A 54,831-nucleotide genomic window follows, 5' to 3' on the forward strand; every position below is an offset into this window, starting at 1 on the left:
GGGCCAGCAGCGCGGACGCCACGACGGCCCGCAGCACGCCGTGCTGGCTGAACGAGACTCCGGCGTGCCGCCCGTTCAGAATGGCCTGCGAGACCGTGAACGAGCCGATCGAGATGACCGTGCCGACCACGGTCCAGACCGCGGCGACGACCGCCGCCTTGGCGAGCACCACCGAACCGCGTGCGGGCACCGCCACGGTGGTGGTGCGGATCAGCCCGCTGCCGTACTCGCTGACGACGGCGAGTGCACCGATGCTGCCGGCGACGAGCATCAGCGTCATGTAGCCGGCGGGCGAGTACGCGTCGAACACCAGGAACCCCTGGTCGGTCCGCGCGTCCGGGCTGATCTTCCCAATGTTGTAGTACTCCGCCAGCGACGCCGCCGCGGACGACCCGATGACGAAGAGCATGACGAAGGCGAGCGTCCACGGGGTGGAGCGCAGCGATCGCGTCTTGATCCACTCGGAGGCGAGCAAGTCGCCGAAGCGGGCCGGCGGCTCGGCGGCGGGCGCGGGCGCGGCCGCAGTGATGGGGGGAACGGAGGCGAGTGTGGTCATCGGGGTCGTCCTGCCAGGTATTCGACGCTGCCGGCGGTCAGTTCCATGAAGGCCTCCTCCAACGAGGCGCTGCGGGTGGTCAGTTCGTGCAGCAGGATCCGATGCTCGAAGGCGAGCGCCCCGATCCGGTCGGCTGGCAGCCCGGTCACGGCGAGCCGCTCGGCTCCGGCCGAACCCTCCGGCTCGACCGACGCGCCGGCCGCGGTGAGCAGCACAGTCAGCTCGGCGGCCTGCGGGGTGCCGACCACGACGCTGAGGCGGGTGCTGCGGGCCGCGAAGCTCCGCACCGACTCGGCGGCGATCAGCCGGCCCTGGCCGATGACGACGAGCTGGTCGGCGGTCTGCTCCATCTCCGACATCAGGTGGCTGGAGAGGAAGACCGTGCGGCCCTCGGCGGCCAGTCGGCGGAAGAGGTGGCGGACCCAGAGCACGCCCTCCGGGTCCATGCCGTTGATCGGTTCGTCGAACATCAGCACGGGTGGGTCGCCGAGCAGGGTGGTGGCGATGCCGAGCCGCTGCTTCATGCCGAGCGAGAACCCGCCGATCCGGCGGCGCGCCGCCTCGGTCAGGCCGACCTCTTGCAGCACCTCCTCCACCCGGCGCAGCGGGATGCCGTTGCTGCGGGCCAGCGCCGTCAGGTGGGCTGCGGCGGTCCGTCCGCCGTGGACGTGCCCCGCATCGAGCAGGGCGCCGACGTGCCGCAGGCCGCGCGGGTGGCTGGGGAACGGGACGCCGCTGACGGTGGCGGTGCCTCCGGTGGGCGTGTCCAGGCCGAGGATCATCCGCAGCGTGGTGGTCTTGCCGGCGCCGTTGGGTCCGAGGAACCCGGTGACCTGCCCGGGCTGGACGGTGAACGACAGCTGGTCGACGGCGGTCTTGCCGCCGTACATCTTGGTGAGTTCGTTGACTTCGATCACGGCCCCAACCCTGCCGGTCGGGCCCCGGCCGGGGCATTGGGCCGGGGGCGGCATTCGCGCGGGCCGGTTGGCCCTGGGACGTACGTCCGTGGGCCAATGTCCCGCGGGCGGCAGCCGGATAGTCTCGCGGGATGACGAAGACGAGGCTGATGACCTGGGGCGGGGGTGTGCTGTACCCCGTCATGCTGCTGCTGGTGGGCGTCGCGCCCCGCGCGTCCGGCGGCCTGCACGCCATCGGGACACTGTTCGCTTCCAGCCTGCTCATCGGGGTGCTGCGCCACAAGCCGCTACTGGCACTGGCGATGACGCTGCTCGGCTCCCTCGTCATGGTGCCGCTCAGCCTGGGCCAGAGTCCGATCCGGTTCGCCTCGTTCCTGGCGGTGGACCTCGTCCTGGGCCTCGTCGTCGCCACCCGGTCGCGGCGCGCCGCGACCGTCGCCGTCGCGCTGTCGTCCACGCTGCAGATCCTGACCATCGTCGGCTTCACGCACGGGCCGAACGGCTTGTTCGGCGGCGTGATCGCCTTCCTGGTGCTGGCCACCTCCTGCGTGATCGGCCTGCTGATCCGCGAGCGCCGCGAGCACGCGGTGGTCCTGCGCTCGCAGGAGGTGGCCGAGGCGGTGACGGCCGAACGACTAAGGATCGCCCGGGAGTTGCACGACATGGTCGCGCACAGCATCGGCATCATCGCCATCCAGGCCGGGGTGGGCAGCCGGGTCATCGAGACGCAGCCCGCGCAGGCCCGCGAGGCGCTGCGGGCCATCGAGTCCACCAGCCGGGAGACCCTGTCGGGCCTTCGGCGCACGCTGGTGGCGCTCCGTCAGGCCGACCCGGCCGCGGCCTCGGGGCAGGCACCGCTCGCCCCCGCGCCGGGTCTCGCGGACGTCGACCGGCTGGCGGCGGCGACCGCGGACGCAGGGGTCCGGGTCGAGGTGAGCTGGAGCGGGGAGCGGCGTCAACTCCCCGGCGACATCGACCTGTCCGCCTACCGTATCGTGCAGGAGGCGGTGACCAACGTGGTCCGCCACGCTGCCGTCGGGCACTGCCGGGTGGCCATCGAGTACGGGGACGAGGAGTTGTCCGTGGAGGTCGTCGACGACGGTCGCGGGATGCCGGGCACGGCGGGCTCGGGCTTCGGTATCACCGGTATGCGGGAGCGCGTCAGTCTGCTGAACGGCCGCTTCAGCGCCGGACCGCGCCCCGAGGGCGGCTTCCGGGTGGCGGCCAGACTACCGCTGCCCGAGCCTGTCGCGCCCGAGCGGGTCACGGGTGCGGCGGAGGTCCGATGAGCGTCCGTGTCGTGCTCGTCGACGACCAGCCGCTGGTGCGGTCCGGGCTGCGTGTGCTCATGGCCGACACCCCCGATCTGGACGTCGTCGGCGAGGCCGCGACGGGCGCCGAGGCGGTCCAACTGGTCAGGGACGTCGGCCCGGACGTGGTGGTGATGGACATCCGGATGCCCGGCATGGACGGGATCGAGGCCACGCGCCTGATCACGGCCGGTCCGGGGGCGACGCGTGTCCTGGTCCTGACCACCTTCGACGAGGACGACCACGTCTACGGCGCGCTCCGGGCCGGCGCCAGCGGATTCGCGGTCAAGGACATGGCGCTGGACGACATCCTCGCGGCGATCCGCGTGGTCGCCGCCGGTGACGCCCTGATCGCGCCGGGCGTGACGCGTCGTCTGATCGCGGACTTCGTCCAACGCCCCGGGCCTGCCCCGGAGCGCGCCCTGCGACCGGTCGAGGGCATCACCGAGCGGGAACAGGAAGTCCTGACCCTGGTCGGACTCGGCCGGTCGAACAGCGAGATCGCGGCCGAACTCTTCATCACGGTAGCCACCGCCAAGTCGCACGTGGCACGGCTGTTCACCAAGCTGGGCGCCCGGGACCGGGTGCAACTCGTGATCACCGCCTATGAGATGGGGCTGGTCACGACGCCCCGCTGAGCCCGTCCCCGGGCGAAGGGCGGAGCCCGGGATGTCGTGTCGGCCCCGGATCGTCCTGGCCGCCCCTTGGCTGATATGAACCCGTCCGCTGCCATTGACCATGCCGGAGAACCCGGCATAGCGTGCTCATGACAGAAGCGACAGGAGGTAAGCATGACCAGGAAGAAGACGACCCGTCTGATCCTCGGCATCGCAACCGCAGTCGGCACCGTCGCCCTGGGCGGCGCGGCTCAGGCCGCGACGCCGGGGTCTGCACAGTCGGGGGTGACCGAGCACGTGGTCTGGCAGGCGGGCCACGCGGGCGGGGTATCTCCCATGCATGTTCCGGCCCACGGTTTCAACACCTACTCCTATGACGGTACGTCCTGGCGCGCGACGGTGACCGTCGATTACGGCAGGACCGGAGCCTGGACCCACTGCAGCGACGGCACGGACATTCACGGACCGCTGCAGGGCCCCGGTTTCTGGGACTTCGGCGGGAGCTGCAGCGGCCACGGAACCATCACCCAGTACGGGTGGTACGACGGCTGATCGAATTCCCGACACACGAAGGGTGTCCCGGCGCATGCCGGGGCACCCTTCGCCTTTGGAGACCGGGCATCCGCGCGGAGGCGACGCAGCCGGCCCCGCTCGGCACCCGCAGAACACGGCCCTGCGACACGGCCCTGCGCGAGCGACAGCGCGAGCCGGACGGATCAGTCCAGGGCCGCTTCCATCCACTCGAATGCTCTTCCGTCCCTCCTGCCCCGCGGCGATGCCTGTACCCGTCGGCCGGGAACGCCCTGGTCGACGGACCGGAGCAAGCGTCAACAGACGCTTCCCCGCGCGATCTTGTCGCTCTTCCACTCTCCGCCCAAGGCAATAGGCAACGGACCCTGCGCCCACGGTGGCTAAGACAACGGCCTTACGACGACAGCTCCACCGGCAGCTGGAACCGGTCCAAGCTGGTCGCCGGTGACTTCGACGGCGACGGCAGGACCGACATCGGCGTCCGCTACGACTACGGCCAGAGCACCGACGGCGGCAACCGCACCGGCCTGTGGAAGTTCACCAGCAACGGCAGCGGCTTCAACGACCCGGCCATGACCTCGGACAGCAAGAACTCCGGCAGCTGGAACTGGCACCGGAGCGACCTCGCCTGACCCGCAGCAGCCACGGCCGGCCCGCGAACGACCTCGCGGGCCGGCCGGGCCCCGAGGATCGGCCGGGCGGGGCCCGGCTCCGGCCCTGCCGAGGTGCTGCGGTGGCTCAGCCGCCGAAGAGCTCGCCCGGACGGCACCATGATCCGGGTCACATTCATTCCCGAACCGCTCCGGCTCGGCCACCCTCCGGCCGGGCCGCCGGAGCCGAGGAGCCGGGGTCGGCTGTGAGAAGGGCGTAAGGCACACCTAGGCTAGGGGCCGAAGAAATCGGACGAACCGGACCTCGATCAGGCCGGACCGGCCGGACGGACGACGGAAAGCAGGACGCGCCGATGGGCGACGGCATGGCAGGGATGCACCACCATCACGGGGGCATGGGCACGCTGGGACCGTTCACCCTCGACAACGTCCTGAGCTGGTCGCCGGACTGGCCCTTCCTGGTCGCCGGCCTGCTGGCGATCGCGCTGTACGGCGCGGGCGTGATCCGGCTGGCCCGGCGCGGCGACCGCTGGCCGATCGGGCGTACGGTCGCCTGGGTGGCCGGGGTCGGCACCATCCTGCTGATCACCAACACCGGGCTGAACGACTACGGCATGGTGCTGTTCAGCGCACACATGATCCAGCACATGGTGCTCTCCATGCTCTCCCCGATCCTGCTGCTGCTCGGCGGGCCGATCACGCTGGCGCTGCGTTCACTGCGCCCGGCCCGCAAGGGCAGCGGGCGGGGGCCGCGCGAACTGCTGGTGGCGCTGCTGCACAGCCGGTACGTCCGGGTGATCTCGCACCCCGCGTTCACCATCCCGCTCTTCATCGCCAGCCTCTACGGCCTGTACTTCACGCCGCTCTTCGACTACCTGATGCAGTACCGGATCGGGCACATCGCGATGATGGTGCACTTCCTGGCGGCCGGAATGCTCTTCTTCTGGCCGATCATGGGGGTGGACCCGGGTCCGCACCGGCCCGGCTTCGTGATGCGGATCATCGAGCTCTTCATGGGGATGCCGTTCCACGCCTTCTTCGGTGTGGCGGTGATGATGGCCAGTCACCCGCTGGTCACCACCTTCACCGCCCAGTCCGCGCCGTCCGGCACCGACCTGCTCACCGACCAGAAGCTCGCGGGTGGCATCACCTGGGCGTTCGGTGAGATCCCGACCGCGATCGTGCTGATCGCGCTCACTCTCCAGTGGGCCAAGTCGGAGGAGCGCCAGGCGCGTCGCCGCGACCGCGCCGCCGACCGGAACGGCGACGCCGAACTGGTCGCCTACAACGCCTACCTCGCCTCGCTCGACAAGCGCGGCAGCGGTCGGGTCGCCGACGCGAACTGAGCACGCCCCACCCTCGTACGCCCCGTCCCACGCTCTCCGGTGGGGCGGGGCTTCGTCGTCGTCGGCCCGCCGGCGAACTGCTCACCACCGCCGCCCATCCGGCCCCTGCAGTCCGGGCTACGGAGCCGATGACCGACACTGGGTCCGACTGTCACTCACCCGTGGAGGCCCACCCGCCATGCCTGCCCGTTTCAAGGACCTGTGCCTGGACGCCAACGACCATCAGGCCCTCGCCGACTGGTGGTGCGCCGCCATCGGGTACGTCCGCCGTCCGGGCTCGTTCGAACCGTCCTCGCCCATCCCGATCGAGGACCCGACGGGCGCGGCTCCGCTGATCTGGATCAACCCGGTGACGGAGCCGAAGGCCGTCAAGAACCGCGTGCACCTCGACGTCTTCGGCGACACCGCGGAGCTGCTCGCCCTCGGGGCCACACTGGTGCGCGAACGCGGCGGCGACATCGAGTGGGACATCCTCGCGGACATCGAGGGCAACGAGTTCTGCGTCTTCACTCCGACCGCCTGATCCTCCCCTTCGTGGGTGGACGCCCTGCGAGGCCCGTCCGTCAGGGCTTCTCGTCCAGCAGTACGGAGATGCCGTCGAGAAGGCGCTGCAGGCCGAACTCGAACAGCTCGTCGAGGTCGAAGTCGTACCCGACGGTGGCGAGCCGCTCGAACGTCGGGAAACGGCCACCGGACAGGATCGACGGGAGTGCCGGCTCGATGACCCGCTGGCCGGTGCGGAATCCGGTCGCCGCACAGTTCGCCGAGGCCGGGGACATCACCCTGCCCGACTACGGCCTCGCGACCGTGCCGTAACCACCGCGTCGCCACCTCCCTGGGCCGCAGGAGAGATCCAGGTATATCTTGATATCAAGATACTTTGCGGAGGGAGCGCGCACCATGCCCATCGACTTCCACAGCGAGGTCAACCGCCTCACCTACACTCAGCGCCGGGCCGGATCGGAGTGGGCCGAGGCGATCCGATCCGTCCTGGCACCCGAGGGGCTGCGGGTGGCCGACGTCGGGTGCGGGGGCGGCGTGTACTGCATGGGGTGGCTCGACCTCGGAGCCGCCTCCGTTGTCGGGGTGGACTTCTCGGCGGCGATGATCTCGGCGGCGCGCGAGCATTGCGCGGGCCGGGACGGGCTGACCTTCCGTCATGGGTCGGCGTACGAGACCGGCTTGGCGGACGGCAGCGCGGACGTCGTCTTCGAGCGGGCGCTCGTGCACCACCTGGACGATCTGGAGGCGGCGTTCCGAGAGGCCGGGCGGGTACTCGCACACGGTGGGACGCTGATCGTGCAGGACCGGACGGTCGAGGATGTCCGCCGGCCCGGGTCCGAGGCCCATCTGCGCGGATGGTTCTTCGAGTGCTTCCCGTACCTGCTCGACGTGGAGGCGGCGCGTCGACCGTCGGCGGTGCGGGTAGAGGCGGCGATGCGGGCGGCCGGGTTCGGCGGCGTCCGAACGCTGGAGCTGGCCGAGACCCGGCGGGAGTACGCCGATCCCGAGGAGGTCAGGGCGGACCTGCTGGCCCGTACCGGCCGGTCGATCCTGCATGAGCTGACCGACGGCCAACTGACCGAACTGGCCGACTGCGTCACGGCACGCCTGCCGGAGGGGCCCGTCCGGGAGAGCGACCACTGGACGTGCTGGGCAGCCACCGTCTGAGACTCGGCCCGAGCCGAGGCCGAGATGGTCTCGACAGGAATATGTAGGTCGGTCTACTGTTTCCGTCATGGGAACCAAGGGCGAGGAGACCCGGGCCCGGCTGATCCAGGCCACCCGGGCACTGATGGAGGCGCAGGGATACTTCGGCACCGGCCTCAACCAGGTGCTGTCGGAGAGCGGTGCACCGCGCGGCTCGCTGTACTTCCACTTCCCGGCCGGGAAGGACCAACTGGTCGGCCAGGCGCTGACCGAGGCCGGCCAGGAGGTCGGCGCACTGATCGCCGGACTGACGGGCACGGAGAGGTCGCCCGGCGAGGTGGTGTGCGCACTGCTGGCGGCACTCGGGGACCGGATGGAGCGGTCCGACTGGGTGAAGGGCTGCCCCCTGGCGACGGTCGCCCTGGAGATCTCCGCCGGCAATGAGCCGCTGCGCCGGATCTGCGCCGACGCCTACTCCGGCTGGCAGGAGGCCCTGGCCTCGCTGCTGGTCGAGGCGGGGCGGGACCACGCCGGGGCCGAGGCGCTGGCCGGGGCCGCCCTCGCCCTGCTCGAAGGCGCGCTGCTGCTGGCCCGCGTCCATCGCAGCCGCACCCCACTGGACCAGGCGGCCCGCACCGTCGAGCTGCTGCTCGCCTGATCCGCCACCACTCGCCGAACGGAACCTGAGGCACACTCGCGATTCGGCTCCGGAAAATATATAGACCGGTCCACTCATTCGAATGGAGACTCACCACTGATGACCCCGCCCACCAGCCTGGTCCTCGGCGCCACCGGCTTCATCGGCCGCTGGCTCGCCCTCGAACTGCTCACCCAGGGCCACCCCGTGGCCGCCGGGTTGCGCGGTGGTGCTGCCCGGGACGGCGAACTCCGCCGCTGGCTGCGCCTGCACGGCGCCGACACCCGCGCGCTCACCACCGTCGCCATCGACCTCACCCGCCCCGGCCTCGGGCTCGCTCCGGACGACGAGCGCCACGTCTCCGGCGTCCGCGACGTGTTCAACCTCGCCGCCCTGTACCGCTTCGGCCTGAGCCGCGCCGAGGCCCGCGCCGCGAACGTCGAGGGCGCCGTGCACGCGCTCCGTTGGGCCGCCGAGCGGCCGGAACTCCGCCGCATGGTCCACCTCTCCGGCTACCGGGTCGGCCGTACGCCCTCCCCCGCCTTCCCGCTGCCCGCGCGCGAGGCCGACCGGCTCTACCGGAAGCTCGGCGCGTACGAGGCCTCCAAGGCCGAAGGCGACGCAGCCGTCCGGGTGCTGGCACTTGGGCTCGGCGTGCCGCTGACGGTGGTGAGTCCCAGCACGGTGATCGGGCACTCGGTGACCGGCGAGGCCGGTCAGTACGTCGGACTGGCTTCACTGGTGAAGCAGTTGGCCGAGGGGCAGCTGCCCGCACTGGCAGGCAGCAGGCGCACCTTCGTCCCGGTGGTGGCCATCGACTATCTCGCCCGCTTCCTGGCCGCCGTACCGACGCACGACGACGGAGCGGTCAGCACACACACCGTGCTGGACCCCGCCACGCCCGCACTGCCCGAGCTGATCGCGCTGCTCGCCCGGAACATGAGGGTCAATCGGCCCAGGTTGCTGGTCCCGGTCCGGCTGGTGCGACGACTGCCCCGGGCGCTGACCGGCGTCGAGGAGCCCGAAACGCTGTCCTTCCTCTCCACGGACCGGTACGACACGGCTTCCGCCGAACGGATCGCACTGGCCGCAGGGTTGGTGCATCCCCCGGTGGCCGAGCTGCTCTGCCGCTGGGCCGACCGGCTGCTCGCGGACGGGTTCACAGGCCCGTAGCTATTCAGTCGGGGGTGGATTCAATGTCGCCTTTGCGCACCGGTCGGCCGGCCACTACCAGGGCGGCGATTGGGATGCGTTTGATTTCGACCTCTCATGTGTCCTGCTGGGGCGGGACTTCGCTCCCCGTGCCGGCGCGGAGCCTGCGCGCCCGCGCGGAAGGCGGGGAAGGCGGGGAGTCTGTCGCTCAGACGGGGAGGTTCCAGCCGGGCCCGTCCTCGCTGCCGATCCAAACCCGCTGGCCCTGGTCGGTGATCGTGACCCCGAAACCCTCCTGATGCGGTGAGCCTGCCGCCTGCCACGCCTGAACCGCGTCCTCCACCCGATCCCAGAGCCGGAGCGGACCACGCTGGGTCACGGTCCATCCGCCGTCGGGGTTGGGCATGGTCCGGGCCTGCGAGCCGGTGGCCACGTCCGACAGGACCTGCTGCCCGCCTGCCCCTAGCCGTTCCGCAGAGGGAGCGGCGAGCTGAGCGACCCACCCGCCGGTCCAGTCCTCGATCAGGGCGGGGTCGATGCGGCTCTGTCGCTCGTCACCGGGCAGCAGGGCCAGGCTCTGTCGTGGCGGCCGGTCATGTGGGCGGGCAACCATGAAACTCGTGTACCCGGGTAGGAACCGCCCCGTAGCGGCACCAGGTTCAGTCACTGTGAGCAGTGCCAGCCCGAAGGCGAAGCTCCAGCCGGTGAGGGTGACGAGGATCTTCCCACCCGGCCTCACCTGGTACAGCCATGGCTGAGGTACGTAGCGGACCGAACACGTGGCCATCAGCCGGTCGTACGGGGCGCCGTCGGGGTGACCGGCGAGTCCATCGCCGACAACCAGGGTCGGGGCGTAGCCCGCCGCCTTGATTGCTGTCGCGGCCCGCTCGGCGACGGCCGGGTCCACCTCGATGCTGACAAGGTTCTCGTCCCCGAGGCGGTGTGCGCCGAGGGCTGTCGAGTAGCCGGTTCCGGTGCCGATCTCCAGGACACGTTGTCCGGCTTCGACTTCGAGCTGATGCCACATGCCGAGCACCAGTCCCGGCAGGGTGGACGACGACGACGGGGAACCCGTCACCGGGGCGCCGTCGGTGTCACTCGGCCGTGTGCTGCTGTCGAGCTGGGTGATCAGGGTCTGGTCGGCGTAGACGACTTCGAGCCATCCCGGCGAGTCACGGTACACGGCTTCGTAGCTGGTCGGGTTGCTGCCGGGCACCACCCGGAAGAACTCGCAGACGAACAGCTCACGGGGGACGGTTGCGGCTGCCTTCTGCCACCCGGGGTCCGTGAGTGTGCCGTTGGCGGTGAGCTGGTCGACCAGCGTGCTGCGGAATTCGGCTGATGTGGTCACGCGCAGGGACCTCTTTCCAGTTGATCGGCGATTGCATGGGCAACGGGTGTGGTGATCTCTGGTGGAAACCAAGCCCACTGGCCGTTTGGGTTGCACTCCAGGAACCACCATGCGCCGTCCGGGGTCACGGCGAAGTCGAATGCACCGAAGACCAGACCGAATGCCTCGCAGTAGTCGGCCACGGCGTCGGCGACCGACACAGGTACGTCGATCGGTGCGTACGTGAGCCGGTCCTGCCGTCGTCGCCAGTCGAGTTCAGGCCCGTCGATCCGGGCGGCGAACAGGTGCCGTCCCACGGCCGTGAGCCGGACGTCGAACGCCTTGGGAATCCTTGCCTGAAACAGGTGCGGGCAGACGGCCACGGCGTCTGTGATCTCGTCCGGGTCCACCTCACGGACCCAGACCTGTTGGGCACCCCCGGTGTCGTCCCGGTAGGCGCTGTTCCAAATGGGCTTGTAGACCGCGCCGTCGGTCTGGTCGACACAGAACGCCCGTGCCTCACCAGGGTCCGTAGTGATGACCGTTTCCGGGACGAGGAAACCGGATTGCTGCGCGGTTGCGAGTTGAGCGGGCTTGTATTCCCCGTCTCGCACCCGCCAGGGATGGTTGACGTAGTGCGCTCCGGGCAGGGCGGCCAGTATGCCGCCAACACCCCAGAACTCCTGAGCGGCAGCGAACTTGGCGTCCTGCCCTCCCAACCCGGGCGGCCCGGCGTACGCGGTTGGCCTCCGGTACCAGACGGAGCGAACCCGATTAAGGTCCAGTTCGCGGCTCTCGGTGCGCAAGATGCCCCGCTGACCTTCCGATCCGTACAGGGAGGTCAACGAGGCACCACCGTGCAACTCGACACCGGGATCCGCGCGGACGGCCGGGACTCGGCGCTCGGCCAGGATGCGCAGCACCACGTCGGCTGTCACGTCGTACGGGTTGGTCAGGACCAGTACGGCCCCGTGTCGATCACCGGTCATCTCAGCCTGTGCCCTGGTCCTGGTCGTTGGCGGGCATGCTGTCGATATCGGTCGGCGCGCTCTGTCCGCCGCTCTGTCCGTCACCACCGCCGGTGGAGGTCGGGGTGCTGGTGTTGGTGCTGGTCCCGTGGGCGCCCATCTCGACCCTACGGCCCTGGTCGTCGATGTAGATGGCAACCTGGGTTTCGGGGTCGATCACAGCCGTGTAGGCGGGGATAGGGTCGGCGGTGACGAACGGCCCCATCCGGGTTGTGCCCCACGGGGGTTCGATGAAGGTCATCTATGTGCCTCCTGCTCGTGGTGCGGTCGCTGGGAGGACTCTCCTCTCAGCGGTGGTGCTCTCAAGGCCCGCCCCGGGCGGAATGGACCTCAACCACGGCCCGGGGCGGGAGTTCGAGTAACCGTCAGGCCGTAATGGCGTGGCCTTAGACGTGGTAGACGGACGCCGACGGGTCTTCGAGGCGCAGCAGGGCTAACCAGATAAGTCGGATCTGGAAGTCCTCGCACCGGTCGGGAATGTCGTCCGGGTGCACCCATGCGATCTCGCTGATCTCACGGAGCACCTTGGGCGGGATCGTGGCTGAGGCGGCGACCTCGTCGGAGACCCGGGCGAAGAACACATGGTTCAGGCCCGGCACCGAGTCCTTACGGGGCATCCAGTCCACCACCAGGGCATCGCCGAACCTAAGGTCGAGCCTGGCCTCCTCCCGCACTTCCCGGGCGGCGGCAAGGTGGGGTGGCTCGTCCTTACGGGCCGCGTCACCGGGCAGGATCCAGCCGCGCCGGCAGTCGGGTTTAACCAGCAGTACCAAGCCATCGGGGCGGATGATGAGTGCCTGGCACCCCATCCGGATCCGGTCGTGCTCGTCAGGGGCGATGTCGGAGTGCATCAGCCATCCTTCGTTCTGGTGGATGGTGCCCCGCACATCCGGAACCACGATGGTGATGCGCGGGGCGGCCTGCCCGGGAGGACAGGCGTCCAGGGGTCGGCCGCGACAGCGACCGGGCCGGTCTATGTGGAGGCGCAGCCGGAGGCTGACAGGGCGTCGGCGGGAGCCAGCGGAGTTCCCTGATCAGCTCGAACGGGTCCGGGACCGGCTCCAGCTCGTCCATCACGCCATCACCGCCTTAGTCCGACGCTGCACCAGCCGCCCGACCACCTGAAGGACCGGGATATCCAAGTGCCGTTCCGCATAGGCGGTCGGGAGCGTGTAGCCGAACCAGCGGCACTGCGGGCACTGCCAGCCCCGCGTACCGTCGTCGGCTGCGTCGCCGTCCCACTCGATCACGGACCCGCAGAGCCTCCATGGGCACATCGGCGGTTCCTCAGCAGCCATCGGACGCAGGTCTCTCCGCCAGCGCTCCGCGCCGGATGACCTCCGCCAGCTGCTCGACCACGTCGGGGCGAGCCCTCCCGAGGTCGACCAGGATGGGGCTGGAGAAGCTGGCGGTCTGCCAGTCGACGGCCACGGATGGGAGTGTGATACCTGCGAGTGCCAGAGCGCCGGCCAGATCGTCAACTGCCGCCACAGCATCGCGCCGTGGCCCCTGGGTCATCCGCGTGACCAGTGAAGTCCTCGGCGGCGGGTGGACGGCGACAGACATGGGAGTACTCCGATCAGATGGGAGGCACTGCTTCGTTCCTCACGTTCTGTGGTAACAGCGTGGCGCTCCGGCGCTACGATCGGAAGTAGTTCAATTCGCCACTTGACACAGGTTCAATTGGAGATGATCTTGAACCGTCGGACACTTGATCCATCGTCATCACCACTGGCAGCGCTTGGTGTTCAGCTGCGGCGGTCGCGCGAGGCGAAGGATCTGACGCAGATAGAGCTAGGCGCATTGATCCAGTACTCGGGGGCGTACATCTCCAGCGTGGAACGCGCCCAGCGCCCCCCGAGCCACAAGTTCGTCACCAAGACCGACGAAGCCCTCAAGACCGGTGGAACGCTTGAACTGCTCTGGTTGAGCTACACAAAGGGCTCCCTGATCGAGGGATTCCCGGAGTACAGCACCAGGGAACGTGAGGCCATCGCCATAAGGCTGTTCGAGATCGACATGATTCCCGGGATCTTGCAGACAGTCGAGTTCGCCACGGCATACGAATTCGCAGCCGTGCGGCGCGGCGACGCCACCCAGGAGCAGGCAAACGAACGGCTCAGCTTCCTTGCCGTCCGTCAGCGCCTGCTGAACCAGGTGCCGACCATCCACGCTGTCTTGGACGAGAGCTGCCTCCTCCGCCCGATTGGCGGTCATGACGTGATGGCGCAACAACTCGGCCACCTTGAACAGCTGAGCCAGCAACCGAACATGGTCATCCAGGTAGCCCCCTTCTCGCTGAGGGAGGAGCGCCCGCTCTCACACCCCGTAGTCCTACTGACTCTGCCGAACCGTTCGATGGTGAGCTACACGGAGACCCTCCATCGCGGCTACCTGGAGCGAGATGCGGAGACAGTCGCCAAGTGGGCCAGGGGCTACGATCGGCTACAGGCTGAAGCGTCGAACCGGGCCGAAAGCCTGGCCATGATCCGCAAGGTACGGAAGGAACTCGAAAGCCATGGTTGACCTGACCGGCGCCCCCTGGCGCAAAAGCAGCTACAGCAACGGGCAGGGAGGCTGCATTGAGGTCGCCGACGGGTACCCCGGCGTCATGCCGGTGCGGGACTCGAAGGACCCGGAGGGCCCGGCCTTGATCTTCCCCCTCGCCGAGTTCACAGCGTTCGTATCGGCCGTCAAGGATGGCGAGTTCGGCACCGTCTGACGCCGTCGCAGCACCCCACCCACGACCCCGTCACAACTCTTGCGTCGGGGTCGATCCCTTCACAGCAGGATTCCCGCACACGCCAGCGCAACATCGCGCAGACGGGCGTCCAGGGCCTTCGACCCGCCCGTCCTCGCGGTCGCGGGTCGTCGCGACCGGCGACATCATCCGCGTCAACCGGTCGCGGACGAGGGCAGCCGCAGAGTGGACGACGTCCGCCAGAGCCGTCGCCAGTGCGACCCGGAGAGCCTTCTCCGACGATCCACGGAGCAACCACTTTTCCCCACCAGCGGGGCAAACTCGGCAACGCCGAGCGTCAGGCGCCGGTCGAGACGACTCACGCGAGCCAACAGGACGTCTGCTGTCGCGCGTTCGGGAATTGCGGCCCCCTTCACCGGCCTCCGGAGGGGGGTTGCGGCCGAACCGGCCGAAGCCGTGCCGGAGGCACCGGCGGCTCCGAGTACCTGAGGGTAGGTCACGTTTTGGGACGAGTTCACCTGATGATCGCTCAAGGTCTTGAAGCGTGCGGCCGGAGCCGCGTTGACTGCACAGCACCTCGTCGCCCGACGAGGTGCCGCCGATCGGCACGACTCTCCCCCGGAGCCCGGATGCCCTCCTCACCCGCCCGCCGTACCTCGTCCCTCACAGCCGCAGCCTGCGCGGCGGCGGTCCTGGCCGGCCCGCTGGTCACCGCGCCCGCCGCCCAGGCGGTACCGCTGATACCGGCCGAGAGCGCCCCGGTCACTGCCCCGCCGCTGAACGTGCTCACCTACAACGTCTTCCTGATGAGCACCACCCTCTACCCCAACTGGGGCCAGGCGCACCGGGCCGACGCCATCGCCGCCTCCGACGTCTTCCAGGGGCACGACGTCGTGGTGCTCCAGGAGGCCTTCGACAACACCTCCTCCGACGCGCTGGTCGCCAAGGCCACTGCCGCATACCCCTACCACACCCCCGTCGTGGGCCGCTCGACCAGCGGCTGGGACGCCACCAACGGCAGCTACAGCTCCACGACTCCGGAGGACGGCGGCGTCGTGCTGCTCAGCAAGTGGCCGATCCTGCGCAAGGAGCAGTACGTCTACAAGGACGCGTGCGGCGCGGACTGGTGGTCGAACAAGGGCTTCGTCTACGCGGTGCTGGACGTCAACGGGCAGCGCACCCACGTCATCGGCACCCATCTGCAGTCCACCGACGGCGGGTGCGGCAGCGGCCGGCCGGCCGACGTGCGCGCGGCGCAGCTGACCGCGATGCGCTCGTTCATCGACTCCAAGCGGATCCCGACGAGCGAGCCCGTGGTGATCACCGGTGATCTCAACATCGACTCGCACGGCTCCGAGTACCCGGCGCTGCTGGCCAACGCCAATGTGGTGCCGGCCACCGCGCGCACCGGCTGGGCCGACTCCTTCGACACGGCGGACAACTCCATCGCCGCGTACCGCTACCCGAGCGACCCGAAGGAGGACGTGGACTATGTGCTCTACCGGGCCGACCACGCCCGCCCGCAGAGCTACACCAACAAGGTGGTCCGCTTCCACAGCGACCCGTGGACGGTGAGCAGTTGGGGCCGCAGCTACACCTACGGCGACCTCTCGGACCACTACCCGGTGGTCGGCGGCTGAGCAGCGGTGCCATCGGTGGCGGACGGCTGACCGGCCGTCATCCGGTCGCGGCGCTCGGGATGCGGTCGGCCTCGGGCTCGGCCTACGGTGCGCTGGTGGGGGGCGGTCCTACGAGAGGTGAACACTCCCATGCCAGCTAAGTTCGAGATCTACACCGACGAGTCGGGCGTGCACCGGTTCCGGCTCAAGGCGAGCAACGGCTCGGTCGTCGTCACCAGCGACGCGCACGAGAGCAAGGAATCGGTGCTGAAGAGCATCGAGTCGGTCAAGAAACTCGCGCCGTACGCCCAGATCCAGGAGGCGTAGGCGGCTTCGGTCTGGCCCGGCACCCGTGAGGGCCGGCTCCCGTCCTCGACGGGAGCCGGCCCTCACGCGTCGGCCGGCCTTCGGTCACAGGCGCAGCAGTTCGCCGAGCACGGTGCCCAGCACGCCCTCCGCATCGGCCACCGCTCGGGCGGAGCGCCAGGCGACGAAGCCGTCCGGCCGGATCAGGACCGCGCCGTCCTCGCCCGTGCCGTAGGCGGCGGCCCAGTCGGCGCCGGGCTCCGGGGCGAGGTCGTCCTCCGGAGCGGTGCCGATCCGGTAGCGGTCGAGCGGGATGTCCAGCCGCTCGGCCACTCGCCCTGCCGCCTGGTGCCAGGCGGACCCGCCGGCGCCGGTGAGCAGTACGAGGTGCTTCTCGAACAGGTCCACCGTGGAGAGCCGGACGCCCGCGCGACGCAGCCACAGGTGGGGCGCCCGCCCACCGGGTTCCCCGTCGGGCTGGAAGCGCTCGGGTACGGTCGGCGCGGTCGGATCGGTACCGAGCACGGCACCGCTGTTGTAGCGGTAGCCGAGAGCGACAGCCAGGACGTTGCTCTGCCGTCCGGTGCCGGGTACCGCGTCGTAGCCGGGGTGGCGGTGCTCGGCCGAGCGGGCCGAGGCGCGTTCGCTGGTGGCGTGGGCGACAGGCCGGCGCTCCTGCTGGTAGGTCTCCAGCAGTCCGGGACCCGCCCAGCCGCCGAGGACGGCGGCGAGTTTCCAGGCGAGGTTGTGGGCGTCCTGGATGCCGGTGTTGGAGCCGAAGGCGCCGGTCGGGGACATCTCGTGCGCGGAGTCACCGGCCAGGAAGACCCGTCCGGAGCAGTAGCGCTCGGCGACCCGTTCGGCGGCGCGCCAGGGGGCCTTCCCGGTGATCTCCACCTCCAGGTCGGGTACGCCGGTGGCGGTGCGGATGTGGGCGATGCAGCGCTCGTCGGTGAAGTCCTCCAGGGTCTCGCCCTCGTCGGGCCGCCAGGGGGCGTGGAAGACCCAGTTCTCGCGGTTGTCCACCGGTAGCAGCGCGCCGGGGCCTTCGGGGTTGGTCAGGTAGCAGGCGATGAAGAGCCGGTCGCCGACCACGTCGGCCAGCCGCTTGGCACGGAAGGTGATGCTGACGTTGTGGAAGAGGTCGCCGCGGCCGGTCTGGCCGATCCCCAGCCGCTCGCGGGCGGGGCTGCGCGGGCCGTCGGCGGCGACCAGGTAGTCCGCCCGGACGGTGCGCTCGGCGCCGCTGTCCCGGTCGCGCAGGAGAGCGGTCACCCCGTCGGCGTCCTGTTCGAAGGAGCGCAGTTCGGTGCTGAAGCAAAGGTCGCCGCCGAGTTCGCGGGCGCGGCGAAGCAGGACGGGCTCCAGGTCGTTCTGGCTGCACAGGCACCAGCCGCTGGGGCTGAACCTGGCCAGTGCGCCGCCCGGGTCGATCTCCCTGAACAGCCATTCCTGGTCGGCTCCGGTGAGGGTGCCGGCCTGCAGGATGCCGTGGTTGTCGGCGAGGACCGAGGCGGCGCTGCGGATCTCCTCCTCCACTCCGGCGACCCGGTAGAGCTCCATGGTGCGCAGGTTGTTGCCGCGCCCTCGCGGGTGGTGGGAGGTGGCGGCGTGTTTCTCGACCAGCTGGTGCCGGACACCGAGGCGGCCGAGGAAGAGTGAGGCGGACAGGCCCACCAGCGAGCCGCCCACGATCAGGACCGGAACGTGCTCGTCGGTCTTCGGTTTCATCGGTTGCTCCATGCAGTACGTGGTGCGGGACTCGTGATCCATCCCCCTTGGAGGAGCCGTCGGCGCGGGTTTCGCCCGGATGGCTCGCAGATCTCGCGCGGTTCCGTCCGGCACCTGACGATCGGACTCAGGCTTAGGCCCGCCCGCGCTCGTTCGATCACGGAGAGTCACATCGTGCGTCCGCGGGGCCGGTTGCCCGCCTCCTCAGGCCCGCCATCGCCCCCAACGCTCCAAGGAGAAAGTCGAAGATGATCACGCTGTCCGAACCCCAGGCGCAGCGCTCCACTCCGCAGGACTCGCGGCTTCGCGTGGTGCTGCTGCTGGACGTCCAGGACGGGGAGCAGGAGCGCTTCCTGGACGCCTACGAGCAGCTGCGCCACAACGTCGCATCCGTCCCCGGCCATGTCAGCGACCAGCTCTGCCAGTCGATCGAGAACCCCACGCAGTGGCTGATCACCAGCGAGTGGGAGAGCGCCCATCCGTTCCTGGAGTGGGTGGACAGCGCCTCGCACCGGGACATGGTCCGGCCGCTGCACGGCTGCGTCCGTGACACCAGGTCGCTGCGGTTCAGCATCATGCGCGAGACCTCGGTGACCGGTACCGCGGACAGCGGCGCCGCACCGCTCGCCACACGTCCGGGCAGCACGGACGGGATCATCCGGCATGCCCTCACCTTCACGGTGAAGCCGGGCACCGAGTCGAAGGTGGCTCGGATCCTGGCCGGCTACACCTCCCCGGCGGCGCAGGTGGACGAGACCACCCGCCTCGCCAGGACCTCGCTCTACATGCAGGGCAACCGGGTGGTGCGGGCGGTCGAGGTGGTCGGCGACCTGGTCGCGGCGCTGCGGCACGTGGCGCAGCAGCCGGAGGTCCGTGCGGTCGAGGAGGCCATCAACCCGTATCTGGAGGAGGCCCGCGACCTGGGCGATCCGCTGGCTGCGCGGGACTTCTTCATGCGCGCCGCGCTGCCGGCCGTCCACCACGCGGCCGTCCAGGGCGAGGTGCCCGCGAAGCTGTACCGGCACGCGCTGGGTTACCCCGTCCGCAGCGGCTGTGGTGCGGCGCTGGCCGAGCTGTTGCACCGTCAGGACGAGGCGGCGGTGGCCGACCCGGCCGGGCTGCTGGTGCGCAGCACGGTCTTCCAGCGGGAGGACATCGTGGTCCGGCAGATCGACCTCGCCGTCCCGCTCGCCGCGGCGCCGGCCGTGGCGCTCGGTGTCCAGGGCTCGCGGGCGTCGGCGGTACTGGCCCGGCTGGCCGACCTCGGCCCCGACCACGGCCTGCCCGGTGATGCGGCGGCGCAGCGGCTGCTCGCCAAGTGGGAGCTGGAGCTGGTCACCGACCGCAAGGCCCCCTGAGGCCATGACGCTCCGCCAGCCGCATCTCCCCTCGCACGTTCCCGGCCGAAACAACCTGGAGGCAGCACCCATGACCACGGAACTTCCACGCATCGTGCATGTCGACGAGGCTCCGCCCAACCGCAGGCGCGGCGGCGATCTGCGCGCCATGCTCACCCCGACCACGTGCGGCGCCACCAGCGGGTTCATGGGTCTGGCCATCGTCCAGCCCGGGGACCGGATCGGCGAGCACTACCACCCGTACTCCGAGGAGTTCGTCTTCGTGGTCTGCGGCGAGCTGGAGGTGGACCTGGACGGGGTGACCCGCTCGCTGCGGCCCGAGCAGGGTCTGATGATCCCCGTCAACATGCGCCACCGGTTCCGCAACGTGGGCGACACCGAGGCGCGGATGGTCTTCCACCTCGGCCCGCTGGCGCCGCGTCCCGAGATCGGGCATGTCGACACAGAGGAGACCCCGCAGCCGGGGCCGACGGAACACGCGAAGGTCGCCTCGTGACCAGGCGGGTGGCGGTCACCGGAATCGGCGTGGTGGCGCCCGGCGGCGTGGGCGTGCCCGCGTTCTGGGCGCTGCTCACCTCGGGCCGGACCGCGACCCGGGGCATCACACTGTTCGACCCGACGGGGTTCCGCTCCCGGATCGCCGCCGAGTGCGACTTCGATCCGGCAGCGCACGGGCTGGACGCCGAGCAGGTGACCCGCTCGGACCGGTACGTGCAGTTCGCCCTGGTGGCCGCCACCGAGGCGGTCCGCGACGCCGGTCTCGACCTGGCGGCCGAGGACCCCTGGCGGGTCGGGGTGTCGCTGGGTACGGCGGTCGGTGGCACCACCCGTCTTGAGCACGACTACGCCCTGGTCAGCGCCGGTGGCGAGCGCTGGGACGTGGACCACCGGCAGGCCGAGCCGCAGCTGCACCGGGCGTTCTCGCCGAGCACGCTGGCCTCTGCGGTGGCCGAGCAGGCCGGTGCGCACGGTCCGGTGCAGACCGTCTCGACCGGCTGCACCTCCGGCCTCGACGCCGTCGGCTACGCCTTCCAGGCGATCGAGGAGGGACGCGCGGACATCGTGATCGCGGGTGCCTCGGACTCGCCGATCTCACCGATCACGGTGGCCTGCTTCGATGCGATCAAGGCCACCAGTCCCCGCAACGACGACCCGGAGCACGCCTCGCGGCCGTTCGACGCCACCCGGGACGGTTTCGTGCTCGGCGAGGGCGGGGCGGTGCTGGTGCTGGAGGAGCTGGAGCACGCCCGTCGCCGGGGTGCCACCGTGTACTGCGAGATCGGCGGCTTCGCGACCTTCGGCAACGCGTACCACATGACCGGGCTGACGAAAGAGGGCCTGGAGATGTCCGAGTCGATCAACCAGGCGCTCGGCCAGGCCCGGCTGGACGGCTCGCGGATCGACTATGTGAATGCGCACGGTTCGGGCACCAAGCAGAACGACCGGCACGAGACGGCGGCGGTCAAGCGCTCGCTGGGCACGCACGCGTACCAGGTCCCGATGAGCTCGATCAAGTCGATGGTGGGTCACTCGCTCGGCGCGATCGGCGCGATCGAGCTGGTGGCCTGCACCCTGGCGCTGGCCAACGGTGTGGTGCCGCCGACCGCGAACTACTCCACCCCGGACCCGGAGTGCGACCTGGACTACGTGCCGCGCACCGCCCGGGAGATACCGCTCCGCCATGTGCTCTCGGTCGGCAGCGGTTTCGGCGGCTTCCAGTCCGCCGTGGTGCTCAGTCGGAAAGGTTGAGGGAATGACGGACCATCAGGCACAGCGCCGCGCGGTGCTGACCGGCATCGGGGTGGTCGCCCCGAACGGGGTCGGCACCGACGACTTCTGGAAGGCCGTCCGGGAGGGCGCGTCGGTGCTGGGGCCGATCGCCCGTGAAGGCTGCGGCGACCAGCCGCTGCGGGTCGCGGGCGAGGTCCGGGGCTTCTCGCCACAGGACTCGGTCGAGGAGCGTTATCTGGTCCAGACGGACAGGTTCACGCACTTCGCGATGGCGGCTGCCGACTTCGCGCTCGCCGATTCCGGGCTCGACCTGGCGGCCATGTCACCGTTCGCCGTGGGTGTGGTGACGGCCGCCGGGTCGGGCGGCGGCGAGTTCGGCCAGCGAGAGCTGCAGCAGCTGTGGGGTCATGGCCCCCAGTACGTCGGGCCGTACCAGTCGATCGCCTGGTTCTATGCGGCCAGCACCGGACAGGTGTCGATCCGGGGCGGTTTCAAGGGCCCTTGCGGGGTCGTCGCCTCCGACGAGGCGGGCGGTCTGGACGCGCTGGCGCACGCGGCGCGGACCATCCGACGGGGCACCGAGGCCGCCGTGGTGGGCGCCGCGGAGGCACCGCTGGCGCCGTACTCGATGGTCTGCCAGCTCGGCTACCCGGAGCTGAGCCGGTCCCTCGACCCTGACTCGGCGTATCTGCCGTTCAGCCCGCAGGCGTGCGGCTTCGCGCCGGCCGAGGGCGGTGCGATGTTCGTCGTCGAATCGCACACCGCGGCACTCGCGCGCGGGGCGCAGGTCCGGGCCGTACTGGCCGGGCACGCGGCGACCTTCACCGGAGCGTCCCGCTGGGAGGAGTCGCGCGCGGGCCTGGCCCACGCCATCCGGGGCGCACTGGAGGAGGCGCGCTGCGCACCCGACGAGATCGACGTGGTCTTCGCCGACGCGCTCGGCACCCCGGCGGCCGACCGCGCCGAGGCGCTGGCCATCGCCGACGCGCTGGGCGAGCACGCGGCCCATGTACCGGTCACCGCGCCGAAGGCCGGTTTCGGCCGGGCCTACTGCGGCGCGCCCGCCCTGGACGTGGCCGCCGCGGTGCTCGCCATGGAGTACGGCGTCGTCCCGCCCACCCCCAGGGTCACCGAGATCTGCCACGAGCTGGACCTGGTGACCCGCTTTGCCCGGACCGCCGAGCTGCGCACCGCCCTGGTGCTGAGCCGGGGGCTGATGGGCTCCAACGCCGCCCTGGTGCTGCGCCGGGGCCAGGGCGACTGAACCACCGCAATCCCACCCCAGAAGGAGAACCGAATGACACCCTCACTGACCCACGCCGAGCTGGCCGCCCTGATCAAGGGCAAAGCCGGCATCACCGTCGACCCGCTGGAGCTGGAGAGGCCCGGCGTGACCTTCGAGGAGTTCGGCGTGGACTCGCTCGGGCTGCTCGGCGTGGTGGGCGAGCTGGAGAACCGGCACGGACTGCAGATCACCTCCGGCGCCGAGATGTCGAAGACCCCGGCCGAGTTCCTCCAGGCCGTCAACACCTCTGTGAAGGCAGGTGCCTGAGATGCCCGGTCACACCGACAACACCATTGTCATCGCCGCCCCCGTGGAGCTGGTCTGGGAGATCACCAACGACCTGGAGCAGTGGCCGCAGCTGTTCAGCGAGTACGCCACCGTCGAGGTGCTCAACCGCGAGGGCGCCAGGACCACCTTCCGGCTGACCATGCACCCGGACGAGAACGGCCAGGTCTGGAGCTGGGTCTCCGAGCGGGAGACCGACCGCAAGGCCCTCGCCGTCCGGGCCCGCCGGGTCGAGCCGGGGCCGTTCGAGTACATGGACATCCGCTGGGAGTACACCGAGGTCCCGGGCGGGACGAGCATGCGGTGGATCCAGGACTTCGCCATGAAGCCCACCGCGCCCGTGGACGACGAGGGGATGACCAACCACATCAACCGCAACTCCCGGATCCAGATGGAACTGATCCGGGACAAGGTCGAGAAGCACGCCGGGAAGGGGTGAACACCATGCATCGCACACTGATCGTCGCCCGGATGAAGCCGGACTCCAGCGACGGCATCGCCGAGGTCTTCGCCGAGTCCGACCGGGGTGAACTGCCGCAGCTGGTCGGGGTCACGGCCCGCAGCCTGTTCCAGTTCGGCGAGCTCTACCTGCACCTCATCGAGGCCGACCGCCCGCCCGGCCCCTCGGTGGCCAAGTACAAGGACCACCCGGAGTTCCGCGAGGTGAGCGACCGGCTGACCGCCTTCGTCCAGGCGTACGACCCCGCCACCTGGCGGGAGCCCAAGGACGCGATGGCCCGCGAGTTCTACCGCTGGGAGCGCGCCGCTTCCCACTGAACTGGAGGATGACCCACCATGGTGGAGACCGACGACCAACCGGGTGACCTGGATCCGGAGTGGGTACGGTGCGCACGCTGCACCGGGCTGATCTACGGCCGACGCTTCCTGCGGACGCTGCGGGTCTGCCCGGACTGCGGCTGGCACGCCCAGCTGACCGCCCGACAGCGCCTGGAACAGCTGCTCGACCCCGGAACGGCCGAGCCGCTGCGCCAGGTCGCGGCGCTGCACGACCCGCTCGGCTTCGTGGACAGCCGCCCCTACCCCGAGCGGCTCTCCGACGCCCGCGCCGACACCGGCCTCGACGAGGCGGTGCTCTGCGTGATGGGCCGGATCGAAGGGCAACCGGTGGTCGTCGCCGCCATGGACTTCCGTTTTCTCGGCGGCAGCCTCGGCTGCGGGGTGGGCGCCCTGGTCACCGAGGCCGCCGAGACCAGCCTGCGGCTGCACACCCCCCTCCTGCTCGTCTGCGCCTCCGGCGGAGCGCGGATGCAGGAGGGTGTGCTGTCGCTGATGCAGATGGCCAAGACCGCGCAGGCGCTGGCCGAACTGGACGAGGCCGGGGTACTGGTCGTCTCGCTGATCACCGACCCGACCTACGGCGGTGTGGCGGCCTCCTTCGCCACCCTGGCCGATGTGATCATCGCGGAGCCCGGCGCCCGGATGGGCTTCGCCGGGCCCCGGGTGATCGAGCAGACCACCGGCGAACGACTGCCGGAGGGCTTTCAGACCGCCGAGTTCCTCCTGGCACACGGCATGGTGGACGACGTCGTGGCGCGGCCCGCGCTGCGCGCGACGCTCGGCCGGCTGCTGAGCCTGCGCTCCCCCACCACGCCGTCCGAGCCCGTCCGCAGCGAAGCGCCGGACGGCATCCTGCGCACGGTGGAGGAGCTCACCGAGCGGGACTCCTGGGCCGCCGTCCGGCTCGCCCGGCACCCGGACCGGCCCAGCGGCCTCGACTACGTCGGCCATCTCCTCGACGACTTCCTCGAACTGCACGGCGACCGGCTCAGCGAGGACTGCCCCGCCATCGTCGGCGGTACGGGACGCCTCGCCGGTCTGCCGGTCATGCTGATCGGCCATCACAAGGGCGGCCCCGACCTGACCGAGCGGCGCCGCCGCCGGTTCGGTATGCCCGCCCCCGCCGGATACCGCAAGGCCGCCCGGCTGATGCGGATGGCCGCCAAACTGGGCCTGCCGCTGGTCACGCTGATCGACACCCCCGGCGCCAACCCCGGACCGGACGCCGAGCGCAGCGGCCAGGCCGTCGCCATCGCCGAGAACCTGCGGCTGATGTCCCGGCTGCCGGTACCCATCGTCGCCGTCCTGATCGGCGAGGGCGGCAGCGGCGGGGCACTCGCGCTCGGGGTCGCCGACCGGGTGCTGGTCAGCATCAACGGCGTCTACTCCGTCATCAGTCCGGAGGGCTGCGCGGCGATCCTGTGGAAGGACCCCGAGGCCGCGCCCACCGCCGCCAACGCGCTTCGCCTGCACGCCCGGGAGCTCGTCAGGCTCGGCATCGTGGACGGCGTCGTCCCCGAGCCCGACGACGGTGCGCACCGGGACCACGCGGGCGCGGCGGCGATGCTCGGCGAGGCCCTGCTCGCGACCCTCGGCGACCTGATCCCCTGGGAGCCCGCGCGGCTGCTCCAGGAACGCAAGCGCCGGTTCCACCGCTTCGGTGTCGAGGGGGTCACGGCGGAGGGAGGGACCGCCACCGCCGGACCGGGAGTCGGACCGGCGGTCGGTCCCGTGGTGGTCGGACCGGCACTCACAACGGTGCTCGGAACGGTCGAGAGAGGTGCACAGTGACACTCGGTGCGGACAAGAAGACCCATCCGGAGAACGGCCGGCAGTCGGTCACCCTCATCAACGCGCACTCCTTGGCCGGCACGGCGGAGGTGACCAAGGCCGATCTCGAAGCGGTCTGCCGGGCCGTCAGGGAGCTGACCCGGGCCTGCGCGCAGCCGCCGAGCCGGATCAGGCTCCAGCACGGACGTACCACGGTCGAGGTCGAGTGGCCGGCCCCGGAGGGGCCGGCGCAGCCCGCACCGGCGTCGGTGGCAACCGCCGAGCCCGAGCAGGACACCGGGCTGACGTACGTCTGCGCGCCGATGGTCGGCACCTTCTACCATGCGCCCGAACCGGGCTCCCCACCGTTCGTCTCGGTCGGCGACCTCGTCCAGCCGGGGCAGACCGTCGGGATCCTGGAGGTGATGAAGATGATGAGCACCATCGCATCGGACATCGGCGGGCGGGTGGTGGAGATCCTGGTGCCGAACGCCACCTCGGTGGAGTACCAGCAGCAGCTCATCGTCGTGGAGCCGGTGGCCGAGGGATGAGCGCGATGTTCACGACCGTGCTGGTCGCCAACCGAGGCGAGATCGCCCTGCGGGTGGCCCGCACCTGCCGGGAGCTCGGCCTGCGGACCGTGGCGGTGTACTCCACCGCCGACCGCGACTCGGCGGTGGTCCGGTTCGCCGACCGGGCCGTGCGCATCGGGCCGCCGCAGACCAGGAGCAGCTATCTGCACGTACCGTCGATCATCGAGGCGGCGCTGAGTACCGGTGCCGAGGCGATCCACCCCGGCTACGGCTTCCTCTCCGAGGACCCGGACTTCGCGGAGATCTGCGAGGCCAGCGGGATCACCTTCATCGGCCCACCGCCCCGGGTGATCGAACAGCTCGGCGACAAGGCGCAGGCCCGGGCGCTGATGGCCGAGGCCGGGCTGCCCGTACTGCCCGGCAGTACGGGCGCGCTGGCCACCCCCGGCCAGGCCAAGGAGGTCGCGCAGCGGGTCGGGTATCCGGTGATCCTCAAGGCGGTGGCAGGCGGTGGCGGCCGCGGGATGGCCGTGGTGCGCAGCGCCGAGAACCTGCTGCACGCCTTTCACGAGACCCGCGCGCACGCCCGTGCGGTCTTCGGCGACGAGCGGATCTACCTGGAGCGGTACATCGAGGACGCCCGGCACGTCGAGGTGCAGGTCCTCTGCGACCGGTACGGCTCGGCCGTGCACCTGGGCGAGCGGGACTGCTCGGTGCAGCGCAGGCACCAGAAGCTGATCGAGGAGTCCCCCGCGCCCAACCTGTCGCCGACGCTGCGCGCCCGGATGTGCGAGGCGGCGGTGCGGGGCGCCCTGGCGGTGGGCTATGCCGGCGCGGCGACCTTCGAGTTCGTGCTGACGCCGGATCAGCGGTTCTATCTTATGGAGATCAACTGCCGGCTCCAGGTCGAGCACCCGGTGACCGAGATGGTCACCGGGATCGACCTGGTGCGGGAGCAGATCACCATCGCGGCCGGGCTGCCGCTCTCCTTTCGGCAGGAGGAGGTGCAGCCGCGCGGGGTGGCCGTGGAGTGCCGGGTCAACGCCGAGGACCCGGCCCGGAACTTCGCACCGACGCCCGGCCTGCTGACCGAGTTCGTCCCGCCGGGCGGCCCGTTCGTCCGGGTCGACACCCACGCCTACACCGGCTGGCCGGTCGGTCCCGACTACGACTCGCTGCTGGCGAAGACCGTCGTCTGGGCCCCGGACCGGCCGCAGGCGCTGGCCCGGATGGACCGCGCGCTCGGCGAGTTCCGGATCGAAGGCCCTGTCGTGCGGACCACCACGGGATTCCTGCGGGAGGCGCTGGCCCGTCCGGAGTTCCAGGCCGGGATGCACACCACCGGTCTGGTGGCGCGGATGGCCGAGGAGCCCGTACAGGTCGGATGAGGCCGACGGACGGCGGAGCCGGTACCCGAACCAAGGGGTACCGGCTCCGCCGTCCGTCGGCCTGTCCGCCTGTCAGCCGGTCGGGACAGTGCTCTCGAAGGCGTGCAGATAGGGGTTGACCGGGCCGATGTGACCGAGGCACAGGCCGGCCTCGGTCATCAGCTCCACCATGCTCGCCTTGGAGTGCTTGGCACCGCCCACGTTGAGCAGCAGCATCAGGTCCATGGCGGTGGTGAAGCGCATCGAGGGGGTGTCGTCGACAAGGTTCTCGACCACCACCACGCGCGCACCCGGCCGGGCGGCGGCGACGACGTTGCGCAGCGTTCTGCGGGTGCTGTCGTCATCCCATTCGAGGATGTTCTTGATGATGTAGAGATCGGCGTCGACCGGGATCGCGTCGCGGCAGTCGCCGGGAAGCAGCCGGGTACGGGAGGCCAGCGCGCCGCCCTCGCGCAGGCGGGGGTCGGCGTTGGCGACCACCTTGGGGAGGTCGAGCAGGGTGCCGTGCACCTGTGGGTGCTTCTCCAGCAGGCTGGCCAGGACGTGGCCCTGGCCGCCGCCGATGTCGGCGACCGCACCGATCCCGGTGAGGTCGAGGTAGTCGGCGAGTTCGGCCGCGGACTGGCGGCTGGAGTGGGTCATGGCCCGGTTGAACACCATGGCGGAGTCGCGGGCGTCGTCGTGCAGGTAGTCGAAGAACTCCTTGCCGTACAGCTCGGGGAAGATGTTGCGGCCGGAGCGGACGGCGTCGTCCAGGCGCGGCCAGGCCTCCCAGGTCCACGGTTCGGTGCACCAGAGGGAGATGTAGCGCAGGCTGTTGGGCTCGTCCTCGCGGAGCAGACGGGACATCTCGGTGTGGACGTACCGGCCGTCCTCGGTCTCGGCGAAGATCCCGTAGCAGGAGAGTGCCCGCAGCAGCCGGCGCAGCGGCAGCGGCTCGGTGTCGACGGCGGCGGCCAGTTCGTCGACGCCGGCCGGGGTCTCGCCGAGGGCATCCGCGATCTCGAGCCGGGCCGCCGCGCGGACGGCTGCGGCGCAGGCGGCACCGAAGACGAGTTCGCGCAGGCGCATGGCCGGGGAGGGAGGGCTGGTCAGCGCCGCGCCGGGGAGGGCCGGACTGGTGAGAGCCGGGCTCGCCAGACTCGGACTGGTCAGGTTCGGATTGGTCAGAGTCGGATTGGTCAGAGTTTTCATCGGGACAGCTGTGGTGGTTGGTGCCGTGTGCATGCGGCCGCCTTTCTGTGTGGAACGGTCAGCACTGGCCTGCCGGTTCGGAGACCCGGCACTGGTTGCGGGTGAAGGAGTTGCCGACGCCGGTGTCGCGGTTGGCAACGTCGGACGGGCCGTTGCCGAGGACCGCGTTGTTGCTGACGGTGATCCGGGCGTTGGGGGTACCGACGAAGCTGTGGAACAGGACGATGCCCCCGGACATCGACGTGCTGCCGACGTTCTCCTCCACCCGGTTGCCGGTCACCAGGGTGTCCTCGGCGCCGGTGAGGAGGATGCCGGTGCCCTGGATGGCGTCCAGGCGGGGGTTGGGCGGACAGTACTTGTTGTTGGCGCTGACGAAGTTCTGACGCACCGTCAGGGCTCCAGCGCGCGGCACGTTCTCGTCGCCGACGATGAACACGCCGCCGCAGTTGCCGGTGATCACGTTGGACTCGACGCTGAGCACCCTGGCCCGGCGGACCACGACACCGAGCCGGTTGTCGGACAGGCGGTTCTCGGCGATCACCGTGCCCTGCGTGTCGATGGCCGGACCCTCGCCGTCCGACAGGTTCGCGAGGAAGACCCCGGCCTGTCCGTTGCCGCGGGCCTCGTTGCCGCGCACCACGGCCCGGGTGGACTTCTCCTGACTGATGCCCTGCTGGCCGTTGTCCCTGGCGAGCACATGACGGATCGTCATCCTGTCCGTACCGACGGCGTTGATGCCGTTCTTGGTGAATCCGGCGACGGTGAGCGACTCGATCCGCAGGCCGGTGACCGGGTGGGCGGACGCACCCGTGACACAGAGGCCGTGGCCGGCGCGGGCGCAGGCGTTGCCGCTCTGGGTGTCCGGGCCCGGGGAGATCACCGTGGCCTCGCCCGCGCCGCGCAGGGTCAGCTCGGAGGTGGTGACCACGACGCTCTCGCGGTAGGTGCCGGCAAGGATCTGCACGGTGTCACCCGGCCGGGCGGCATTGATCGCCTGCTGGATCGACTCGCCCGGGTGGACGACGTGGAGGGAGGCGGACGCGGAAGCGTCGGCCGGTCCGGGAATCCCCGTGATCAGGCCGACGGCGAGGATTGCTGCGACGCCCGCCAACTGCGGGGTCCGGCGCGTGGGCATGGATGGTGACCTGCTTTCAGGGACTTGGCTGCGTCGGTTTGCTGGAGCTGCGGCTGAAGCTGCTACTTCAGCCCTCACTGTTGCGGCCGACGGCCGGACCGGGATCGCGATGACCGGCTCGGGGCCACCTAACCGAAGCTATGGGTGGCCCTGGGGACCTGCCACTTCTGCTCACCCGGTCGTGCAGCGGTGTCCCTGGGACAGCGCAGACCGGCCCTCTGAGCGACCGGCGGCCGGGAGCGCCGCGACGCCGCGGGCCCTGTCGCCGGTCGGTCCTAGTAGAGCCCGACGCCGTACGCCGCGAGCGCGCCTGTGACGGGCTGGAAGAAGGTGGTGCCGCCCAGGGTGCAGTCACCGTTGCCGCCGGAGGTGAGGCCGAGCGCGGTGGTGCCGGAGTAGAGCGGGCCGCCGCTGTCGCCCGCCTCGGCGCAGACCGTCGTCTTGATCAGTCCGCGGACCGTGCCCTGGGCGTAGTGCACCGTGGCGTTGAGGCCCGTGACGAGACCGCCGCGCCCGTACGTGGTGCTGCCGCTGCGGGTGACACTCTGTCCGACCGACGGATCGGCGGCGGTGGCGACCGGCTGGGTGGTGCCGTCGTGGAGGTCCACGGCGGAGGGCGGGACGCTGCCGTCGGTGTACTGGACGAGGGCGTAGTCGTGGCCGGGGAAGGTCGATCCCGTGGTGCTGCCGATCGGCTTGGCCATGCTGTCGTCGCCGTACCAGGTCGAGGCGACGTTTCCGCAGTGACCGGCGGTCAGGAAGTAGTAGAGGTCACCGTTGCTGACACTGCGTACGTTGAAGCCGATCGAGCACCGGTACCCACCGCCGTAGATGGCGTCACCGCCCGCCAGCCTGGCGCTGAAGACTCCGGGCACCCGCTCCACCCGGACGGCGGCGCCCAGGCGCTCGGCCGTGCGGCTGACCTGGTCGAGGACAGCCCCCTTGACGGTGGAGTCCGCCGAGACCACCACCTGGTCGGTGGCCGGGTCGACGACCCAGGCGGTCCCCGGCACGGCGGCGCTGCGGTCGAGTTCGGCGGTGGCGGCGGCCAGCTGTACGGCGCTGCGGGTGACCAGCCGGGGGACGGCTCCGGCCGCACGGACCTGCTGCGCGTCGGCCGCGCGGGTGATGGTGACGACCGGTCGGCCGGAGGCGTCCAGGTAGGAGCCGGCGGTGCGGTCCTCGCCGAGCCGCTGCCGGAGGTCGGCGGCGAGCGCTGCCGCGGCCACCCCCGTGGGGGCCGGGGCGGGCAGTGCGGAGGCGGGTGCGGGAAGGGCAAAGGCCGTGCCGGTCAGTAGGGTGGCGGCCACCGCCAGGAGGGCGGCGCGGCGGCTGGTACGGCGGTTGCTCATAGGGGCTCCCTGGGTGCCTGAGATGCGAGGATGGCGGGCGCACCCGGATGGCGCAGCCGGGCCGGCCGAGGGCGGACGACGGGCGCGCCGGTGCGGTCCTGCTGGCAACTATCGGGGCCTCGGCAGAGGTCGGCGACCGGGAGGACCGGCTGCCGATGACGAGGAGTCACGGCCACGGCGGCGGCGCTCGAAGCCGCGTCCTCCCGGTCCGAGCCGGGTGCTCTGCCATGGAGCCCCTCCGCCATCATGACGCCCGTGGGGCGATAACTCCGGGGGCGGGGCTCGAACCTGCGTCCTGACGGGTGACGAGCCGGACGCTCGGCTGCCGGGCCGCTCCGGGCGGCGACGTGATCCCGTGCGGCGTGAGCGTACGGTCCACCGGACCACGGAAGTTCGGCCGGTTCGGCGAGGCGGCGCGGCGGCAACAGCGGCAGCGGCAGCGGCGAAGCGGTTCGGCGGCGGGCGCTCGGGAGTCCGCTCTCCCGCCGGATCCCCGGAAACCGTGGAGAGCGCGTGGTCGCATCCTGCATGCTTGGCACAGGATGACCGGAGGGAGAGGGGGTCGGGCGTGAGTGGGTCCGATGGCCGGGGGCGGGGGCTGCTGGCTGCGGCCGGGGTGCTCATTCCGGACGAGCGGGGGCGGATCCTGGTGGTACGGCTCCCCTACGACGCCCGGCATCCGATCGCGATCCCCGGCGGTGGCTGGGAGCCCTCGGACGGCTCGCCCCGGCAGACGGCCTTCCGGGAGATCGGCGAGGAGCTCGGCATCACTCCCGAACTCGGACCGCTGGCCTGCATCGACTGGTCGCTGGACGACTTCCGTCCGCCGATCGCGGCACATCTGTACTGGGCCGCATCGCTGCCGAGCGGGCAACTGGCGGCCCTGCGGCCGCAGGTGGAAGAGGTCGGCGGATGGGCATTTCTGACTGATCGTCAGATTTCCTCGGCGCTGCCGCCCAAGCTGTCGCGGCGGGTGACGGCCTGCCTGACCGCACCGCGCGGCGCCGGTCCGCTGGAGCTGGAGGACAGCCACCCCGTCGGCCACACCATCGCCCATGTGCCACCGGTTCCGCCGCCCCCGTACACCGGTGCGGCCGGTCTTGACCTGGCGGGCAGCGGGGCCCTCGTCGAACGGCAGCCCCCGCTGGGCCGGGAGGCGTACATCGCCGGGCTGCCGAGGATCCGGGCGAAGGCGCGGATGCTGTTCACCGACACCGCGGGGCGAGTACTGCTGGTGCGGCTGCGCCCCCAGGAGGAGCGGCCGTACTGGACGCTGCCCGGCGGCAGCGTGGAGGCGGACCGGGAGCTGCCCCGGGCGGCGGCACGGCGGGAGACCCGCGAGGAGCTGGGCTGGGAGCTGGAGCCGGGCCGGCTGCTGGCGCTGGACTGGTCGCCGGACACGGGCGGCTCGGCGACGCTCGTGTACGTCTTCGACGGCGGCGAGGTGGCGGCGGAGCTGCTCGGGCGGATCCGGCTGCCGCAGGACGAGCTGGTGGAGTGGCGGATGTTCACGCCGGCAGCGGCGCGGGGCGTACTGTCCGAGCAGGCGCGGAGCCGGCTCGACGCCTGCCTGGCGGTGCGGGCGGCGGGCAGCGGCGGCCCGGCGGAGCTGGTGCGGGGGCGCCCGGTATGAGAGCCGGAGGTGGGCGAGTGGTCCGATCTGCGTGACGCGGGCAGGTCAACGCGTCAGAATGGACCTGCCGACCGCGCGACCTCCGGGAGGAACCATGACGCCCCAAACGATCGCCGCCGCCCTCGGCGGCCACCGCGTCGAAGCGCTGAAGGGCGGCAGCCGACTCGTCCTGGAACTCTCCGACGAGCTGACGGTGACGGTCGACAGCGACTTCCGGCTGACCGGCCGGGCCGGTGTCGAACACTTCTACCCCGCGCTGGGCCTCACCCCCTCCCGCAGCCTGAGGGAGCTGGTGGGCACCCGGGTCGCACAGGCCGAAACCACGCTGGCGGGCGGTTTGGAGCTGGCCTTCACCTCCGGCAGCACCCTCTCCGTCCCACCCGACGGCGCCGACCGGCCGTGGACCGCGTCCGGCCCGGACGGCCCGCTCTTCGCCGCCCTCTCGAACGGCTACCTGGCGAACTGACCCGCGCTGCGATCCTGCGCCGCCATCGTCCGCCTTCCGCCCGTGAATTGACGGCCGGGTTCCTCCCCACGAAGGCCGACCGGTTAGCGGCCGGAGAGCAGTGGCGGGAGCGCCGTACCGAGACACTGCTCACCGACAAGGTCATCGACCCGGTCTCCGGCAGCATCCGCCAGGTGGTGACCACCGGACGGTGCCGCCGGCGGGGCCGGCCTTCGGCCTTCCAGGCGCCGGACGGGCCGGACACGTGCCGGATCCGTGCCTAAGCGCCTGGAAGGGGCCGTACTACCGGGAGAGCTCGAAGATCCCGTAGGCGAAGGCCCCGGCGTGGACGCCGTCGGCGGTCACCGAGATGCCGTGCGCCTCCAGGGCCCGGGCGCCGACGAGGCCGGGGTGCGTGAAGTGGGCGGGTTCCCGACGGGGGTTGACGACCACCAGATGGGTGCCCCCGCGAAGGTGGACGAAGGGGTAGCCGGTGTTCAGCACCTCGACCGCACCCCGGCTGCCGAGGGCAGGGGTGGACCTGCGCAGGGCGATCAGGCGCTGGACGAGGTTCAACAGTGAATCAGGGTCCGCTAGTTGGGAGGCCACGGTGGGCCGGCCCGGGTCGGGGTCGAGAGGCTGGTAGAGCCGGCCGGCGGGGGCGGTGGAGAAGCCCGCGTTGGGACCGTCGTCCCACTGCATCGGGGTACGCGACCCTGCGCGGTTGTTGGTGGGTTCCAGTCGGCTGCCCTCCTTGTCGGGCAGGCCGGGGACGAACCGCATGCCGATCTCGTCGCCGTAGTAGATGGCGGGCAGGGTCGGCCAGGTCATCAGGAAGGCGTAGACGGCGCGGAGTTGCTCCGGGGTGCGGGAGCCCGTGGCGAGGCGGTTGTAGTCGTGGTTGGCGGTGGGCAGGATGACGTGGCCCCGGCCGCCGGCCGGGCGGCCGGTGCGCCAGGCGGCGAGGAACTCGTCCATCGAGCCCCGGCCCTGCGGGTCGAAGTAGCAGGTGCCGTCCTCCCAGGACGGGGAGGTCATTCCCTCGCCGTTGTCCCAGAGCGAGCGGACGGCCCGGCCCGCGAAGTGGAGCAGGAAATCCGCGTGGAAGCCTGCCGGGAGGGAGAGTTCGGGCCGGCCCCACTCCGCGAGGAGCACCGCCTCGGGGTGGTGGCGATCGAGCCAGGCCCGCTGCTCGCGCCAGAGCTTCGAGGTCTCCGCACGGCCCGGGTCGTCCTTGACCAGGGAGTACGCCATGTCCACCCGGAATCCGGCGACGCCGACGGGCAGCCAGTGGTCCATGATCTCGCGCAGGGCGGCCCGATTCGCCTGCGGTCCCTCGGCGTTGACGGGCTGACGCCACGGCTCGTCGTCCAGGCTGCGCGCATAGCCGAAGTTGAGCGCCGGCTGGAAGTCGAAGAAGTTCGGCAGGTAGTAGCCGGGCCGCTTGCCCGGGGAGGGTACGAACCTCGGGACTTGGCGGTCGGCCCAGATGTAGCGCTGGTCGGTGGGGTCGTCGGCGGCGGCCAGGAACCACGGGTGCCGGTCGGAGGTGTGGCCGGGGACGAGGTCGAGCAGGATGCGGATCCCCCGGCGGCCGGCGGCCTCCACCAGCGCAGCGAGGTCCTCCTGGGTGCCGTAGCGCGGGGCGATCCTCAGGTAGTCGGTGACGTCGTAGCCGGCGTCCCGGAAGGGCGACTCGAAACAGGGGTTGAGCCAGACCGCGTCCACACCCAGCCAGGCGAGGTGGTCGAGGTGCTCGGTGATCCCGGCGAGGTCGCCGATGCCGTCGCCGTCGGAGTCGGCGAAGGTCTGCGGATAGATCTGGTAGAGGACGGCATCGGCCAGCCAGGACGGGGCAGGTTGGTTCGTCATCGCGTGCGGTACTCCGTTCCGCGGGGACAGTCCGCACCCAGTCTCCCTCTGCGACGGGCCGAACCGCTGCTTCTTCGGGGGATGACCACGGGGCGGCGGGCGAGGATGCTCGCGCGCTGGGCACCGGCACAGGGCGCCGGGCACCCGCGCAACGGGCTCGCCTCGGGCTGAGGGGCAGCCGCCGCGGTCCCGGTTCTCCGTCTCAGCCCGCTTCGGCAGTCTCCGCTGCCTGCTGCGGGTCGAAGTACGGGGGCGCGGGCGCGAGATGGAGCGGGGGCCCGAGGAGGTGGAGCAGGGTGCGGTTGTGCTTGAGGAGCCAGGCGAGGTAGGTGGGATTGACCCGGGCCAGGTCGAGATAGGCGGAGCCCAGATCCGTGTAGAGCGCGTCGAGTGCGGGGGCGCTCAGGGCCTTGGAACGCCAGGCGAGAAGCAGCCGGACCGCGAGCGGGTCGCCCTGGATGGGACGGACCACCGTACCGGGCCCGGGGAGCGAGGTGGGCTGGCACGGGCGCACGGCCTCGCCGGAGGCGACGAGTTCGGCCGCGGTCACGTTGTCGCGGACCTGCATCACGCGCGGGTCGAGCCTGGCCGTGGCGAAGACACGGCGCATCGCCGCGTACTCGTGGTCCGCCGCCGGGTCCACCATCCAGGTGTCGTGGGCGAGATCCGCCAGGCGCACCACGGGCAGCGCGGCGGCCGGGTGCCTGACGGAGAGGGCGATGAACTGGGGCTCCCTGGCTATCAGGACGCGGTGTTCCGCATCCGCCGGCATCCGCAGGGGGAAGCCCTCGCTCTCGTGCACGAGGGCGACGTCGAGCTGGTTCGCGGCGACCGTGCGCAGCAGCGCGCCGGCGGAGATGTCGATGTGGATCGTGGTGTCCGTCTCCGGGAGGCGCTCGTGGATCCGGCGCAGCCAGGCCGCCACGGCGCGGCTGCCGACGCTGCCGATGCGCAACTGCCGCCTCTGGGCACCGGCGGCCTCCTGACGGACAGCGGTGACCAGGGTGGCCATCTCGGCGATGATGGGCCGGGCCCGGGACAGCACGGAATGGCCGAGCGCCGTGGGGTGGCTGCCGGTCTGCTCACGGGTGAACAGCTGTCCGCCGATGGTCCTTTCGATACGGCGCAGCTGGGTGGTGAGGGACGGCTGGGTCATGCCGAGCTGCAGTGCCGCCTTCCGCACGCTGCCGGTGTCCGCGATCGCGCACAGCACGCGAAGGTGTCTCACATCGAGCTCCACGGCGGGAGCATAGCGATTTCGCAAGTTATCCGCCAGGGACATGTCAGGCAATGAGACCGTCAAGCCGTGCACCCGGGGGATTGAGCCGAGTTATCGCCGGTTGACATCATCCGCTCACTCCCGGGACTCAACGAAGCTCTGCGCATCAACAGTTCATCCGGTGTTCCGCGCCATCGACCCCAACGATCGCGGAACTCTCGAACGGAGTCCCCCACATGAACCGCTTCATGACTTCGCTGTCTGCTGCGCTCGGGCTCGCTCTGGCCTCCGGCCTGGCCGCCGCCGTGCCCGCGTCCGCCGCCACGCCCGACACCGCCGGGGGCGCCTCCCAGCAGCGGTACGCCGGATCGTCGTACACCGGGTCGGCCGCCGAGCGGGCCGACAACCAGGCCTTCTACGCGGCCGTGATGAAGTCCGCCCTGGCCAAGCAGGCCGCGCACCCCTACCTCAGGACGGTCACCGTCACCTATGACGCGAGCAACGCGCCGTCCTTCGCCAGCGAGATAGCCGGTGCCGCACAGATCTGGAACAGCTCCGAGCGCAATGTCCAGCTCCGCGCCGGCAGCAACGCCGACTTCAGCTACTACGAGGGCAACGACTCGCGCGGCTCGTACGCCAGCACCGACGGCCACGGGCAGGGCTACGTCTTCCTCGACTACTCGCAGAACCAGCAGTACTACCCCGTCCGCGTCGTGGCGCACGAGACCGGTCACGTGCTCGGTCTGCCGGACCACTACTCGGGCCCCTGCAGCGAGTTGATGTCCGGCGGCGGCCCCGGCACCTCCTGCACCAACCCCTACCCGAACGCCACCGAGAAGCGCCGGGTGGACTCGCTCTGGGCCAACGGCCTCAGCGCCGTCGCCAAGAACGCGTCCGCCGACGCGGCCCGCTGACCGAGCGCCTCACAGCACTGCGGCCCGGCTCCGTCCGACGGAGCCGGGCCGTACGCGAGCGGTGGGGGTGTCGGCCCACGGCGGATCGGGCGGGCCCGAGCGCCGGCCTGCTCAGTGCGCCGGCAGCGGGCGTTCGAGCCTTACCAGGGCGTCGATCGCCTCGGCCGTCGCGCCGTGGGCGGCGCCGGCGGTGTTGGCGACGTGCGGCTGGCGGCGGACGCGTTCGGCTCGGACGGTGCGGAGCTGACGGTCCGCCAGGTCGGCGATGACGTCGTCCGGGGTGAAGAGCACGGCAGGGTCGCTCGGGCCACCGGAGCCCTCGGTCAGGTTGGTGGTGTCGTGGCCGACGACCAGCAGGGTCCCGCCGGGGGCGAGGGCGTCGGCGGCCGTGCGCAGCACGGTGCGGCGTTGCTCGGCGGGCAGGTGGAGATAGGCGATGAGGACGAGGTCGTAGGCGCCCGGTTCGGGTACGTGGGTACGGGCGTCCGCCTCGACCCAGGTCAGCCGGTCCGAGACGGCGTCCGGCAGACCGGCGGCGAGGCGGCGGCCCCGGTCGAGTGCGACCGGGGAGAAGTCCAGCGCCGTCACCCGCCAGCCCCGGGCGGCCAGCCAGAGGCTGTTGCGGCCCTCGCCCGCCGCCAGATCGAGCGCCCGACCGGGCGGCAGGCCCCGGCACTCGCGCCGCACCCAGCGGTTGGGCTCGGTGCCCCAGACCAGTTCGGCCGATCGGTAGCGCTGGTCCCAGTCGTGACTCTCCACCCCCTGATCCTTGCAGGGATCCCGGCCTTGAGGAGGAGGAGTCGTCCGACGGTCACACGGACCGTGGCCGGCGTGCTCCGATCGCGCGGGAAATATCGGTGGAATGACCCGAAGGAACTAATTCGTCTGCGGTCAGGTTCTGCTGCGCTCTCCCCAAGTGCTGGGGGCCGACGCCCGGGTGGCACGGTTTCGGCACGGCGCGGCGTGCGGGCGTGGGCCGACCGAGTGATGACGATCGGATTCCGGTCGCCGTTCGAAGGGCAGGCTACGGCCTACGGCGGTGATCCGGTGTTCGGAGGTGACCGACCGGCACCGTACGGTGTCAACCGTCGTGAACCATGCGCGCGGCACCGTGGGAACCCGGGTCCGCGCTCGATGACGAGAGGCTTTCCTTCATGGCTCAGCAGGTGCAGGGCGTGGTCGCCCGGTCCAAGGGTGCTCCGGTGCAGATCGAGACGATCCTGGTCCCGGATCCCGGTCCGGGCGAGGCGCTGGTGAAGGTCCAGGCATGCGGGGTCTGCCACACCGACCTGCACTACCGCGAGGGCGGGATCAACGACGAGTTCCCCTTCCTGCTCGGCCACGAGGCGGCCGGCGTGGTGGAGGCGGTCGGCGAGGGCGTGACCGAGGTGGCGCCCGGTGACTTCGTGATCCTCAACTGGCGGGCGGTCTGCGGCAACTGTCGCGCCTGCCTGCGCGGCAGGCCCTGGTACTGCTTCAACACCCACAACGCCAAGCAGAAGATGACGCTCGCCGACGGCACCGAGCTCAGCCCCGCTCTGGGGATCGGCGCCTTCGCCGAGAAGACCCTGGTCGCCGCCGGGCAGTGCACCAAGGTCTCGCCCGAGGCGTCCCCGGCCGCCGCCGGGCTGCTGGGCTGCGGAGTGATGGCCGGGCTCGGCGCCGCCATCAACACCGGCAACGTCGGCCGGGGCGACACGGTGGCCGTGATCGGCTGCGGTGGCGTCGGCAACGCGGCCGTGGTCGGCGCCCGGCTGGCCGGGGCTGCCCGGATCATCGCGGTGGACATCGACGACCGCAAGCTGGCCACCGCCCGGCAGCTCGGCGCCACCCACACCGTCAACGGACGCGCAGGCGACCCGGTCGAGGCCATCCGTGAGCTCACCGGCGGTCATGGCGCCGATGTCGTGATCGACGCGGTCGGCACGCCGGAGACGTACCGTCAGGCGTTCTACGCCCGCGATCTGGCCGGGACGGCGGTTCTGGTCGGCGTGCCCACCCCGGAGATGAAGCTCGAGCTGCCGCTGCTGGACGTCTTCGGGCGGGGCGGCGCGCTGAAGTCCTCCTGGTACGGCGACTGCCTGCCCAGCCGGGACTTCCCGATGCTCATCGACCTCTACCTCCAGGGCCGCCTCGACCTGGACGCCTTCGTCAGCGAGACCATCCCGCTGACCGGTGTCGAGGAGGCGTTCACCCGGATGCACAAGGGCGAGGTCCTGCGCTCGGTGGTGGTGTTCTGATGACGACTCAGGAGCAGACGCCGCCAACTCCCCAGGGGGCGCCTCGGATCGAACGCCTCGTCACCTCCGGCACCTTCTCGCTGGACGGCGGGACCTGGCAGGTCGACAACAACGTGTGGATCGTCGGCGACGACACCGAGGCCCTGGTCATCGACCCGGCGCACGACGCCGAGGCGGTCGTGGCCGCACTCGGCGGTCGGCGGCTGGTGGCGATCGTCTGCACCCATGCGCACAACGACCACATCGCCGCCGCTCCCGCGCTCGCCGACCGTACCGGCGCACCGGTCCTGCTCCACCGCGAGGACCAGGTGCTCTGGAAGCAGACCCACCCCCACCGCCCGGTGGACGGCGACCTGACGGACGGCGGGTGGCTGACGGTCGCGGGCGTGGAGCTGACGGTGCTGCACACCCCCGGCCACGCCCCGGGCGCGGTCTGCCTCTACGCGCCCGAGCTGGGCACGGTCTTCACCGGCGACACCCTGTTCGCGGGCGGTCCGGGGGCCACCGGCCGGTCCTTCTCCGACTTCCCGACCATCGTCCGCTCCATCCGCGAGCGGCTGCTGACCCTGCCGGGCGAGACGGTCGTCCGCACCGGTCACGGGGACTCGACGACGATCGGCGCCGAGGCACCGCATCTCGACGAGTGGGTCAAGCGCGGCCACTGACGGATCTGCCCGATACCCTGGCCCTCCGAGGAGTCCTCCGACGAGTCCGCTCCCCGGAGGGTCAGGTCCGAGCGTCAAGGAAGCCGCGATGCGTGCCGCACTCTTCGCCACCTGCGTCAACGACGCGGTGTACCCGTCCACCGCGATCGCCACGGTCCGGTTGCTGGAGCGGCTGGGCGTCGAGGTGGACTTCCCGCCCGGACAGACCTGCTGCGGGCAGCCGCAGTTCAACACCGGCTACCGCCGCGAGACCGAGCCGATGGTGCGCCGGATGGCACGGGCCTTCGAGGGCTACGAGTACGTCGTCGCCCCGTCCGGTTCGTGCGCGGCCATGGTCCGCGACAACTACCCCCGGATCGGCGCCATGGCGCAGGCCGAGCGGCGTGGCGGTGAACTCGCCGAGGCGGCAGGATCGTTGGCGCCACGGATGTACGAGCTGACCGAGTTCCTGACGGATGTGCTCGGCGTCGAGGACGTCGGCGCCTACTTCCCGCACAGCGTGACGTACCATCCCTCCTGCCACGGCCTGCGGCTGCTCGGGCTGGGCGATCGGCCGCTACGGCTGCTGCGCGCCGTGCAGGGGTTGGAGTTGACGGAGCTGCCGGGTGCAGAGGAGTGCTGCGGGTTCGGCGGCACCTTCGCGGTCAAGAACCCCGCCGTCTCGACCGCGATGGGCGACGACAAGGTTCGCAGCGCGCTCGGGACGGGTGCGCGGGTGCTCTGCGGCGGGGACAACTCCTGCCTGATGCACCTCGGCGGCCTGCTGCACCGGCAGTCCGCGCCCCTGCGGCCGCTGCACATCGCCGAGATCCTCGCCGCCACCCGGGACGAGCCCTGGCAGGGCGAGGCCCGTAGCGAGGCGACCCGGCCGGATCGGCCCGCTCGACCGGGGAGCGCGGCGTGAGCGGCACCAGCGGCACCAGCGGCACCAGCGGCACCAGCGGCGGAGCCTTTCTCGGCATGCCGTCCTTCCCCGAGGCGGCCGCCGTCTCCACGCAGGACCGGCAGCTGCGTGCCAACCTCTCCCACGCCACCCGCACCATCCGCGAGAAGCGCGCCCGCGCGGTCGCCGAGCTCGCCGACTGGGCCGAACTGCGCGCCGCCGGGAAGGCGATCAAGGACCATACGCTGCGCCATCTCGACCACTATCTCCTCCAGTTGGAGGCGGCCGTCACGACGGCGGGCGGCACCGTCCACTGGGCTGCCGACGCCGCGGAGGCCAACCGGATCGTCGCGGACCTGGTACTGGCCACCGGCGAACGGGAGGTGGTCAAGGTCAAGTCGATGGCCACCCAGGAGATCGGGCTCAACGAGGCGCTCGCGGCGGAGGGCATCACCGCCTACGAGACCGATCTGGCCGAGCTGATCGTCCAGCTGGGCGACGACCGCCCCTCGCACATCCTCGTGCCCGCGATCCACCGGAACCGGCGGGAGATCCGCGAGATCTTCGCCGAGAGGATGGCCGACTGGGGCCGGCCGGCACCCGAGGGGCTGACCGACTCCCCCGCCCAACTCGCCGAGGCCGCACGGCTCCACCTGCGGGAGAAGTTCCTGCGCGCCAAGGTCGCCGTCTCCGGTGCCAACTTCATGGTCGCCGAGACCGGCACCCTGGTAGTGGTCGAGTCCGAGGGCAACGGCCGGATGTGCCTCACCCTGCCGCAGACGCTGATCTCGGTGGTCGGCATCGAGAAGGTCGTCCCGAGCTGGCGCGACCTGGAGGTCTTCCTCCAGACCCTGCCGCGCTCCTCCACCGCCGAGCGGATGAATCCGTACACCTCGCTGTGGACCGGTACGAGCGACGGCGACGGCCCCTCGGCCTTCCACCTCGTACTGCTCGACAACGGACGTACCACCGCGCTCGCCGACCAGGTCGGCCGCCAGGCACTGCGCTGCATCCGCTGTTCCGCCTGCCTCAACGTCTGCCCGGTCTACGAGCGGGCCGGCGGCCACGCCTACGGCTCGGTCTACCCGGGGCCGATCGGGGCCATCCTGACTCCCCAACTGCGCGGCACCGCGAGCGAGATCGACGCCTCGCTGCCCTATGCCTCCTCGCTGTGCGGCGCCTGCTACGAGGTCTGTCCGGTCGCCATCGACATCCCCGAGGTCCTGGTCCACCTGCGCGAGCGGGTCGCCGGGCAGGGCGGGCATCGGCTGGAGCGGGCCGCAGTGAAGGCCGCCGGGTTCGTCCTGGACCATCCGGGCGTGCTCGCGGCCGGGGAGCGGGCTGCGGCGAAGGCCCGGAGACTGCTGCCCCGGCGACTCCCCGGACCCGGCGGTGCGTGGACCGACAGCCGCGATCTGCCCGACCTGCCCACCGAGCCGTTCCGTGACTGGTGGCAGAAGAACCGCCCCCAGCAGGACAGTTGAAGACCAGAGCACGGGAGGACAGTTGACGAGCACCGGCCGCGAGAGAGTGCTGGCCCGTATCCGGGCAGCCATCGGTGAGGCGGGCTCGCCCGGCGAGGAAGCCCCCGACGGGATCCCCAGGACCTATCTGAGCGCCCATCGGAGCGAGGACCCGGCGGCACTGCTCGACCTGCTGCACGAGAACCTCGTCGACTACCGGGCCGTCGTCCACCGCACCACCGAGCACGAGCTGCCCGCCACCGTCGCCCGCCTGCTGGCCGAGCACGGCTCGCGTACCGTCGCCGTACCGGCCGATCTGCCGCCCGGCTGGCTCGCGCTCGCCGTGGCGGGGGCGGCGGTGCAGGCCGTGGTGGACGACGGCGCGCTCACCGCAGCCCAGCTGGACTCGGTGGACAGTGTCCTGACCGGGTGCGCACTGGCCGTGGCCGAGACGGGAACCATCGTCCTGGACGCCGGGGCGGCGCAGGGCAGGCGACTGCTCACCCTCGTACCCGACCACCACATCTGCGTGATCCGGGCCCCCGGACAGATCGTCGCCTCGCTCCCCCGGGCACTCCCCCTGCTCGACCCCGTCCGCCCGCAGACCTGGATCTCCGGGCCCTCCGCCACCAGCGACATCGAACTCGACCGGGTCGAGGGCGTCCACGGGCCGCGCACCCTCGAGGTCGTCCTGGTGACCGGCAGCCGAGGGCGGCCCGGCCCCAGCGGCGCAACCCGGCTCAGCCCAGGGCGGCGCGGCCGAGGGCCGCACGGCCCGGAGTGATCAGACCGCTCTCGTAGGCCAGCACCACGGCCTGTGCCCGGCTGGCCAGGTTGAGTTTGGACATCACCCGGTTGAGATGGGTCTTCACGGTCGGGCCGGGGCGCCGCGTCGTCAACGCTGGGGGGATCCCGCCGCCGGGCGCAGCGCGGAGCTCTGCACCCGGGCTGACGTGCTGTCGTCCGGGTCCGTCCGGACGGCTCTCGCAACCCGGGCTCCTGCGGACCCGGCTCAAGGACCTCTCGTCGCGGTTCGCTACTTGCCAAGTTGGAAAGTGAGGGCCATTCTGGAAAGGGTGGTCTCGGGCGGGGACGAGGGAGAATCGTGCACGAATTCACCGACACCGTAGGGCCGTTGGGCCTGGCGGCCGGGCTGGAGCGGGCGGCCAGGACGCGGAGCGGCTGGTACGCGCGCTATCTGTGGGCGTTCGCCGCCTGGCAGCTGGTACTCGTCCCGGTGGCCGTGCTGTGGCACGGCTTCGCTGCGGCGATGGTCTACGGGCCGGGCAATGCGATCCTGGTGACCGGGCTGAGCGTGTACGCCGGGCGGCAGCGCGTGGTGCGCCGCGGATTCGGCGTCAGGCACGGGGTGATCGTGGGGTCCTGGGCCGTCGTCTACGTCCTCGCGATCACGCTGGGAACCACGGTGTTCGCGGACAGTCCGGTCTTCGCCGCGGTGGCCGCTTCGGTCTGTGCCCTGCCGCCCGCCGTGGGCGCCCTGCTTGAGCTGCGGCGCTCGTCGTGACGGGTGGACAGGCTGTCGGCAGGCCGCCGGGCAGCCACCCCCGGCACGGCCTCGCGCCCCTGCTCAACGCACCGGTACGGCTGTCCGTGGTGGCGGCCCTCGCCCCGCTGGACAAAGCCGAGTTCGGCTTCGTACGCGACCTGGTCGAGGTCTCCGACTCGGTCCTGTCCAAGCAGGTGTCGGCTCTGGAGGAGGCGGGCTGGGTGGCCGTCCACAAGGGCCGGGTCGGCCGGCGCCCACGGACCTGGCTCTCGCTCACCGCCGAGGGGCGAACCGTCTACCAGCGGCACCTGACGGCACTGAGAGCCATCGCCTCGGGTCAGTAAGAGGCTCGGCCAGTAGGCACGCACCAAAGTCGGCCGCACTGTCCAGGGGTGCGAGGCTCCGGGACGCCCCGTGGTTCGTGCCCCGCGCGGCCGATCTGGCCACGCGGGTCCGCGAGTTGGTGCCCGGCGGCGTGGACGCCGTGCTGGACGCCGCCGTGCTCGGCGTCACCGCCCTCTGCGCCGCACGGAACCGGGGCACGTTCGTCTCCGTCGTCGCCGGGGGCGCGCCGGTCACACGGCGGCGAGCAGCCGCTGCTCGTCCGCAGGGGAGAGCCCGTGCCGGATCGGCGGTTCGCCGCGTTCGCGGTCCCAGGCCAGTACGTCGGCTGCGGTCACCGCCAGCGGGGTGGCCGGCATACCGGCGGCGTAGGCGCGGGCCGCACTGCGCTGGAGCGTCGTCCACATCGGTTCGGGCCTGACCAGCGGGAACAGGGGCGGCACCCAGTCGGCCGGTACCGGCACGATCTCCACCTCGCTGCCCGCCACCTGCGCGCAGGTGGTGATCAGCCCGGCCAGCGTGGTCGGTTCGGCCGGGCCGACGGCCTGGAAGGCGCCGGGCCGGTCGTCCAGCAGCAGCCGTACCACCAGGTGCGCCAGGTCTCGCGAGTCGATCACCTGGGTCGGCTGCTCCGGGCGGCCGGGCAGCGCGATCCGGCCGCCCCGCGCGGCTCGGCGCACCCAGTAGGTGAAGGTGTCCGACGGATCGTGCGGCCCTGCGACCTTCCCCGGCCGCACGATTGTCGCCCGCGGGCCGTACCGGGCCAGTACGTCGTCCTCGCAGGCCACCTTGGCCGGCCCGTAGGTGTCCTCGTCCAGTTCCTCGTGGCTGAACACGTCACGCACCGGCTGCCGGCGCGGCGCACCCTCGTCCGAGCCCGGCGCCACCCCCGTCCGGGAGTACACCGCGTGGCTGGAGATGAACAGGTACCGGCCGACACTGTCGCCGAGCACCTCCATCGCCTGCCCGACGTGGCGCGGCACATAGCCGCTGACGTCCACCACCGCGTCCCAACTTCCCCCGCGCAACGCCGTGTAGTCCCCGGCGTCCCGGTCGCCGATGCGCCGGGGCACGCCGGGGAAAAGCTCCGTGCCGGTCCTTCCCCGGCCGAAGAGCGTCACCTCCGAGCCCGCTGCCAAGGCGTCGGCCACGATCGCGCGGCCGACGAACGATGTCCCACCGAGTACGAGAATCCGCATAGCGCCCAACCCTATCGACACCCTCGACGGCAGCTGCCCGACGGACAGTCGGCGTCGGCACGGCGGCGCACCCGCCGGGGCAACGGCTATCCCTTGATCGCTCCCTCCTCCACCCCTCGGAAGAAGAAGCGTTGGAGTGCCGCGAAGACGAGGACGATCGGCAGGAAGGCGATCATCGTTCCCGCCGCGATCAGTCGGGGGTTGGCGCTGAAGGTCCCGTTGAGGTACTGGATGCCGACGGTGAGGGTGTACTTGTCGGGGTCGGTGAGGACGATGAGGGGCCAGAGGAAGTCGTCCCACGCCCCGATGAAGGCGAAGATGACGATGACGCTCAGCATGCCCCGCACATTGGGCAGTCCGATGTGGAGCAGCCGCTGCCGGACGGTCGCGCCGTCGACGATCGCGGCGTCGTCCAGCTCGCCGGGTACGGCGCGGAAGGCGGTGCGCATCAGCAGGACGTTGAGCATGCCGATCGCTCCGGGCAGGGCGACGCCGAGCAGGGTGTCGGCGAGGCCGAGGCTTCGGATCGTCACGTACTGGGACACGATGGTGACTTCGCCCGGCAGGACAAGGGTGGCCAGGAACAGTCCGAGGACGAGACGCGCGCCGCGGAACCGCAGCCGTGCCAGGGCGAAACCGGCCAGCGTGGCGCCGACGACGTTGCCGCCGACCGTGATTACGGCCACGACAAGGGAGTTGGCCGCATACGTCCACACTGGGACGGTCCTGGCGACCTCGGCGTAGTTGCCGAGTGTGGGTTGGTGGGGCAGGAAGCTCGGACTGCGGGTGAAGATGTCCTCGCCGGGGCCCTTGAGGGAGGTGGAGAGCTCCCAGAGGAAGGGGCCGACGGTCAGCAGCAGGACCAGGAGCAGGAGCACGTAGCGCACCGCTTTCTCGGCGGGCGAGGTGGAGTTGAAACCCCGGGTCGGGCTGAAACCCCGGGTCGGGCTGATTCCGCGGGTCGGGTCGGGTTTGAGTCCGTGCGTACGTCCGGCCATCGGTCAGGCCGCCTTCCGGTCGAGGCGAAGCAGCAGGAGCAGCGGGCCGACGGTGACGACGAACAGCAGCAGGCTGAGCGCGGAGGCGTAGCCGAGGTGCCCGGTGAAGCCTCGGCTGTACATCTGGATGAGCATCACCACCGACATGTCGCGGCCGCCCGGTCCGCCGGTGCCGTCGGAGAGGATGTACAGCTCGGAGAAGACCCGTAGCGCGGAGACCGAGATCAGTACCGAGACCAGCAGCATGGTGTTGCGCACGCCGGGGAGGGTGACGTGCAGGAAGCGGCGGAAGCTGCCGGCGCCGTCCACGGCTGCTGCCTCGTGGAGTTCTCGGCCGACGTTCCCGAGGGCCGAGAGGTAGATGACCATGTAGTAGCCGAGGCCCTTCCAGACCGTGAGGCCGATCGCGCTGAGCAGCAGCAGCCAGCGGTCGGTGAGGAAGGGCAGCGGACCACTGAGCAGGGCGAACCGCTGGGCAAGGCCGTTGACCAGGCCGCGGTCGTCGAGGACCCAGCCCCAGATCAGCGCCACGACCACGGCCGAGGCGACGACGGGGGTGTAGAAGGCGGTGCGGAAGAAGGTGATACCGGGCAGGCGCTTCTGCACGAGCAGGGCCATCAGCAGGGGCAGCAGGGTGAGCAGGGGCAGGCAGACCAGCATGTAGATCACGCTGTTGAGCAGGGCTTCCGCCAACTGCCCGTCGTTCAGGGCGCGGTGGAAGTTCTCCAGGCCGACGAACCGTCCGCCGCCCAGTGGCCGGGCGTTGGTGAAGGAGAGGATCACCGTGTTGACGGAGGGCCACACGGTGAAGACGAGCAGCCAGACGAGCGCGGGGGCGATCAGCAGCCACGGGGCGAACCAGCGTCGATGGGTCATGGTGGCGCGTCGTCAGTTCTTGAGCAGTTGGTTGCACCGGGCGACCGCGTCGTCCAGCGCCTTGTTCGAGCTCGCCCCGCCGCTGATCGCGAGGGCGATCTGCTGGTTGACGATGTCGCTCATCGCTCCGTCCACCTGGACGGGTTGGAGTATCGCCGCGGTGGCGAGCGAGTTGAAGGCGATGACCTTGGCGCTGCCGGCGTTGGTGCCGTCGCTCTTGCTGAAGAACGGGTCGTTCGCGGACGCCTTGGTGCTGGGGAAGATACTGGTGAGGTGGGCGAAGGCGGCCTGGTTCTCGGCGTTGGTGACCCAGCGGGCGAGGGCGAGGGAGGCGGGCAGGTTCTTGCTGCTCTTCGCGACGGACAGGCCCTGGACATAGAGCGGCGGGGTCCCCATCGCGGGCGAGGGGACGACCTTGGGGGCGAGTGTGGGGTTGTCGGTGGCGAGGGTGGTGATGTAGTTGCCGCCGGCGGTGGTCCAGGCGACTGTTCCGGCGTTGAACAGCTTGGCGTTTCCGGCGTACTTGTCGGTGAGGACGTCCTTGGGCAGCAGTCCCTGCCGGTAGGCGTCCCGGTAGCGGTCGAGCAGAGCGGCCGCCTGGGGGGTGTTGAAGGTGAAGCTCCTGCCGTCCTCCGACATGATCTTCACGCCGGCGTTGGCGAGGTCGCCGAGACCTGGTTTGCGGCTCATCAGATACACCTGGCCGCCGGACTTCTCCTTGAACACCTTGGCCTGGGCGATCAGTTCGTCCAGGGTGGCGGGCGGCTTCCCCGGGTCGAGGCCGTACTTGGTGAGCAGGTCCGCGTTCCAGTAGTCGACGTCGGTGTTGAGGTACCAGGGGTAGCCGTAGGCGCCGCTGTGACCCGGGAAGCGGTAGGCGTCGGTTCCGCCGGAGACGTAGTCCTGGGTGAGAGCGGGGTCCGCCGTGGCGACATCGAGCAGCATGCCCTGTTTGACCAGTGGCAGGGCGAAGTCCGGTGGCAGGTTGACGACATCGGGGAGGCTGCCGCCGGCCGCCTGGCTGAGCACCTTGTCGGAGTAGCCGTCACCGGGCTGATCGAGCCAGGTGACCTGCACACCCGGGTACTTGCGCTGGAAGGAGTCGATCACGCCCTGCATATAGGCGGTGAACTTCGGCTTCAGGGCCCAGGTCTGGAGGGAGACCTTTCCCTTGATCTCTCCGGTGACCGCCGCGGAGGCCCCGGCGCCGCTCTGCGACGAGGTGTCGCCGCCGCCTGCGAGCCCGCATCCCGCTACTGTCGTCGCTACGGCTGCGGCAACTGCCAGCCGTGTCCAGTACTTTCGCATGAGTTCTCCCGGCCTGCCGTGGCTTGGCGCGCTGCCTGCCTACCTGCGTGCGTGAGTCTGCGTGTCCTACTAAACCGCTCTAGCGTTTGGGGACTATCCTCCGAGCTGCAAGTCCCTGTCAAGAGAGAGGAGTCGAAGCCGTGGGGCGACCGACGATTGCCGACATCGCGCGCCAGGCCGGGGTGTCCAAGGGCGCGGTTTCGTTCGCGCTCAACGGGCGGCCGGGGGTGAGCGAGGCGACCCGGGCACGGATTCTGCAGGTCGCGGAGGAGATGAACTGGCGTCCGCACAGTGCCGCGCGGGCTCTCGGCGGAGCCCGCAGCGGGGCCGTCGGGCTGGTGATCGCCCGGCCCGCGCGGACCATCGGGGTGGAGCCGTTCTTCGCCCAACTGCTGTCCGGGCTCCAGGCCGGGCTGTCGGCCAGAGCGGTGGCACTTCAACTGCTGGTGGTCGAGGACACCGCCGCCGAGATCGAGGTGTACCGGCGCTGGACCCTGGAGCACCGGGTGGACGGCTTCATCGTGGTGGACCTCAAGGTGCGGGACGAGCGCATCGAGGTACTGGAGCAACTGGCCGTACCCGCCGTCGTGCTGGGCGGCCCCGGGCAGCACGGAAGCCTGCCCAGCGTCTGGGCGGACGACCGGGAGGCGATGCTCTCGATCGTCCACTACCTGGCCGCGCTCGGACACCGCAGGATCGCCCATCTGGCCGGGCTGCCCGCCTTCCGGCACACCCAGCGGCGGATCCGCGCCCTGCGCGACTCGGCGCGCAAGCTGGGTCTCGTCGAGGCCGTCTCGCTGCCGACCGACTTCAGCGACGCCGAGGGGGCGGCCGCCACCCGGCATCTGCTGGCACGGCCGCAGCGGCCGACCGCGATCGTCTACGACAGCGACGTGATGGCCGTCGCCGGGCTCGGCGTGGCCACCGAGATGGGCGTCTCGGTTCCCGGCGAGCTGTCGATCGTCTCCTTCGACGACTCGGTGCTGGCCGGCATCGTCCACCCGGCGCTGACCGCCCTCTCCCGGGACACCTTCGCACTCGGTGAGCAGGTCGCGCACTCGCTGCTCGCCGCGATCGACGCGCCGGGGACGGTCCGCGACCTCCAGACGCCCACGCCCCGGCTTACCGTCCGGGAGAGCACCGGCCGGCCCGGGCCGGACGAGGGTCTTGGCACGGGGGGTAAAGCGGTTTAGGCTCCTGCCCCGATGAAGGGCCCGCCCTACCCGGCAGCCGGAGGACGCGCGTGACCACGCAGCACCCAGACCCTGCCCGACGCCGGTTCGGCGTCAACTACGTTCCCTCGGGAGGCTGGTTCTACAGCTGGCTGGACTTCAACGCCGACGCCGTGCGGCGCGATTTCGAGGACCTGGCCGGTCTCGGCCTCGACCATGTCCGGGTCTTCCCGATCTGGCCGTGGATCCAGCCGAACCGCTCGCTGATCCGCCGCCGCGGCATCGACGAGCTGCTCGAACTGATCGACATCGCGGGCGAGTTCGACCTGGACGTGGCCGTCGATCTGCTCCAGGGACATCTCTCCAGCTACGACTTCCTGCCGTCCTGGGTCCTGACCTGGCACCGGCGCAGCCTCTTCACCGACCCGGCCGTCCGGGAGGGCATCACCCGGTATGTGGACCGGGTCAGCCGGGCCGTGGCGAGCCGGTCGAACGTCTTCGCGATCACGCTCGGCAACGAGGTCAACAACCTCTGGCCGGCCAATCCGACGGACGCCGAGGAGTCCGCCCGCTGGGCCGGTGATCTGCTCCGGACCGTCGCCACCGCCGCGCCGTACGTCCTCGGTCTGTACTCGCTGTACGACGCCGCCTGGTACGACCCCGAGCACCCCTTCCACCCCGCCGACGCGGCCGACCTCGGCCATCTGACGACCGTCCACTCCTGGGTGTTCAACGGTGTCTCCGCGCTCGACGGCCCGCTCGGCCCGGCCACCGTCTCGCACGCCGACTACCTCGTCGAACTCGCCGCCGCCACCTCCACCGACCCGGCCCGTCCGGTCTGGCTCCAGGAGATCGGCGCACCCCGCCCGGACGTCCCGGACGCGGACGCTCCCGCCTTCGTCCGCCGCACCCTCGACCACGTACTGACCAACCCGGCGCTCAGCGGCGTCACCTGGTGGTGCTCGCACGACCTGGACCGCTCACTGGCCGACTTCCCCGACCGCGAGTACGACCTCGGGCTGTTCACCGTCGACCACCGCCGCAAGCCGCTCGCCGCCGAACTCGCCGCCGTCATCGGCGAACAACGCGCGGCCCCGCTCACCGGCGGGCGCGTCCTGGCGGCCGACCGGCCCGGCCTCGTCTGCGAGGTCGATCTGCGGGAGCGGCCCGACCGCCGCGCCGAGGTCGCGCCCGGCAGCGCGTTCCACACGACGTGGGTACGGCTGCGCGCCTCCGGACCGCTCGCCATCGTTCCCGCCACCCGCGCGGCGGACCCCGACTACCTCGCCGCGCGCGGCATCGCCGGACTCGTCGGCTGAGAGGCTCCGCCGGCAGGCACTCACCGGAGTCGGTTGCACTGTCCAGGGTGCGAGGCTCCGAGATGCCCGGTTGCCTACCAGCGGACGTTCCAAGACCGACCGCTCCACCGACCATCCGCCCCATGCGCCGGATCGGAGACCCGGATGAGACTCAGACAACTGGCCCTCTTACTGTGCGCGGCCCTCGCCGCCGCCCTGCTCGGCGCACCTCCCGCGACCGCGGCAGCACCGACCGCCGCAGCACCGACCGGGGCCGCCGCTCACGGCGGCCAGCCCTACGCCTCGTACTGGTACCCCGACAGCCTGCTGAAGTGGGATCCGGCGACCGACCCGGATGCCAGGTTCAACCGCTCCCGGGTGCCGCTCCGGCCCCGGGTGTCCGACCCGGCGCTGCGTGCCAACGCGGGCGCCCGGAGCGGAGAGGGCCGGGTCTCCTCGCTGGTGTCCTTCGGCCCCACCTCGGCCAACCCGTCGCAGGGCTCGGCGAACGCCGACTACTACGCCTTCGGGTACTGGCAGTACCTGAACACCCTGGTGTTCTGGGGCGGTTCGGCGAGCGAGGGCCTGATCCTGGCGCCCAATCCGACCGTCGTCGACGCCGCGCACCGCAACGGCGTCAAGGTCTACGGCACGGTCTTCTTCCCGCCCACCGCCTACGGCGGGCAGCTCCAGTGGGTGCGCGACTTCGTCCAGAAGTCCGGCTCCCGCTACCCGGTCGCGGACAAGCTGGTACAGGTGGCCAGGTACTACGGCTTCGACGGCTGGTTCATCAACCAGGAGACGGCGGGCGGCGATGCCGCCCTGGCCACGGAACTGCGCAACACCATGAGGTATGCGCGGACCCGGGGCCCGGTCGAGTTCCAGTGGTACGACGCGATGACCACCTCCGGCGACGTCGGCTGGCAGGAGCAGCTGGACACGGCCAACGAAGCCTTCCTGCAAGAGGGTTCGGGCCGCGTATCCGACTCCATGTTCCTCGACTTCGGCTGGACGGCCTCCGGTCCGGACTCCTCGCGCAGTGTGGCGCGCTCGCTGGGCCGCAGTGAGTACGACCTGTACTCGGGTGTCGACACCGAGGCAGCCGGCTACAACACCTCCGTCGCCTGGGACGCGCTCTTCCCGCCCGGCAAGCCGCAGGTCACCTCGCTCGGCCTCTACCGGCCCGAGTGGACCTTCAAGTCGGCCACCGACCGCGCCGACTTCTACGCCAAGGACTCCCGCTACTGGGTCGGCGCCAACGGCGACCCGTCCAACACCACCACCGCGGACTCCTGGAAGGGCCTGGCGAGCTATGTCGCCGAGTCCTCCCCCGTCACCGCCAAGCCCTTCGTCACCTCCTTCGACACCGGACAGGGCGACTTCTACAACTCCGCCGGCGTACGGGTGAGTACGGGCGGCTGGAACAACCTCTCGCTCCAGGACGTCCTGCCCACCTATCGTTGGCTGGTGGACTCCGGCGGCAGCAGGCTCAGCCCCTCGATCGACTTCACCGACGCCTACGAGGGCGGCTCCTCACTGCGGCTGAGCGGACGCCTGGACGCGGCCAACACCGTACGGCTGTACCAGACCCGGCTGCCGGTGGCCGCCGGCACCAAGCTCTCCGTGGTGTTCAAGGCGCCCGCCGCGGGCGACAGCCGGCTCAGCGCGGCCGTCTCCTTCACCGACAGCCCGACCACCTTCACCACCCTCCCGCTCGGATCGGTCAAGGGCAGCGGCTGGGAACGGCGGACACTGGACCTTTCGGCGTACGCGGGGCGGACCATCGCCCAGCTGGGCCTCCGGATCTGGGCGCCGAGCCCCGTCGCCGCCTACGATATGAGGATAGGTCAGCTCGCGGTGTACGACGGGTCGGTGTGCGTCACCAGGGCGCCGACCTCGCTCAGGGTGCTCGGCGCCACCGATGTCTCGGCGAGCCGGAAGTCGCTGCGGCTGTCCTGGACACCGCCCGCGAGCGGCGGCGTGCACCACTACGAGGTGTACCGCCGCAACCCCGACGGCAGCCGCACCTTCCTCGGCGGCACACCCAACGACGCCTACTACGTCCCCGGGCTCGACCGCGTCGGGTCCGAGATCTCGGCCACCATCGAGGTCGAGGCGGTCTCGACGACCTTCGGGCACTCCAGAGCCGCGACCACCAGGGTCGGTTGGTCGAACACCCCGCCCGCCGGGAGCAATCCGGCGCCGAACCGCCCGGCCACCGCCGTCACCGTCGCCGTCACCAGACCCACCCGGACCACCGGTCCCGCTGCCCGCAGCCACGAGTTCGAGACCTGGGGCCCGTAGGCCCTGTCCGGCCGATCTTGCCGGACAGGGCCCAGGCCCCTCGGCCAGTCAGTCCCCTCCCACCAGGAAGGACCCCACCCCGTGCCGGTCGCCATCACCGCCGTGGAGAACACCGACCTGTTCGTCGGCCCCGAGGACGCCCCGCGCCAGGTGCTCCGGGTGACCCTGGACGGCCCGCCCGCCCGCGTCACCGTCGCAGGCCCCGGCGTCAGCGGCGAGGCCGCCGGCACGGGACGGCTCGACGTCCCGCTCACCATCGCCGACCCGGTCGTCGGCGCCCGGCTCCCGGTCACGGTGAGCGCCGAAGGCGCGAGCGTGCGGGCCGAGGTGCTGGTGGCCGAGCCCGGCTGGACGATGTACCTGGTCTCGCACTTCCACTACGACCCGGTCTGGTGGAACACCCAGGCGGCGTACACCTCGCCGTGGGAGCTGCTCTCCGGCGACGCGACCACCCGGCCGCTGTGGGAGCGCAACGGCTTCGCCCTGGTGGACGCCCATCTCGATCTGGCGCTGCGCGACCCGGTGTACAAGTTCGTCCTGGCCGAAATCGACTATCTGAAGCCCTACTTCGACCAGCACCCGGAGCGCCGCGCCGATCTGCGGCTGCTGCTGGAGCGCGGCCAGGTCGAGCTGGTCGGCGGCACCTACAACGAGCCCAACACCAATCTGACCGGCGCCGAGACCACCATCCGCAACATCCTCTACGGCATCGGCTACCAGCGCGAGATCCTCGGCGGCGACCCGCAGACCGCCTGGCAGCTGGACGTGTTCGGCCACGACCCGCAGTTCCCCGGCTACCTGGAGGCGGCCGGGCTGACCGGCAGCGCCTGGGCCCGCGGTCCCTTCCACCAGTGGGGGCCGATCCAGAAGAACTTCCGGGAGGCCAAGGACGACGCCACGGTGATGCAGTTCCCGAGCGAGTTCGAGTGGATCTCGCCCTCGGGACGCGGTGTGCTCACCCACTTCATGCCGCACCACTACTCGGCCGGCTGGTGGATGGACTCCTCCCCCGACCTGGCGAGTGCCGAGCAGGCGGTGTACGAGCTGTACCGCAAGCTCAAGCCCGTCGGCGCGACCAGGAACCTGCTGCTGCCGGTCGGCACCGACTACACCCCGCCGAACAAGTGGGTCACCGAGATCCACCGCTCCTGGGCCGCCAAGTACGTGTGGCCGCGCTTCAGTTGCGGCACACCGCGAGACTTCCTCAGCGCCGTCCGCGCCGAACTCGCCGCCACCGGACGGCGGCCCAGTCCGCAGACCCGCGACATGAACCCGGTCTACACCGGCAAGGACGTCTCCTACATCGACACCAAGCAGGCCCAGCGGGCCGCCGAGGTCGCCGCCGTGGACGCCGAGAAGCTCGCCACTCTCGCCGCGCTCCAGGGCCTGGGCGGATACCCCGACGCCGCGCTCGACAAGGTCTGGCGCCAACTCGCCTACGGCGCACACCATGACGCGATCACCGGCTCCGAGTCCGACCAGGTGTACATCGACCTGCTCTCGGGCTGGCGCGAGGCCCACGACCTGGCCGCCGCCGTCCGGGACACCGCGCTGGACGCCCTCGTCGGCCGGATCGACACGGCGGGCGACGGCGCAGCCGTGGTCGTCGCCAACACCCTCTC

At 71.0% G+C, this 54,831-nt stretch carries 58 protein-coding genes and 1 pseudogene (2 of these 59 running past the window's edge); 38 read left to right on the forward strand and 21 right to left on the reverse strand.

All coding sequences use genetic code 11. The features are described 5' to 3' along the window. Both P3T39_RS09270 and P3T39_RS09275 read right to left on the reverse strand, forming a co-directional pair. Positions 1–556: the 5' portion of an ABC transporter permease gene (locus P3T39_RS09270; protein ID WP_280696904.1), read on the reverse strand. Its footprint begins 305 nt before the window's first position; only the first 556 of its 861 coding nucleotides appear in the window; it begins with the start codon at positions 554–556; the stop codon falls past the left edge of the window. Further along, positions 553–1,473, reverse strand: a complete 921-nt coding sequence (locus P3T39_RS09275) for an ATP-binding cassette domain-containing protein (protein ID WP_280696905.1) — start codon at positions 1,471–1,473, stop codon at positions 553–555. The genes P3T39_RS09270 and P3T39_RS09275 overlap by 4 nt, the downstream gene beginning before the upstream one ends. 131 nt (positions 1,474–1,604) lie before the next feature. Between P3T39_RS09275 and P3T39_RS09280 the strand changes: the two genes are divergently transcribed. The 6 genes from P3T39_RS09280 (at position 1,605) to P3T39_RS09305 (ending at position 6,411) form a co-directional block, all read left to right on the forward strand. After that, a complete protein-coding gene (locus tag P3T39_RS09280) occupies positions 1,605–2,762 on the forward strand; it encodes a sensor histidine kinase (protein ID WP_280696906.1) in 1,158 nt (385 codons plus the stop codon). Further along, the gene (locus P3T39_RS09285) at positions 2,759–3,421 is read left to right on the forward strand and encodes a response regulator transcription factor (protein ID WP_280696907.1); all 663 of its coding nucleotides are present in this window, start codon (positions 2,759–2,761) and stop codon (positions 3,419–3,421) included. Before P3T39_RS09280 ends, P3T39_RS09285 begins: the two co-directional genes overlap by 4 nt. Positions 3,422–3,574: 153 nt before the next feature. Beyond that, on the forward strand, positions 3,575–3,952 hold the full coding sequence (locus P3T39_RS09290) for a hypothetical protein (protein ID WP_280696908.1): 378 nt from the start codon (positions 3,575–3,577) through the stop codon (positions 3,950–3,952). Beyond that, complete coding sequence (locus P3T39_RS09295; protein ID WP_280696909.1) at positions 3,937–4,563, forward strand: FG-GAP repeat protein; 627 nt, start codon at positions 3,937–3,939, stop codon at positions 4,561–4,563. The genes P3T39_RS09290 and P3T39_RS09295 overlap by 16 nt, the downstream gene beginning before the upstream one ends. A 353-nt stretch (positions 4,564–4,916) precedes the next feature. Further along, positions 4,917–5,888, forward strand: a complete 972-nt coding sequence (locus tag P3T39_RS09300; RefSeq protein ID WP_280697077.1) for a cytochrome c oxidase assembly protein — start codon at positions 4,917–4,919, stop codon at positions 5,886–5,888. A 178-nt stretch (positions 5,889–6,066) separates the two neighbouring features. Continuing rightward, on the forward strand, positions 6,067–6,411 hold the full coding sequence (locus P3T39_RS09305; protein WP_280696910.1) for a VOC family protein: 345 nt from the start codon (positions 6,067–6,069) through the stop codon (positions 6,409–6,411). Between the two features lie 40 nt (positions 6,412–6,451). Here the strand turns inward: P3T39_RS09305 and P3T39_RS09310 are convergent, their stop codons facing one another. Further along, a complete protein-coding gene (locus P3T39_RS09310) occupies positions 6,452–6,667 on the reverse strand; it encodes a TetR/AcrR family transcriptional regulator C-terminal domain-containing protein (protein WP_280696911.1) in 216 nt (71 codons plus the stop codon). 121 nt (positions 6,668–6,788) lie between these two features. Here P3T39_RS09310 and P3T39_RS09315 point away from each other — a divergent pair, with 121 nt between their 5' ends. The 3 genes from P3T39_RS09315 (at position 6,789) to P3T39_RS09325 (ending at position 9,348) form a co-directional block, all read left to right on the forward strand. Continuing rightward, entirely contained in the window at positions 6,789–7,559 is a 771-nt protein-coding gene (locus tag P3T39_RS09315) for a class I SAM-dependent methyltransferase (RefSeq protein WP_280696912.1), read from the forward strand. Between the two features lie 67 nt (positions 7,560–7,626). Further along, a complete protein-coding gene (locus P3T39_RS09320) occupies positions 7,627–8,196 on the forward strand; it encodes a TetR/AcrR family transcriptional regulator (protein WP_280696913.1) in 570 nt (189 codons plus the stop codon). Positions 8,197–8,295: 99 nt separating this feature from the next. Next, on the forward strand, positions 8,296–9,348 hold the full coding sequence (locus tag P3T39_RS09325) for an SDR family oxidoreductase (protein WP_280696914.1): 1,053 nt from the start codon (positions 8,296–8,298) through the stop codon (positions 9,346–9,348). 187 nt (positions 9,349–9,535) lie between these two features. Here P3T39_RS09325 and tgmC read toward each other — a convergent pair whose 3' ends face one another. The 6 genes from tgmC to P3T39_RS09355 form a co-directional block, all read right to left on the reverse strand. Next, on the reverse strand, positions 9,536–10,678 hold the full coding sequence (gene tgmC / locus P3T39_RS09330) for an ATP-grasp peptide maturase system methyltransferase (RefSeq protein ID WP_280696915.1): 1,143 nt from the start codon (positions 10,676–10,678) through the stop codon (positions 9,536–9,538). Next, complete coding sequence (gene tgmB, locus P3T39_RS09335; protein WP_280696916.1) at positions 10,675–11,646, reverse strand: ATP-grasp ribosomal peptide maturase; 972 nt, start codon at positions 11,644–11,646, stop codon at positions 10,675–10,677. Before tgmB ends, tgmC begins: the two co-directional genes overlap by 4 nt. A gap of 1 nt (position 11,647) precedes the next feature. Next, the gene (locus P3T39_RS09340; RefSeq protein WP_280696917.1) at positions 11,648–11,926 is read right to left on the reverse strand and encodes a putative ATP-grasp-modified RiPP; all 279 of its coding nucleotides are present in this window, start codon (positions 11,924–11,926) and stop codon (positions 11,648–11,650) included. Positions 11,927–12,071: 145 nt separating this feature from the next. After that, a complete protein-coding gene (locus P3T39_RS09345; RefSeq protein ID WP_280696918.1) occupies positions 12,072–12,536 on the reverse strand; it encodes an NUDIX domain-containing protein in 465 nt (154 codons plus the stop codon). A 222-nt stretch (positions 12,537–12,758) separates the two neighbouring features. Then, entirely contained in the window at positions 12,759–12,935 is a 177-nt protein-coding gene (locus tag P3T39_RS09350) for a hypothetical protein (RefSeq protein WP_280696919.1), read from the reverse strand. Between the two features lie 37 nt (positions 12,936–12,972). Continuing rightward, the gene (locus P3T39_RS09355; protein ID WP_280696920.1) at positions 12,973–13,116 is read right to left on the reverse strand and encodes a hypothetical protein; all 144 of its coding nucleotides are present in this window, start codon (positions 13,114–13,116) and stop codon (positions 12,973–12,975) included. Between the two features lie 237 nt (positions 13,117–13,353). On the opposite strand from P3T39_RS09355, the gene P3T39_RS09360 reads away from it, so the two are divergent. The 4 genes from P3T39_RS09360 to P3T39_RS09375 all read left to right on the forward strand — a co-directional run bounded on the left by P3T39_RS09360 (position 13,354) and on the right by P3T39_RS09375 (position 16,332). Then, positions 13,354–14,211, forward strand: a complete 858-nt coding sequence (locus P3T39_RS09360) for a helix-turn-helix transcriptional regulator (protein ID WP_280696921.1) — start codon at positions 13,354–13,356, stop codon at positions 14,209–14,211. Next, a complete protein-coding gene (locus tag P3T39_RS09365; RefSeq protein ID WP_280696922.1) occupies positions 14,204–14,407 on the forward strand; it encodes a DUF397 domain-containing protein in 204 nt (67 codons plus the stop codon). The genes P3T39_RS09360 and P3T39_RS09365 overlap by 8 nt, the downstream gene beginning before the upstream one ends. Before the next feature lie 608 nt (positions 14,408–15,015). Continuing rightward, on the forward strand, positions 15,016–16,026 hold the full coding sequence (sph, locus tag P3T39_RS09370) for a sphingomyelin phosphodiesterase (protein WP_280696923.1): 1,011 nt from the start codon (positions 15,016–15,018) through the stop codon (positions 16,024–16,026). Between the two features lie 129 nt (positions 16,027–16,155). Further along, on the forward strand, positions 16,156–16,332 hold the full coding sequence (locus P3T39_RS09375; RefSeq protein WP_280696924.1) for a DUF1508 domain-containing protein: 177 nt from the start codon (positions 16,156–16,158) through the stop codon (positions 16,330–16,332). Positions 16,333–16,416: 84 nt separating this feature from the next. Here P3T39_RS09375 and P3T39_RS09380 read toward each other — a convergent pair whose 3' ends face one another. Further along, positions 16,417–18,042 (reverse strand): FAD-dependent monooxygenase, encoded by a 1,626-nt coding sequence (locus P3T39_RS09380; RefSeq protein WP_280696925.1) that lies wholly within the window; start codon positions 18,040–18,042, stop codon positions 16,417–16,419. 248 nt (positions 18,043–18,290) lie between these two features. On the opposite strand from P3T39_RS09380, the gene P3T39_RS09385 reads away from it, so the two are divergent. The 10 genes from P3T39_RS09385 (at position 18,291) to P3T39_RS09430 (ending at position 27,190) form a co-directional block, all read left to right on the forward strand. After that, positions 18,291–19,400, forward strand: coding sequence for a SchA/CurD-like domain-containing protein (locus P3T39_RS09385; protein WP_280696926.1), 1,110 nt, complete (start codon positions 18,291–18,293; stop codon positions 19,398–19,400). A gap of 70 nt (positions 19,401–19,470) precedes the next feature. Beyond that, entirely contained in the window at positions 19,471–19,896 is a 426-nt protein-coding gene (locus P3T39_RS09390) for a cupin domain-containing protein (protein ID WP_280696927.1), read from the forward strand. Beyond that, positions 19,893–21,149: a beta-ketoacyl-[acyl-carrier-protein] synthase family protein gene (locus tag P3T39_RS09395; RefSeq protein WP_280696928.1), complete on the forward strand. Its 1,257-nt coding sequence runs from the start codon at positions 19,893–19,895 to the stop codon at positions 21,147–21,149. The genes P3T39_RS09390 and P3T39_RS09395 overlap by 4 nt, the downstream gene beginning before the upstream one ends. A gap of 4 nt (positions 21,150–21,153) precedes the next feature. After that, a complete protein-coding gene (locus tag P3T39_RS09400) occupies positions 21,154–22,395 on the forward strand; it encodes a beta-ketoacyl synthase N-terminal-like domain-containing protein (protein WP_280696929.1) in 1,242 nt (413 codons plus the stop codon). Between the two features lie 33 nt (positions 22,396–22,428). Then, positions 22,429–22,683: an acyl carrier protein gene (locus P3T39_RS09405; RefSeq protein ID WP_280696930.1), complete on the forward strand. Its 255-nt coding sequence runs from the start codon at positions 22,429–22,431 to the stop codon at positions 22,681–22,683. A gap of 1 nt (position 22,684) precedes the next feature. Beyond that, positions 22,685–23,140, forward strand: a complete 456-nt coding sequence (locus P3T39_RS09410; protein ID WP_280696931.1) for an SRPBCC family protein — start codon at positions 22,685–22,687, stop codon at positions 23,138–23,140. Positions 23,141–23,145: 5 nt separating this feature from the next. Continuing rightward, a complete protein-coding gene (locus P3T39_RS09415) occupies positions 23,146–23,478 on the forward strand; it encodes a TcmI family type II polyketide cyclase (protein WP_280696932.1) in 333 nt (110 codons plus the stop codon). Positions 23,479–23,496: 18 nt separating this feature from the next. Further along, positions 23,497–25,290, forward strand: a complete 1,794-nt coding sequence (gene accA, locus P3T39_RS09420; protein ID WP_280696933.1) for an acetyl-CoA carboxylase carboxyl transferase subunit alpha — start codon at positions 23,497–23,499, stop codon at positions 25,288–25,290. Continuing rightward, positions 25,287–25,820 (forward strand): biotin/lipoyl-containing protein, encoded by a 534-nt coding sequence (locus P3T39_RS09425; RefSeq protein ID WP_280696934.1) that lies wholly within the window; start codon positions 25,287–25,289, stop codon positions 25,818–25,820. The genes accA and P3T39_RS09425 overlap by 4 nt, the downstream gene beginning before the upstream one ends. A gap of 5 nt (positions 25,821–25,825) precedes the next feature. Then, positions 25,826–27,190, forward strand: a complete 1,365-nt coding sequence (locus tag P3T39_RS09430; RefSeq protein WP_280696935.1) for an acetyl-CoA carboxylase biotin carboxylase subunit — start codon at positions 25,826–25,828, stop codon at positions 27,188–27,190. Positions 27,191–27,262: 72 nt separating this feature from the next. Here the strand turns inward: P3T39_RS09430 and P3T39_RS09435 are convergent, their stop codons facing one another. From P3T39_RS09435 to P3T39_RS09445, 3 genes are all read right to left on the reverse strand, one after another. Beyond that, on the reverse strand, positions 27,263–28,261 hold the full coding sequence (locus P3T39_RS09435; RefSeq protein ID WP_280697078.1) for a methyltransferase: 999 nt from the start codon (positions 28,259–28,261) through the stop codon (positions 27,263–27,265). 181 nt (positions 28,262–28,442) lie between these two features. Further along, positions 28,443–29,519, reverse strand: coding sequence for a right-handed parallel beta-helix repeat-containing protein (locus tag P3T39_RS09440; RefSeq protein ID WP_280696936.1), 1,077 nt, complete (start codon positions 29,517–29,519; stop codon positions 28,443–28,445). Between the two features lie 275 nt (positions 29,520–29,794). After that, a complete protein-coding gene (locus P3T39_RS09445) occupies positions 29,795–30,871 on the reverse strand; it encodes a S1 family peptidase (protein ID WP_280696937.1) in 1,077 nt (358 codons plus the stop codon). A 568-nt stretch (positions 30,872–31,439) separates the two neighbouring features. Between P3T39_RS09445 and P3T39_RS09450 the strand changes: the two genes are divergently transcribed. The 3 genes from P3T39_RS09450 (at position 31,440) to P3T39_RS09460 (ending at position 33,233) form a co-directional block, all read left to right on the forward strand. Next, the gene (locus P3T39_RS09450; RefSeq protein ID WP_280696938.1) at positions 31,440–32,504 is read left to right on the forward strand and encodes an NUDIX hydrolase; all 1,065 of its coding nucleotides are present in this window, start codon (positions 31,440–31,442) and stop codon (positions 32,502–32,504) included. Between the two features lie 94 nt (positions 32,505–32,598). After that, positions 32,599–32,970, forward strand: a complete 372-nt coding sequence (locus P3T39_RS09455; protein ID WP_280696939.1) for a DUF6188 family protein — start codon at positions 32,599–32,601, stop codon at positions 32,968–32,970. Positions 32,971–33,017: 47 nt separating this feature from the next. Then, on the forward strand, positions 33,018–33,233 hold the full coding sequence (locus P3T39_RS09460) for a hypothetical protein (RefSeq protein WP_280696940.1): 216 nt from the start codon (positions 33,018–33,020) through the stop codon (positions 33,231–33,233). 19 nt (positions 33,234–33,252) lie between these two features. Here the strand turns inward: P3T39_RS09460 and P3T39_RS09465 are convergent, their stop codons facing one another. Both P3T39_RS09465 and P3T39_RS09470 read right to left on the reverse strand, forming a co-directional pair. Further along, entirely contained in the window at positions 33,253–34,821 is a 1,569-nt protein-coding gene (locus P3T39_RS09465) for an alpha-amylase family glycosyl hydrolase (RefSeq protein ID WP_280696941.1), read from the reverse strand. Positions 34,822–35,023: 202 nt separating this feature from the next. After that, complete coding sequence (locus P3T39_RS09470; RefSeq protein WP_280696942.1) at positions 35,024–36,103, reverse strand: LysR family transcriptional regulator; 1,080 nt, start codon at positions 36,101–36,103, stop codon at positions 35,024–35,026. Between the two features lie 173 nt (positions 36,104–36,276). Between P3T39_RS09470 and snpA the strand changes: the two genes are divergently transcribed. Then, positions 36,277–36,954 (forward strand): snapalysin, encoded by a 678-nt coding sequence (gene snpA, locus P3T39_RS09475; RefSeq protein WP_280696943.1) that lies wholly within the window; start codon positions 36,277–36,279, stop codon positions 36,952–36,954. A gap of 111 nt (positions 36,955–37,065) precedes the next feature. On the opposite strand, the gene P3T39_RS09480 is transcribed toward snpA, so the two are convergent. After that, positions 37,066–37,713: a class I SAM-dependent methyltransferase gene (locus tag P3T39_RS09480; protein ID WP_280696944.1), complete on the reverse strand. Its 648-nt coding sequence runs from the start codon at positions 37,711–37,713 to the stop codon at positions 37,066–37,068. 395 nt (positions 37,714–38,108) lie between these two features. On the opposite strand from P3T39_RS09480, the gene P3T39_RS09485 reads away from it, so the two are divergent. The 5 genes from P3T39_RS09485 (at position 38,109) to P3T39_RS09505 (ending at position 42,989) form a co-directional block, all read left to right on the forward strand. Next, positions 38,109–39,194, forward strand: a complete 1,086-nt coding sequence (locus tag P3T39_RS09485; protein ID WP_280696945.1) for an S-(hydroxymethyl)mycothiol dehydrogenase — start codon at positions 38,109–38,111, stop codon at positions 39,192–39,194. Continuing rightward, positions 39,194–39,859: an MBL fold metallo-hydrolase gene (locus P3T39_RS09490; protein WP_280696946.1), complete on the forward strand. Its 666-nt coding sequence runs from the start codon at positions 39,194–39,196 to the stop codon at positions 39,857–39,859. The genes P3T39_RS09485 and P3T39_RS09490 overlap by 1 nt, the downstream gene beginning before the upstream one ends. A gap of 88 nt (positions 39,860–39,947) precedes the next feature. Then, entirely contained in the window at positions 39,948–40,763 is an 816-nt protein-coding gene (locus P3T39_RS09495; protein ID WP_280696947.1) for a (Fe-S)-binding protein, read from the forward strand. Between the two features lie 56 nt (positions 40,764–40,819). Further along, entirely contained in the window at positions 40,820–42,226 is a 1,407-nt protein-coding gene (locus tag P3T39_RS09500; protein WP_280697079.1) for a lactate utilization protein B, read from the forward strand. Between the two features lie 22 nt (positions 42,227–42,248). Continuing rightward, a complete protein-coding gene (locus P3T39_RS09505; RefSeq protein ID WP_280696948.1) occupies positions 42,249–42,989 on the forward strand; it encodes an LUD domain-containing protein in 741 nt (246 codons plus the stop codon). Here the strand turns inward: P3T39_RS09505 and P3T39_RS09510 are convergent. Continuing rightward, positions 42,946–43,080: pseudogene (locus P3T39_RS09510) on the reverse strand (LuxR C-terminal-related transcriptional regulator); the annotation flags it as partial. The gene P3T39_RS09505 and the pseudogene P3T39_RS09510 overlap by 44 nt on opposite strands. Before the next feature lie 230 nt (positions 43,081–43,310). On the opposite strand from P3T39_RS09510, the gene P3T39_RS09515 reads away from it, so the two are divergent. After that, positions 43,311–43,730, forward strand: a complete 420-nt coding sequence (locus tag P3T39_RS09515) for a hypothetical protein (RefSeq protein ID WP_280696949.1) — start codon at positions 43,311–43,313, stop codon at positions 43,728–43,730. Then, positions 43,727–44,056 carry a transcriptional regulator gene (locus P3T39_RS09520; RefSeq protein ID WP_280696950.1) on the forward strand — a complete coding sequence of 110 codons (330 nt, stop codon included), beginning with the start codon at positions 43,727–43,729 and terminating at the stop codon, positions 44,054–44,056. Before P3T39_RS09515 ends, P3T39_RS09520 begins: the two co-directional genes overlap by 4 nt. Before the next feature lie 231 nt (positions 44,057–44,287). Here P3T39_RS09520 and P3T39_RS09525 read toward each other — a convergent pair whose 3' ends face one another. The 4 genes from P3T39_RS09525 to P3T39_RS09540 form a co-directional block, all read right to left on the reverse strand. Beyond that, positions 44,288–45,253 (reverse strand): NAD-dependent epimerase/dehydratase family protein, encoded by a 966-nt coding sequence (locus P3T39_RS09525; protein ID WP_280696951.1) that lies wholly within the window; start codon positions 45,251–45,253, stop codon positions 44,288–44,290. Positions 45,254–45,339: 86 nt separating this feature from the next. Then, positions 45,340–46,251, reverse strand: a complete 912-nt coding sequence (locus P3T39_RS09530) for a carbohydrate ABC transporter permease (RefSeq protein ID WP_280696952.1) — start codon at positions 46,249–46,251, stop codon at positions 45,340–45,342. A gap of 3 nt (positions 46,252–46,254) precedes the next feature. Further along, positions 46,255–47,127, reverse strand: a complete 873-nt coding sequence (locus tag P3T39_RS09535) for a sugar ABC transporter permease (protein WP_280696953.1) — start codon at positions 47,125–47,127, stop codon at positions 46,255–46,257. Between the two features lie 12 nt (positions 47,128–47,139). Then, positions 47,140–48,435: a sugar ABC transporter substrate-binding protein gene (locus P3T39_RS09540; RefSeq protein ID WP_280696954.1), complete on the reverse strand. Its 1,296-nt coding sequence runs from the start codon at positions 48,433–48,435 to the stop codon at positions 47,140–47,142. A 140-nt stretch (positions 48,436–48,575) separates the two neighbouring features. On the opposite strand from P3T39_RS09540, the gene P3T39_RS09545 reads away from it, so the two are divergent. The 4 genes from P3T39_RS09545 to P3T39_RS09560 form a co-directional block, all read left to right on the forward strand. Next, positions 48,576–49,628, forward strand: a complete 1,053-nt coding sequence (locus tag P3T39_RS09545) for a LacI family DNA-binding transcriptional regulator (RefSeq protein ID WP_280696955.1) — start codon at positions 48,576–48,578, stop codon at positions 49,626–49,628. Between the two features lie 50 nt (positions 49,629–49,678). Then, entirely contained in the window at positions 49,679–50,926 is a 1,248-nt protein-coding gene (locus P3T39_RS09550; RefSeq protein ID WP_280696956.1) for a glycosyl hydrolase, read from the forward strand. Positions 50,927–51,070: 144 nt separating this feature from the next. Then, positions 51,071–53,209 (forward strand): endo-beta-N-acetylglucosaminidase, encoded by a 2,139-nt coding sequence (locus P3T39_RS09555; protein ID WP_280696957.1) that lies wholly within the window; start codon positions 51,071–51,073, stop codon positions 53,207–53,209. 81 nt (positions 53,210–53,290) lie between these two features. Continuing rightward, positions 53,291–54,831 carry the start of an NEW3 domain-containing protein gene (locus P3T39_RS09560; RefSeq protein ID WP_280696958.1) on the forward strand. Its footprint extends 2,662 nt past the window's final position, so only the first 1,541 of its 4,203 coding nucleotides appear in the window; the start codon lies at positions 53,291–53,293; its stop codon lies beyond the right edge, outside the window.

Origin of the sequence: Kitasatospora sp. GP82, from assembly GCF_029892105.1 — a bacterium.
In the GTDB taxonomy this organism is placed as follows: Bacteria; Actinomycetota; Actinomycetes; order Streptomycetales; family Streptomycetaceae; genus Kitasatospora.

What these genes read in the sequence shown, in the direction of transcription:
- P3T39_RS09310 (WP_280696911.1), bottom strand. Translation starts at nt 6,667, where the DNA reads ATGTCCCCGGCCTCGGCGAACTGTGCGGCGACCGGATTCCGCACCGGC.
- P3T39_RS09500 (WP_280697079.1), top strand. Translation starts at nt 40,820, where the DNA reads ATGCCGTCCTTCCCCGAGGCGGCCGCCGTCTCCACGCAGGACCGGCAG.
- P3T39_RS09385 (WP_280696926.1), top strand. Translation starts at nt 18,291, where the DNA reads ATGATCACGCTGTCCGAACCCCAGGCGCAGCGCTCCACTCCGCAGGAC.
- accA (WP_280696933.1), top strand. Translation starts at nt 23,497, where the DNA reads ATGGTGGAGACCGACGACCAACCGGGTGACCTGGATCCGGAGTGGGTA.
- snpA (WP_280696943.1), top strand. Translation starts at nt 36,277, where the DNA reads ATGAACCGCTTCATGACTTCGCTGTCTGCTGCGCTCGGGCTCGCTCTG.
- P3T39_RS09280 (WP_280696906.1), top strand. Translation starts at nt 1,605, where the DNA reads ATGACGAAGACGAGGCTGATGACCTGGGGCGGGGGTGTGCTGTACCCC.
- P3T39_RS09345 (WP_280696918.1), bottom strand. Translation starts at nt 12,536, where the DNA reads ATGCACTCCGACATCGCCCCTGACGAGCACGACCGGATCCGGATGGGG.
- P3T39_RS09525 (WP_280696951.1), bottom strand. Translation starts at nt 45,253, where the DNA reads ATGCGGATTCTCGTACTCGGTGGGACATCGTTCGTCGGCCGCGCGATC.
- P3T39_RS09535 (WP_280696953.1), bottom strand. Translation starts at nt 47,127, where the DNA reads ATGACCCATCGACGCTGGTTCGCCCCGTGGCTGCTGATCGCCCCCGCG.
- P3T39_RS09300 (WP_280697077.1), top strand. Translation starts at nt 4,917, where the DNA reads ATGCACCACCATCACGGGGGCATGGGCACGCTGGGACCGTTCACCCTC.
- P3T39_RS09495 (WP_280696947.1), top strand. Translation starts at nt 39,948, where the DNA reads ATGCGTGCCGCACTCTTCGCCACCTGCGTCAACGACGCGGTGTACCCG.
- P3T39_RS09405 (WP_280696930.1), top strand. Translation starts at nt 22,429, where the DNA reads ATGACACCCTCACTGACCCACGCCGAGCTGGCCGCCCTGATCAAGGGC.
- P3T39_RS09435 (WP_280697078.1), bottom strand. Translation starts at nt 28,261, where the DNA reads ATGCGCCTGCGCGAACTCGTCTTCGGTGCCGCCTGCGCCGCAGCCGTC.
- P3T39_RS09485 (WP_280696945.1), top strand. Translation starts at nt 38,109, where the DNA reads ATGGCTCAGCAGGTGCAGGGCGTGGTCGCCCGGTCCAAGGGTGCTCCG.
- P3T39_RS09365 (WP_280696922.1), top strand. Translation starts at nt 14,204, where the DNA reads ATGGTTGACCTGACCGGCGCCCCCTGGCGCAAAAGCAGCTACAGCAAC.
- P3T39_RS09400 (WP_280696929.1), top strand. Translation starts at nt 21,154, where the DNA reads ATGACGGACCATCAGGCACAGCGCCGCGCGGTGCTGACCGGCATCGGG.
- P3T39_RS09415 (WP_280696932.1), top strand. Translation starts at nt 23,146, where the DNA reads ATGCATCGCACACTGATCGTCGCCCGGATGAAGCCGGACTCCAGCGAC.
- P3T39_RS09555 (WP_280696957.1), top strand. Translation starts at nt 51,071, where the DNA reads ATGAGACTCAGACAACTGGCCCTCTTACTGTGCGCGGCCCTCGCCGCC.
- tgmB (WP_280696916.1), bottom strand. Translation starts at nt 11,646, where the DNA reads ATGACCGGTGATCGACACGGGGCCGTACTGGTCCTGACCAACCCGTAC.
- P3T39_RS09380 (WP_280696925.1), bottom strand. Translation starts at nt 18,042, where the DNA reads ATGAAACCGAAGACCGACGAGCACGTTCCGGTCCTGATCGTGGGCGGC.
- P3T39_RS09490 (WP_280696946.1), top strand. Translation starts at nt 39,194, where the DNA reads ATGACGACTCAGGAGCAGACGCCGCCAACTCCCCAGGGGGCGCCTCGG.
- sph (WP_280696923.1), top strand. Translation starts at nt 15,016, where the DNA reads ATGCCCTCCTCACCCGCCCGCCGTACCTCGTCCCTCACAGCCGCAGCC.
- P3T39_RS09325 (WP_280696914.1), top strand. Translation starts at nt 8,296, where the DNA reads ATGACCCCGCCCACCAGCCTGGTCCTCGGCGCCACCGGCTTCATCGGC.
- P3T39_RS09540 (WP_280696954.1), bottom strand. Translation starts at nt 48,435, where the DNA reads ATGCGAAAGTACTGGACACGGCTGGCAGTTGCCGCAGCCGTAGCGACG.
- P3T39_RS09530 (WP_280696952.1), bottom strand. Translation starts at nt 46,251, where the DNA reads ATGGCCGGACGTACGCACGGACTCAAACCCGACCCGACCCGCGGAATC.
- P3T39_RS09315 (WP_280696912.1), top strand. Translation starts at nt 6,789, where the DNA reads ATGCCCATCGACTTCCACAGCGAGGTCAACCGCCTCACCTACACTCAG.
- P3T39_RS09375 (WP_280696924.1), top strand. Translation starts at nt 16,156, where the DNA reads ATGCCAGCTAAGTTCGAGATCTACACCGACGAGTCGGGCGTGCACCGG.
- P3T39_RS09340 (WP_280696917.1), bottom strand. Translation starts at nt 11,926, where the DNA reads ATGACCTTCATCGAACCCCCGTGGGGCACAACCCGGATGGGGCCGTTC.
- P3T39_RS09430 (WP_280696935.1), top strand. Translation starts at nt 25,826, where the DNA reads ATGTTCACGACCGTGCTGGTCGCCAACCGAGGCGAGATCGCCCTGCGG.
- P3T39_RS09445 (WP_280696937.1), bottom strand. Translation starts at nt 30,871, where the DNA reads ATGAGCAACCGCCGTACCAGCCGCCGCGCCGCCCTCCTGGCGGTGGCC.
- P3T39_RS09390 (WP_280696927.1), top strand. Translation starts at nt 19,471, where the DNA reads ATGACCACGGAACTTCCACGCATCGTGCATGTCGACGAGGCTCCGCCC.
- P3T39_RS09440 (WP_280696936.1), bottom strand. Translation starts at nt 29,519, where the DNA reads ATGCCCACGCGCCGGACCCCGCAGTTGGCGGGCGTCGCAGCAATCCTC.
- P3T39_RS09305 (WP_280696910.1), top strand. Translation starts at nt 6,067, where the DNA reads ATGCCTGCCCGTTTCAAGGACCTGTGCCTGGACGCCAACGACCATCAG.
- P3T39_RS09455 (WP_280696939.1), top strand. Translation starts at nt 32,599, where the DNA reads ATGACGCCCCAAACGATCGCCGCCGCCCTCGGCGGCCACCGCGTCGAA.
- P3T39_RS09470 (WP_280696942.1), bottom strand. Translation starts at nt 36,103, where the DNA reads ATGTCCCTGGCGGATAACTTGCGAAATCGCTATGCTCCCGCCGTGGAG.
- P3T39_RS09290 (WP_280696908.1), top strand. Translation starts at nt 3,575, where the DNA reads ATGACCAGGAAGAAGACGACCCGTCTGATCCTCGGCATCGCAACCGCA.
- P3T39_RS09285 (WP_280696907.1), top strand. Translation starts at nt 2,759, where the DNA reads ATGAGCGTCCGTGTCGTGCTCGTCGACGACCAGCCGCTGGTGCGGTCC.
- P3T39_RS09320 (WP_280696913.1), top strand. Translation starts at nt 7,627, where the DNA reads ATGGGAACCAAGGGCGAGGAGACCCGGGCCCGGCTGATCCAGGCCACC.
- P3T39_RS09410 (WP_280696931.1), top strand. Translation starts at nt 22,685, where the DNA reads ATGCCCGGTCACACCGACAACACCATTGTCATCGCCGCCCCCGTGGAG.
- P3T39_RS09465 (WP_280696941.1), bottom strand. Translation starts at nt 34,821, where the DNA reads ATGACGAACCAACCTGCCCCGTCCTGGCTGGCCGATGCCGTCCTCTAC.